Raw genomic sequence first — 57,671 nt, 5'->3', positions numbered from 1 at the left:
CCTTGAAAATATCCTCTGAGAACGGATGAAATGGCGATAATTGGAACAACCGGTGTTATGGCAAGAAGAGGATATAGTGTTCTTGGGTCAGTCAGTAAAGAATTTGATAAATAGGGTGCGAGAAGAGCGATGGCCGGAGTAAATAAAAGACTGAGTGTTCCTGTAATGGCAAGAGAGACAATCAGGATTTTTTTGATTTTCCGCTGATTTCCCTCAGCTTCTGCTTCCGCAACTAATTTTGATATCGCAACAGGCAAACCGAACTGGGTAATCGTAATAATCAGAACCAATGTAGGCATCGCCATCATATATAGCCCGACGCCTTCCTCCCCGATAAAACGAGCTACAACAATCCGGTTTATAAAGCCCAGTACCCTTGTAATCAGACCGGCCGCAATCAATATTAACGTTCCCTGTAAAAATGTTTGCTTTGACATGGCTTTCCCTGCCTTCTCAAATAGCTTGTAATCATATACAATTACTATATGCGCTATGATTGGCCAAGCATGACAAGTATGTTCAAGCAGAGGCTTATTCAAAATAAATTATCCGCAAATGTTCAGGTAAAGGAGCGTGTCATGATGGAAAAGGATGAAATCGAAAAATACCGCCATCACGTAAAGCCGGCGCTAGTCAGCAAAGCAGAGGAATTTAAAATCCTTGATTACGGCGAGGTGACAGTAGAAGAGCTTTGGAATTTCCTAAGAAATAAAAAATGGAAGAAAAAAAATGAGCTGATGGTGTATGAAATGGTTGCTGATATTATGGCCATCAAGCCAAACGAATTCATGACATTTGCTACGATTGAATCTTATAAGGCGGGCAGCTGGTTTGAAAGCGAAGAAGGCAAAAAGCTTGGTATAAGTGAAGGGTAATACATATTGAATGGTTTTTTTCTAAGGAGGAAACAACATGATAAAAAAAGGACGCATTATTGCTTTTTTCTTACTCGTCCTTTGCGTAGGAAGTTTGATTGGCGCTTTTGGCAACAAAGCCGCAGATAATATTTTGCTTGGTCTGGATCTTCAGGGCGGATTTGAAATTCTTTATGACGTAGAGCCTGCTAATGAAGGTGACAAAATTGACCGCAATGCACTTGTCAGTACAGTGAATGCTCTGCAGAAGAGAGCAAACGTGCTTGGAGTCAGTGAACCGAACATACAGATTGAAGGCGAAAACAGAATCAGAGTCCAGCTAGCCGGTGTAAAGGATCAAAACCAGGCAAGGGAAATTCTTTCAACACAGGCAGAACTGACATTCCGTGATGTAAACGATAAAGTCATGATGAATGGTTCAGATCTTGTGGAGGGCGCGTCCAAGCAGACATTTGATCCCGATACACAAGAACCAATCGTGGCCGTTAAACTGAAGGATGCTGCCAAGTTTAAAAGCGTGACAGAAAAGATCGTAGCGATGCAGCCTGAAAATCAGCTTGTCATCTGGCTTGATTTTGAAGAAGGCGACTCGTATAAAAAAGAAGTTGTAAAAGAATCACCTAAATTTTTATCTAATCCGAATGTAGGCGAAGTCTTCAACACAACTGATGTAACCATTACTGGACAGTTCACAGTTGAAGAAGCCAAGGATCTGGCGAATCTTCTAAATGCAGGATCTCTTCCTGTTAAACTCGATGAAACGTATTCTACTTCCGTAGGAGCGCAGTTTGGTGAAGAAGCACTGCAGAAAACGGTTCTTGCGGGTATTGTCGGCATTGGAATCATCTTTGCCTTTATGCTGTTTTTCTACAGATTGCCAGGTATTATCGCAGTTGTTACTTTAAGTACATACATTTATCTTATTCTTCAAGTATTCGATTGGATGAATGGGGTATTAACTTTGCCTGGTATCGCTGCCTTAATTTTAGGAGTAGGGATGGCGGTTGATGCCAACATTATTACTTACGAGCGGATCAAAGAAGAAATCAAGCTTGGCAAATCAGTCCGATCTGCTTTCAGAGCTGGCAACAGACGCTCTTTTGCAACCATCTTTGATGCAAATATTACAACAATGCTCGCAGGCGGGGTACTGTTCTTCTTTGGAACAAGCTCTGTTAAAGGCTTTGCAACAATGCTGATATTAAGTATTCTTTTAAGCTTTTTAACATCTGTCTTTTTATCAAGAATCCTGCTGTGGCTCCTTGTAGAAAGCAGATGGCTGGATAAGAAACCGGGATATTTCGGCGTTAAAAAGAAAGATATAATTGATTTGAGCAAGTCTACTGAAGATGTAGACGCTCCAACCAGCTTTGATAACGTGGATTTTATTAAGCACCGGAAAAAGTTTTTTGCTCTATCTGGCCTGCTCCTGGTAGCCGGAATTGTTCTTTTGCTTGTAATGAGGCTGAACCTTGGCATTGATTTTGCCAGCGGCACACGTATTGAAGTGGGCTCAGATCAATCATTAACAGCAGAAGAAGTGGAAAAGGAATTTGCTGAACTTGATCTTGAAGCAAAAGACATCGTTCTCTCAGGCAATAATAATCAAATTGCCGTTGCGAGACTTATCGGCGTTCTTGACAAAAATGAAATTGCCGAAGTGAAGGATCATTTTAACAAAGCATACGGAAAAGAACCGAGCGTAAGCACAGTTTCGCCGACAGTCGGGAAGGAACTGGCACGAAATGCATTGTACGGAATTTTAATTGCATCTATCGGAATTATCATTTATGTTTCCATCCGCTTTGAATTTAAAATGGCACTTGCATCGATTATCGCGCTTTTACATGACGCATTCTTTATCATTGCGTTCTTCAGCTTCACAAGGCTTGAAGTGGATATTACTTTTATTGCAGCCATTCTCACGATTGTAGGATACTCGATTAATGATACGATCGTTACCTTTGACCGGATACGCGAGCTTTATAAAAAGACAAAAGTGAAAACATACGATGATTTAAAAAGTATCGTAAACCGCAGTCTTCAGCAGACGTTCACGCGTTCTTTAAACACTGTTTTAACAGTTGTTATCGCTGTAATTGCTTTGCTGATTTTCGGCAGTGAGTCGATTTTGAACTTCTCAATTGCCTTATTGGTAGGGTTAGTTTCAGGAACATATTCCTCCTTATTCATCGCATCGCAGCTTTGGATGATCTGGAAATGGAAAGAGATTCAAAAGAAAAGCAAGATGAAAAAAGTCCAGGACCATGATGAACCAGTTGTATAAAAAGAACCGCGAGAAATCGCGGTTCTTTAATTTTTACTGAAACTGGTTAGGATAAGAACATGCTATAGAACATCCCTTTATCCTAATTTGTTTTAATGAATTCAAAAAAAGGGTAAAAGAAAAGAGATTTTCAGAAGGGGGAAAGAAAATGAAGAGACAATGGAGCTTTATATTTGCGATCCTTTTTGCACTTATTGTTGCAATCTTTGCTGTCATAAATGTGGATCCGGTTGAAGTGGACTATTTATTCGGTGAAGCCAAATGGCCGCTGATTCTAATTATTCTCGGTTCCGTTCTGCTTGGAGGCCTAATGATTGCTTCTGCAGGATTAACAAGAATTTACGCTCTTCAGCGCAAAGTGAAAGTCCTTGAAAAAGAAAAGGCAGAATTATTGAATGAAAACGAATCGCTGAAAAAAGATCCGCGTGTTCATGAAACGAACAGCAGTGCACATGGCGCCAAGCAAATAGGCCAAACATCAGAGGAATTATAATTTCCAGTTTGTCACCCCTTACCGACTCTAGTATAATAGTGTGGTTAAGGGGTGATTTTTTTGCTGAAAGCGAAGACTAGATGGGACATTTCCAAACCTCATCCGGATAAAGCTGATGAATTGATAAATGCGATGAATGTTACGCCTCTGGTTGCTTCTCTGCTGCTGAATCGCGGAATTGAGACTGCTGAGCAGGCCGACCAATTCCTGAATATTGAAAAGCATGGTTTTTTTGATCCATTCATGCTCCTTGGAATGGACAAAACTGTTAAGCGTATAAACGATGCGATTGCAGATCAAGAAAAGATTTTGATTTTTGGAGATTATGATGCAGATGGAGTGAGTTCTACGACCGTTTTGCTTGAAACGCTGAACTCACTCGGAGCTATTGCTGATTTTTATATACCTAATCGATTTACTGAAGGCTACGGTCCTAATGAGATGGCTTTCCGACATGCTCATGAAGAAGGATTTTCTTTAATCATTACTGTGGATACAGGGATCTCGGCCGTGAATGAAGCGGCTCTTGCAAAAGAGCTTGGCGTTGATCTGATCATAACCGATCATCATGAACCGGGACCAGTTCTTCCTGATGCGTACGCGATCATCCATCCAAAGCAGCCTGACTGCCAATATCCTTTTAAAGAGTTAGCGGGTGTAGGTGTTGCTTTTAAGCTTGCCCATGCACTGCTTGGGAAAGCTCCGGAGCATCTGCTTGAAATTGCTGCAATAGGAACCATCGCCGATCTTGTTCCGCTTCATGGAGAAAATCGTCTGATTGCACGTCTTGGAATTCAGCAATTAAAACGAACAGAACGAAAAGGCTTAAAAGCGCTGCTTAAAGTAGCAGGAGCTGAAGGAAAAGATGTCAATGAAGAGACGATCGGATTTGCGATAGGGCCGCGGATAAATGCCATAGGAAGGCTTTCGTCTGCTGATCCGGCCGTTCATCTCCTTATGACAGAAGACGCTGAGGAGGCTCAAAGTCTTGCAAAAGACATTGACCTTCTCAATAAAGAAAGACAGAAAATCGTCTCGCAAATTACCGAAGAAGCGATAGAACAGGTAGAATCCATGTATCCGATTGAGGAAAATCCGGTGCTTGTTCTTGCAAAAGAAGATTGGAACCCCGGAGTGGTCGGGATAGTAGCTTCGAGAATGGTAGAGAAATATTATCGGCCTACAATTATCTTAAGTATTGATCACGGCAAGGGAATTGCTAAAGGATCTGCAAGAAGCATAGCCGGTTTTGATTTATTTGCTAATTTGTCAACGTGCCGGGAGATCCTGCCGCATTTCGGAGGACATCCAATGGCTGCTGGAATGACTCTTAACATAGAAGATGTTGATCAATTAAGACAGCGTTTGAATGCTCTTGCAGCTGAGAAGCTGACTGAAGAAGACTTCATTCCCCTAAAAAAAATTGATGCGGAATGTGCTTTAACCGAAATCACTACGGACTCCATCGAAGAAATCGGACTGCTTGCTCCATTTGGAATGAGCAATCCCAAGCCTCTCTTCCTCCTTGACTCCATTCAACTGGGATCAATGAGGAAAATAGGTTCAGATCAAACACATTTGAAGCTTGCGGTGGAACAAAATCATCAGCAGCTCGATTGTATCGGATTTGGATTCGGGCATCTGCACGATCATATGGCACCTCTTGCAAAAGTGTCAATGGTTGGAGAATTATCCATCAATGAATGGAATAACTTCCGTAAACCGCAATTCATGATCCAGGATCTAGCTGTCAATGAATGGCAGCTGTTTGATGCTAGAGGAACCCGCAATCTTCAGAAAGCTGTTGAAAAAATGAATGACAAAAAAAATGTCCATATTGTTTTCCAAAAGGAAACGCTCACTTTGCTTGAGGGGCTGGACCTTAATCTTCTATTCTTGGAAAACGGCCAAGAAGCAGAAGGATTGGATTTAAAGGATAAATATGTGACGTTCATTGATACGCCATCTTCAATAAACCATCTGAATGCTCTTTTTGAACAGGCGCGTCCTGACCGGATTTATGCTATTTTCCATCAGCATACGGAACATTTTTTTGCCACAATCCCGACAAGGGAACATTTTAAATGGTATTATGGATTTTTGAAACAAAAAGGGACATTTGACTTAAAAAAACACGCAGAAGCGCTTGCCAGACATAAAGGCTGGTCAAATGAAACAATAGATTTCATGTCACAGGTGTTTTTTGACCTGGAATTTGCTACAATAGAGAATGGCATTATTTCTGTCAATCATCATCCGCCAAAAAGAGATCTAGCCGAATCTACTGCGTATGCTTCCAAGCTTCAGCAATTAGAGCTTGAAAATACGCTGCTATATTCGTCATTCCAGGATTTAAAAACATGGTTTGATGAAAGAATGAAAATATCGTCAACGCTTGTCAATGCATGAGGAGGACAAACTTAATATGGATTTAAAGAAATATGTAACAGTGGTTCCGGATTATCCGAAGCCGGGCATTCAGTTTAAAGATATTACAACACTAATGGACAATGGGGATGCTTACCGCTATGCAACAGATCAAATTGTTGAATATGCGCGCAAGCAAAACATTGATATAATTGTAGGACCGGAAGCACGCGGATTTATCATCGGCTGTCCTGTTGCTTATTCGCTTGGAGTAGGCTTTGCGCCTGTCCGCAAAGAAGGCAAGCTTCCCCGCGAAGTTGTTCGCGTAGAGTATGGTCTTGAGTATGGCAAAGATGTGCTTACTATGCATAAAGATGCCATCAAGCCGGGTCAGCGCGTTCTGATCACAGATGATCTGCTTGCTACAGGCGGAACAATCGAAGCAACAATTAAATTGGTAGAAGAGCTTGGCGGAGTCGTTGCCGGCATTGCTTTCTTAATTGAATTAAGCTACCTTGACGGACGCAGCAAATTGGATGATTACGATATTTTGACACTGATGAAATTTTAATCACATAGGGAAAAGCACTCGGGAATGGGTGCTTTTTCTATATTAAGGCAGGTACCAGCCATTAATTGGGCACAGAAAAGACAGTATTTCTCTTTACTTCTTCTGTGTTTTTCATGATAATAGGTACAATAAAGTTTTCATTGTAAAGGTGATTCCATGGCTAATGAACAAGTACTGACTGCTGAGCAGGTCATAGAGAAGGCAAAACGATATTTAACGGATGAAGACTTGCTTTTCATTCAGAAAGCCTATGATTTTGCGGAAGAAGCGCATCGTGAACAATACCGTAAATCGGGTGAACCATATATAATTCATCCTATACAGGTCGCAGGGATTTTAGTTGATTTGGACATGGATCCGTCGACAATCGCGGGTGGATTTTTACATGACGTCGTAGAAGATACGGACGTCACACTTGATGACTTGAAACAAACATTTAATGATGAAGTCGCCATGCTAGTGGACGGGGTTACAAAGCTCGGAAAAATTAAATATAAATCTCACGAAGAACAACAGGCTGAAAATCATCGTAAAATGTTTGTCGCAATGGCACAGGACATTCGTGTGATCTTAATTAAACTTGCTGACCGTCTTCACAATATGCGCACACTTAAGCATTTGCCGCAAGAAAAGCAGCGGAGAATCTCTAATGAAACGCTTGAAATTTTCGCGCCGCTTGCGCACCGTCTGGGGATTTCAAAGATAAAGTGGGAGCTTGAGGACACAGCTCTGCGCTATTTGAATCCGCAGCAGTATTACCGCATCGTGAATTTGATGAAGAAAAAGCGTGCTGAACGTGAGCTTTATTTAGAAGAAGTCATTGGCGAAGTGAAAAATCGGGTACATGAAGTAAATATTAAAGCTGATTTTTCAGGCCGTCCAAAGCATATATACAGCATTTACCGAAAGATGGCCCTTCAAAATAAGCAATTCAATGAAATATACGACTTACTTGCTGTTCGGATTGTTGTAAACAGCATCAAGGATTGTTATGCGGTCCTGGGCATTATCCACACATGCTGGAAACCGATGCCAGGCAGATTCAAAGATTATATTGCCATGCCGAAGCCCAACATGTATCAATCCCTTCATACTACTGTGATTGGTCCTAAAGGGGATCCTCTTGAAGTTCAAATCCGCACGAAGGATATGCACACGATTGCAGAATACGGGATCGCTGCGCACTGGGCGTACAAAGAAGGCAAAGAGACAGAAGAGCAGTCAACACTTGAACAAAAATTAACATGGTTCCGCGAAATTCTCGAGTTTCAAAATGATACAACGAATGCAGAAGAATTTATGGAGTCATTAAAAATCGATTTGTTTTCTGATATGGTGTTTATTTTCACGCCTAAAGGCGATGTGATTGAAATGCCTTCAGGCTCTGTTCCGATTGACTTTGCCTACCGCATCCATTCTGAGATCGGCAATAAGACAATCGGTGCAAAAGTAAACGGCAAAATCGTTACCCTGGATTATAAATTAAAAACCGGCGATATCATCGAAATCATGACATCGAAACATTCCTATGGCCCTAGCCAGGATTGGCTTAAGCTTGCCCAAACGTCTCAGGCGAAAAATAAAATCCGCCAATTCTTCAAAAAGCAGCGCCGCGAGGAAAATGTAGACAAAGGTAAAGAGATGGTCGAGAAAGAAATTAAAAATCTCGAATTTGAATTAAAAGAAGTCTTAACGAGTGATAATTTAAAGCGTGTAGCTGAAAAATTCAATTTCTCAAATGATGAGGATATGTATGCCGCTGTAGGCTATAACGGCATCACGGCTGCACAGGTTGCGAATCGCCTGACTGAAAAATGGCGCAAAAAACGCGATATGGAACAAGAGAAAGATATTTCAGAAGTCATTTCTGAAGTGCGTCCATATTCATCTAAAAAGCGTGACAGCGGGGTCCGTGTAAAAGGAATTGACAACTTGCTGATCCGTTTATCCAAATGCTGCAATCCTGTACCAGGTGATGAAATAGTCGGTTTCATTACAAAAGGACGAGGAGTATCTGTTCACCGCGATGACTGTCCAAATGTGCATACGGAAGAAGCACAGGCCCGTCTGATCCCGGTTGAATGGGAAACACAGCTTGATGGCCGTAAAGAGTACAACGTTGAAATCGAAATACTCGGCTATGACCGAAGAGGACTTTTAAATGAGGTCCTTCAGGCTGTCAACGAAACAAAGACCAACATTTCGTCTGTTGCAGGCAAATCTGACCGCAACAAAGTAGCTACAATCAACATGGCGATTGCCATTTCCAACATAAGCCATCTTCACAAAGTTGTGGAGAGAATTAAGCAGATTTCTGATATTTATTCTGTAAGAAGAATCATGAACTAGAAAGGGTTTTTCTGTCTTGAAGATAGTTGTCCAGCGCGCTAAAGATGCAGAAGTAAAAGTAAATAACGAAACAGTCGGCAAAATTTCTGAAGGATTTATGCTTTTAGTAGGAGTCACACATGAGGACTCTGAACAGGATGCTGACTACCTTGCAGATAAAATTGCCAATCTGAGAGTTTTTGAAGACGCGGAGCAAAAAATGAATCTTTCTCTGATTGATGTGGGGGGACAAGTCTTATCCATTTCTCAGTTCACTCTTTACGGTGATTGCAGAAAAGGAAGAAGGCCGAATTTCATGGCAGCTGCCAAGCCTGATCAAGCAGAGCCTTTATATGATTACTTCAATTCAAAGCTTCGTGAAAAAGGCATTACCGTTCAAACTGGGGAGTTTGGCGCCATGATGGATGTTTCATTTACAAATGCCGGTCCTGTTACCTTGATTCTCGAATCACAGGTGAATTAAGAAAACCGCCGGGCACTGAGTGCCTGGCGGTTTTTTTGTATTAAATGAAGAACGATATTAGTTAATATTGGCACCGGAAAAAAACACTCAAGCCAGAGCCTGAGTGTTTTTCCGAGCTTATTTAAAATACTGCGCCAGTCCATAATAAATCCCTTGTGCCACTCTTTCCTGATAGGCATTTGAGCGTACAGTCAGCTCCTCGGTGCTGTTGCTGACATAACCAAGCTCCAGGAGAACGGCAGGCTGGTTATTTTCACGGATAACATGATAATCCCCAAATTTTGTTCCGCGGTCTTTTAACTTCGTTTGTTTCATTAATTCTGAATGAACAGGTGAAGCCAGGGGCTTATCTTTAGACTCACTGTAGTAATAAGACGTCATTCCATTAACGCTTCTATTATTGATGCTGTCAAAATGGAGACTTATAAAAGCGTCTGCATCTCTGTAATGAGCCGTGCTGACACGTGAGCTTAAGCTAATGTAGCTGTCACTGCTGCGCGTTAAGTGCACGTCCGCCCCTGATGCTTTCAGCTTATCAAAAACGAGCTTGGCGGTAGACATCGTGAGATTCTTCTCAAGTGTACCTCTAGTGCCGATTGCCCCGCCGTCACGGCCTCCATGTCCAGGATCAAGAACAATGGTTTTATTTTTTAAGTAAGAGGTAACATCTCCGCCAGGTCTTGAGACAGAACTGCCTTCACCAGATTGTGAGACTACCCATCCTGCTACATAACCTGCAGTATTGCCGGAGAGCTGGATCTTAAACCAATCGCCTTCTTTGCTGATAACAGAAAATTGTTCTCCTGCATTAGCGCGTCTCAGAATGCTTTGATTTGTAGATGGGCCTTTTCGAATATTTGTCCCATCCTGCAAAATGCTGACTTTAGATTGGCTTTTTGTGTTTCCATTACCTGTATTTCCCTGTCCGCTTGCAATCGAAATATAGGAACTCGAAACCCAGCCTTTTTTATTTCCTGAGTATTTAATATGATGCCAGCTGTTCTTTGTTTCAAGAATGGTGACCTCTGCATTTTTTGAAATGGAACCAACTACAGAGCCATTTAAGCTGCCGCTGCTGCGGACATTCAGGGAGCTTGCTGTGACTTTTCCTTTTTTGCCGCCGCTTACAGGCGCCTGCACGGAATTTGCAGAAATGAAATCACTATGTACCCAGCCTTTTTGACCATTAAATTGAATTTCGTGCCATTTATCCTGTGTCTTAGTAATCGCAACAGAAGCATTTTTTTTCAAGCTGCCGATAGTGGCGGCTGATGTTGAAGGCTTGTTGCGCACGTTCAGTGAAGTCGCAATGACTTTTCCGCTCCTAGACCCTGATGAAGCAGGAGCTTTAGCTTGTTCCTTTTTTTGTAAGGAAACAAACTGACTGGAAACCCAGCCTCTTTTCCCATTAAAAGAGATTTCGACCCAATTTGAATTTTGCTGAACAAATGCTGCCGTTTGTCCCTTGTCAAATGTTCCTGTTACCTGAAAGCTTGTGCCGGGACCGCTGCGTATTCTCAAGTCTTCGGCATTTGATTTGACAGTATCAGAAGAACTGCCTGAGCTTGCTTTTGGTGCTTGGGCCGATTGCTGAAGAGTTACCAGCCATGAGGCTACCCAGCCCTTGTTATTTCCTGATAATTGGATTTGATACCAATCTTTTTTCTGGTCTGTGATGGAGTACACAGCCCCTTTTTTCACACTGGCGATGACAGAATAGCTTAGTCCAGGGCCGCTTCTGATGTTTAATCCATCAACTGCAATGACTGCTTTTTTCGTTTCAGCTGATGCAGACTTGGGCATCATTTGAAGCTGACACATGATAAGCAGGGTGCAAATAATGGAAATGAGTAGTTTTCGAAACAATGACCGATCCTCCTTTTTCATAGATAACTTATAGTACATTCGCTTTTTATATCGGCTATCCCTTGTGACATTTGATATATTTTTTCGGGAAAAAGGCAATGCTATGGGATAGACAGTTAAAAAGGAGCAATGATCATGAGGCACAGTGATAAAGGCGAGACAACTCATTATAACAATAATGATGTATTTGGAGTTAATTTTCATGAATTTGCTGAAAAAGAACAGAATTCTAATTTGTATGAGCTTGCAAGCGAATATGGTTTAAGTTTGAGAGAAGTGAAGAAATTAAAAAAACAATTAAATCGCTCTTGACACAAAGCCTGAAACATTCGTATGATAGTATATAAATCTTAGCAAGAACTACATAATTTTGAACCATTGATGGAGAAGAGTAGTCAAGATGACACATGATAAGAGAGGAAAAGCCGTGGCTGAAAGCTTTTCGCATGATGACTTGATGAAGAGAACACTCCTTAGGTTTCTCTCTGAACGATGCTGCGTGCATTTAATAGGAGGTGGACGTGACAGGCGTTAACTGTCTGAGTGGGAGCATTTATTGCTTCAACTAGGGTGGCACCACGGGATCTAACTCTCGTCCCTACATTTTTATGTAGGGGCGGGAGTTTTTTGTTTTCAAAATTTTTGAAGGTTTATGAAAATTGGAGGAGTAAAACATGTCATTTCAAATTCCGAGAGGCACTCAGGATATCCTTCCTGGAGATGTTGAACGCTGGCAATATATCGAAAACACAGCGCGTGAAATTTGCAGATACTATCAATATAAAGAAATCCGGACGCCAATCTTTGAACACACTGAGATATTTCAAAGAGGAGTAGGTGAATCAACGGATATTGTTCAAAAGGAAATGTATACATTCCAGGACCGGAAAGGAAGAAGCATGACCCTTCGCCCGGAAGGAACGGCTTCAACTGTCCGTGCATTTGTTGAAAAGAAATTATACGCACAGCCGTCTCAGCCGACAAAACTTTACTATATAGGACCAATGTTCCGCTATGAACGCCCGCAGACAGGACGCTTCCGCCAATTCGTTCAGTTTGGGGTTGAGGCGCTAGGAAGCAACAGCCCTGCAATGGATGCAGAAGTCATTTCTCTTGCAATGGAGCTTTACCGCACTGTTGGATTAAAGAAGCTGAAGCTGATTATCAACAGTCTTGGAGATGCAGACAGCAGAAAAGCTCACCGTGAAGCTTTAATTGCTCATTTTGAACCAAGAATTGGTGAGTTTTGCTCCGATTGCCAGAAACGATTGCAGCAAAACCCCCTTCGAATTCTTGATTGCAAGGTAGACCGGAATCATGAGCTTATGGCAACGGCCCCTTCGATTATGGATTATTTAAATGAAGAATCAAGAGCTTATTTCAATAAAGTCCAGCAATATTTAACGGATTTAAATATTGAGTTTACAGTTGACCCGAATTTGGTGCGCGGTCTGGATTACTACAACCACACGGCATTTGAGATCATGAGCGATGCGGAAGGATTCGGTGCGATCACAACTCTTTGCGGAGGCGGGAGATATAACGGTCTTGTAAAAGATTTCGGAGGGCCTGAAACACCGGGAATCGGATTTGCACTCAGTATTGAAAGATTTCTTGCTGCTCTTGATGCAGAAAACGTAGAGCTTCCAATCGAACAGTCGATTGATTGTTTCGTTGTAGCTCTTGGCGATAAAGCGAAAGACCGTTCTGTATCTCTCGTATATGAACTCAGAAAAGCGGGATTAACTGCAGAAAAAGATTACGAGGATAAAAAAATGAAAGCTCAATTTAAAGCAGCTGATCGCTATAAAGCTAAATTTGTTGCTGTATTAGGCGAAGATGAGCTTGAACGGAACATCATTTCCGTGAAAAACATGGAAACAGGCACACAAGTAGAAGTATCAATAGATGAGCTTACAGCCTATATAAAAGCATAGCCAAAAGGAGAGAGATAAACATGTTTGGACGAACATATTATTGCGGTGAAGTAACAGAAGCAGCAATCGGAGAAAAGGTAGTATTAAAAGGGTGGGTGCAAAAACGCCGTGACCTTGGCGGGCTCATTTTCATCGATTTAAGAGACAGAACTGGAATTGTTCAAATCGTGATCAATCCTGAAGTTTCTGAAGATGCCCTGAAAATCGCAGAAAAAATCCGCAGTGAATATGTATTGGATATTGAAGGCACAGTTGTCGGACGTACAGAGGGAACAGTAAATCCTAATCTTTCGACTGGGAAAATTGAAGTGAAGGTTGAACATGTCACAATCATCAATGCTGCAAAAAATCCGCCTTTCCTGATTGAAGATAAGTCTGAAGAAGTATCCGAAGATGTCCGCTTAAAGTACCGTTACCTGGACTTAAGAAGACCAGCTTTGCTTGATACATTCAAAATGCGCCACAACGTTTCAAAATCCATCAGGAATTTCCTGGATGAAAAAGGATTTTTAGATGTAGAAACGCCGATTTTAACGAAAAGCACTCCAGAGGGAGCACGTGATTATTTAGTGCCGAGCCGTGTGCATGAAGGCGAATTCTATGCTCTTCCTCAATCTCCGCAAATTTTCAAACAGCTGCTGATGGTTTCTGGATTTGACCGTTACTACCAAATTGCACGCTGCTTTAGAGATGAAGATCTCCGTGCTGACCGTCAGCCGGAGTTTACACAAGTGGATATTGAAATGTCATTTATGAGCCAGGATGAAATCATGACCCTGATGGAAGAGATGATGACGCGCATCATGAAAGAAACAAAAGGCGTGGATTTAACCCTTCCTCTTCCGCGCATGACGTTTGACGAAGCAATGGGCCGTTATGGATCTGATAAGCCTGATACACGATTCGGACTAGAACTCGTCAATGTTTCTGAACTTGTGAAAGACAGCGGCTTTAAAGTGTTCAGCGGTGCCGTGCAAAACGGCGGAGAAGTAAAAGTGATTAATGTTAAAGGAGCAGCTGCTTCTTATTCAAGAAAAGATATTGATGCCTTAACGGAGTTCGTTTCTCAATATGGTGCAAAGGGCCTTGCGTGGCTCAAAGTGGAGGAGCAGGAGCTGAAAGGCCCTATTTCTAAATTCTTCCCTGCTGAAGAACAGGAAAGCTTGAAAACAGTGACTGAAGCAGAGACAGGAGACTTATTGCTTTTTGTTGCAGATAAAAAGCAAGTCGTTGCAGATGCACTTGGTGCTTTGCGTCTAAAACTGGGAAAAGAGCTGGGATTAATCGACGAAAGCAAATTCAATTTCCTTTGGGTAGTTGACTGGCCTCTAGTTGAATATGACGAAGAAGCGGGACGATACTTTGCTGCGCATCATCCATTTACAATGCCGGCACGCGAAGATCTTGAGCTGTTTGAGACGAATCCGGCAGGCATGAAAGCTCAGGCTTATGACCTTGTTTTAAATGGATATGAGCTTGGCGGGGGATCAATCCGTATATTTGAAAAAGACATTCAGCAAAAAATGTTTAAACTGCTTGGTTTCTCTGAAGAAGAAGCAGTTGAACAATTTGGCTTCCTTTTAGAAGCGTTCGAATATGGCACCCCTCCTCATGGCGGAATTGCCCTTGGACTTGACCGTTTGGTTATGCTTTTAGCCGGAAGAACGAACTTGCGCGATACGATTGCATTCCCTAAAACGGCAAGTGCAAGCGACCTTCTGACACATGCTCCAAGTGAAGTAAGCACAGAGCAATTAACAGATCTTAACCTTGCATTAAAACTGAAAAAGAGTGAATAATGCCCAGAACGATTTACTTGAAAACCGCACCTTGTTGTGGTAATCTTTTTACAAGATAAAAAGAAGTCCTGATGTGTACGTCGTACACTTAGTTTTGATCCAACATTACTTGATCCGGGAGTTCACGTTTTCAGCGTTATGTAAATGCCTCATCATTCGATCAGAGGACTTATCATACATGAAACAGGACACCCACCTGCTGTGAGCGGGTTCAAAACCAAGATAGCAGCGACGGCACAATTGGGACTTCTTAACGAACGAGAATTCAGCCTGCATAAGCTTTCTGCTTATGCAGGTTTTTATTTTGTTTGAAAGTGAATTTTCGAACGGCACTTTTTTAAGTACCTGAAAGTCCGAAAATCATGGATTCAGGGTAAGCAAGCGTAGTGAATGTGCAGAATTAGCTCTTGTTTTTCACAGAAAGTATGATATATTCATTTTCAGGAAAAATACAGTCATGGATTAAATAAATGGAGTTGAGAGTTTTGCTGAATCAATTTTCCCGCAATGAACTTGCGATAGGCAAAGAAGGAATTGAAATTTTAAAAAACAGCACAGTTGCAGTTCTTGGAATTGGCGGCGTAGGGTCTTTCTCTGCAGAAGCGCTTGCACGTTCCGGAGTAGGACGAATTTTGCTTGTAGATAAAGATGATGTAGATATTACAAATGTAAACCGCCAAATTCATGCGCTCGTCTCAACTGTCGGTCAGCCAAAAGCTGATTTGATGAGAGACCGCATTAAAGAAATTAATCCAGAGTGCGATGTTATTGCACTGAAGATGTTTTACACAGAAGAAACATATGAAGAGTTTTTCAGCTATGGCCTTGATTATGTCATTGATGCTTCTGATACGATTTCATATAAAATTCACTTAATGAAAGAATGTTTAAATAGAGGCATTCCGATTATTTCAAGTATGGGCGCGGCAAATAAAACGGATCCGACAAGATTTCAAATTGCCGATATTTCCAAGACCCATACAGATCCAATTGCAAAAGTGGTCAGAACCCGCCTTCGTAAAGAAGGAATCCGAAAAGGCATTCAGGTTGTTTTCTCTGATGAAAGCCCGATTGTCATTCGCGAAGATGTACGTCTGAAGGTAGGAAATGACGCAGCGCCGATCCGCAAAGCGAAAATGCCGCCATCTTCTAATGCGTGGGTACCGTCTGTAGCAGGTTTGATCATGGGCGGACATGTTATCATGGAGCTTTTAAAAGATATTAAAATTGCACGTGTAAATGACTAAATGATAAAAAAAGCGGCATGATTTGAAATCATGCCGCTTTTTTTATTGTCTACTTTTGTATTCTTATCTGTCTGCCTGCGCTAACCGGGTGTTTCCACTTTTCGTCTTGTCTAGCTCCACCTCCTAACTCCTCGGCCAGAACGGCTCCGTCTGTAAAGGCAAAAAGCGCCTTTACTGGCGGAGCCTTATCTGTCTGCCTGCGCTAACCGGGTGATTCCACTTTTCGTCTTGTCTAGCTCCACCTCCTAACTCCTCGGCCAAAACGGCTCCGTCTGTAAAGGCAAAAAGCGCCTTTTCAGCCGGATCCTTATCTGTCTGTCGGAGCTAAACAGTCGGTTCCGCTTTTCGTTATTGCTGTTTCATCAGCTTTTCATAAATCTGTGAAAGGGAAAGTTCGAATTTTCCTGTTTGTTTAGGGGCATAATACTTTTTCTTTTTTAGTGAATTCGGCAGATATTGCTGTTTGACCCAGCCATTTTCGAAGTCATGGGGATATTGATAGTCAATGCCTCTGCCAAGCTTTTCTGCTCCCTTGTAATGTGCATCCTTCAGGTGAGCCGGAATTTCACCGCTTTTCCCGGCGCGGATATCTGCAATGGCTGCATCCAGTGCACGGTATGCGCTGTTGGATTTGGGGGAGAGACAAAGCTCTATGACTGCATTTGCAAGCGGGATTCGAGCTTCAGGAAGTCCAAGTCTTTCTGTTGCTTCAATGGCTGCCAATGTTCTGGCACCAGCTTGAGGGCTTGCAAGTCCAATGTCTTCATATGCAATGACCAGCAGCCTGCGGTTGATGCTGATAAGATCTCCAGCTTCTATCAGTCTGCCGAGATAATGCAGAGCTGCATTTACGTCGGATCCGCGAATCGATTTTTGAAATGCGGAAAGGACGTCATAGTGGGCATCTCCATCTTTATCATGGACAAAGCTCTTTTTTTGAAGACACTCTTCTGCTGTTTCAAGTGTTACGTGAATTTCGCCATTTTCATCTGGATCTGAAGAGATGACCGCAAGCTCCAGAGCATTGAGAGCAGACCGGACGTCACCTGCACAGCTTGAGGCAAAGTGCATCAGGGCTTCCTCTGAAATAATGGCACGATAGTTGCCAAGTCCTTTCTTTTCATCCTTTAAAGCCCGTTCAAGTGCTGTTTTTATATCAGCGGCTTCTAAAGGCTTTAATTCGAAAATCTGGCATCTGCTTCTGATGGCCGGATTGATGGCATGATAAGGGTTGCTTGTAGTCGCTCCAATTAAAATGATTTTTCCATCTTCTAAATAAGGAAGGAGAAAATCCTGTTTTGCTTTATCCAGACGGTGGACCTCATCAAGAATTAAAATGACCTTTCCGGACATTTTCGCTTCTTCTGCGACGATTTCCATATCTTTTTTATTATTCACAACGGCATTCAGCTTACGGAAAGCGGTGTTTGTGCTTCCTGCAATCGCTGTTGCTATGGATGTTTTTCCTATTCCGGGAGGGCCGTACAAAATCATCGAGCTCAAGTGTTTTGCTTTTACCATCCGCTCAATCATTTTTCCTTTGCCGACTAAATGTTCCTGCCCGATGATTTCATCAATGTTTTCTGGTCTCATTCGAAATGCCAGAGGTTTCATGTTATCACTCCCAAGACGAAGCACTGATCTTATTTTACTAAGCTTATCATGACTTTTCCTCTTAGTCATATGAATTGATTTATATCTTTAATAGGAAGCCGGCGAGTTAATTTGAATGCTCTGTTGAAGGATAATATGCTATAATGGCATAGGTTCATTTAAGGAAAAAACAAATTTTAACAGCAAAAAATAGATTGTTTCAGATTTTTAAACGATGAGAGGCGAAGTGAAGAAGGATGAATGCTTTGCGCAGTAAAAAGAATCAGGAGCTCAGTATGAGATGGGGCATTTATTTCTTGGGCCTGCTCATCATGTCTTTCGGCATTGTCCTTACGATAAAAGCTGAACTTGGCACATCTCCATGGGATGTGCTTCATATAGGATTATATTACCAGCTTGGTTTAACGATTGGATCTTGGGCAATTATTGTAGGAGGAGCCATTCTACTATTGTCTTCCATTTTTACAAGAAAGGTGCCTCAGGCAGGTGCCTTTGTCAATATGCTGACTGTAGGTCTATTTATAGATTTATACTTATCATTGCCGTTTATGCAGACTCCGTCAGGGTATGCCGGGAAAGCACTGATGCTTTTGCTTGGTATTATGGTGATGGGTTATGGAATCGGCTTGTATATTTCTGCAGGCTGCGGTGCAGGACCTCGCGATACATTAATGCTTGCTTTGGTAGAAAAAACCGGCATAAAGGTATCAAGGATTCGCGGAGGAATTGAAGTCATTGTTCTTTTTTTCGGCTGGATTTTAGGCGGACCGGTTTTCATTGGAACAATCGTCTGCACACTGTCCATTGGGTATGTCATCGGATTTACCCTTCCGCAATGCCGGAAAACAACGAATGCCCTGCTGGAAAAAACAATCAGAAAAGAACCGGATGTTCACCAAGTTAGCTAGAATTATAGGGGTGTATATATGAAAATTTCAACTAAAGGCCGCTATGGTCTTACAATTATGATAGAGCTTGCAAAAAAACACGGGGAAGGGCCAACCTCTTTAAAAAGCATCGCCCAGACGCATGATTTATCTGAACACTATTTAGAGCAATTGATCGCACCGCTCCGCAATGCCGGTTTAGTCAAAAGCATACGAGGAGCATACGGAGGATACGTTCTCGGAAATGAACCTGATGCCATTACTGCAGGGGATATTATCAGAGTTCTTGAAGGGCCGATCAGCCCTGTAGAAGTGCTTGAAGATGAAGAGCCTGCAAAGCGTCACCTGTGGATTCGCATACGCGATGCAGTAAAAGATGTGCTTGATAATACAACTCTTGAAGATTTAGCAAACTACTCAGATGGCGAGCAGGAATCTTATATGTTTTATATTTAAAAAGGAGGGAGTAAAATGGAGCGGATTTATTTGGACCATGCTGCCACATCCCCAATGCATCCGGAAGTAATTAACGCGATGCTTCCTCACATGCAGGATGTATTCGGCAATCCCTCAAGCATCCATTCATTTGGAAGAGAAAGCAGAAGACTGCTGGATGAGGCGAGAGCGGTAATTTCGCGGAGTCTGCATGCAAAACCGAAGGAAATTATTTTTACGGGCGGCGGAACGGAAGCTGATAATTTAGCGATAATCGGTTCTGCTCTTGCAAATCAGCATAAAGGCAGACACATCATTACAACACAGATTGAACATCATGCGGTCTTAAATACATGCAAGCATCTGGAGAAACAGGGGTTTGATGTTACCTATTTGCCTGTTGATCAAAATGGCATTGTTTCAATTGATGATCTTAAACGGGAACTGACGCCTGAAACCATATTGGTTACGATCATGTATGGGAACAATGAAACTGGATCGATTCAGCCGATTGATGAGATCGGCAGGATTCTGAAGGATCATCAGGCTCTTTTCCATACAGATGCTGTACAGGCTTTCGGAATCCTTGATTTGAATGTGAAAGAGAGCTATATAGATATGCTCTCTGCTTCTGGCCACAAGATTAATGGACCAAAAGGGACCGGTTTACTTTATGTTAAAGAAGGAATCTCGCTTAAACAGCACTCTCACGGCGGAGAGCAAGAATTGAAACGGCGTGCAGGAACGGAAAATGTACCCGGCATTGCAGGATTTAAATCCGCAGTTCAGCTTGCACTTGAAACCAGAGAGCAAAAAACTGTACTTTACAAAGAGTTTAAAGATAAAATAATTGATATTTTAAAGGCGGAAGATGTTTCTTTTGAAATAAATGGAGCGATAGACAGCAGTCTGCCGCATGTTTTGAATCTTTATTTTCCAGGGACAAATGTGGAGTCGATGCTTGTGAACATGGACATTGCAGGAATTGCCGTTTCAAGCGGATCAGCATGCACAGCAGGTTCCATTGAGCCTTCGCATGTCCTGACTGCCATGTACGGGCAGGGGGCTGAACGGACAAAAGCTTCCATCCGCTTTAGTTTTGGTCTTGGAAATACGGTGGAGCAAGTTGAGAAGGCCGCTTTGGAGACAGCTCGGATTGTAAAAAGATTAACAGCTTAGAATGATTGACACTTGGAGGTGAAAAAGATGCAAAAAGCACCTAAAGACACACGTGTTGTTGTTGGAATGTCAGGAGGGGTTGATTCTTCCGTTGCGGCACTTCTTTTAAAACAGCAGGGCTACGATGTGATCGGCATCTTTATGAAAAACTGGGACGATACAGATGAGTTCGGAGTCTGTACAGCTACTGAAGACTATGATGATGTCATTCAGGTCTGCAATCAAATCGGAATCCCATACTATGCAGTAAACTTTGAAAAACAATATTGGGACAAAGTGTTCACTTATTTTTTAGATGAGTATAAAGCAGGGAGAACCCCGAATCCCGATGTAATGTGCAATAAAGAAATAAAGTTCAAAGCATTTTTAGAGCATGCGATTTCTCTCGGAGCAGATTATCTTGCAACGGGGCACTATGCGCAAGTTGAGTACCGCGACGGGGAATACAAAATGCTCAGAGGCGCTGATGAAAATAAAGATCAAACTTATTTCCTCAATCAGCTGACTCAAGAGCAATTATCTAAAGTTATGTTCCCAATCGGAAATATACCTAAATCAAAAGTGCGCGAGCTTGCAAAAGAAGCAAATCTTGCGACAGCTGCAAAAAAAGACAGTACGGGCATCTGTTTTATCGGTGAGCGCAACTTTAAAGAGTTTTTAAGCGGCTACCTTCCAGCACAGCCAGGTTTAATGCAGACTCTCTCAGGAGAAGTAAAAGGCAAGCATGACGGTCTGATGTATTACACGATTGGACAGCGCCATGGCCTTGGCATCGGCGGCAGCGGAGATCCATGGTTTGTTGTAGGGAAGGATCTTGAAAAGAATGTCTTATACGTGGATCAGGGCTTTGACAATGATCTGCTCTATTCGGATTCGATTACAGCTACAAATATCAGCTGGGTTTCAGACAAACTCCCTGAAGGAGAAGTTGTCTGCACGGCAAAATTCAGATATCGTCAGGAAGATCATGCTGTCACAGTGAAAATGATCGATAAAACAACTGCACAAGTGATATTTGATAAACCGATCAGGGCCATTACACCTGGACAGGCTGTTGTTTTTTACAGTAATGACGAATGTCTTGGCGGCGGGACCATTGATGAAGTATTTAAAAAGAATGATAAAATCTGGTATGTTGGTTAAAGATGCAACCTTTGTTAAAACCTCAACGTCGGTTGAGGTTTTTTCTTTAAAAATTTGTTACCGGGAGTGCTGTTGATCATGAGCGATAAAAGTATTTTAGGAATAGAAGCCATGCAAAAGGGCGATTTTGAAAAAGCGGCAGGATATTTTTCGGAGGCTATTGAAGAAAATCCAAAGGATGCTGTTTGCTATGTGAATTTCGGAAATTTATTGGCAGCAGTAGGAGAATTTGAAAAAGCGATTACCTTTTTTGAAAAAGCGATAGAACTTGATGCAAAGACGACTACGGCCTACTATGGTGCCGGAAATGTGTATTACAATAGCGAGCAGTTTCAATCAGCGCAAAAAATGTTTTTAAAAGCGATTCAAAAAGGGATGGATCATTCAGATGTCTTTTTCATGCTTGGAATGAGCAATGTCCAAATGAATCAGCCGCTGCCTGCCCTACCATATTTACAAAGAGCAGTGGAATTAAATGAAGAGGACACGGAAGCGCGCTTTCAATATGGATTATGTTTAGCTCAGCAGGAATCACTTGATGAAGCGATTCGTCAATTTCAGATTGTAGTGGAAAAGGATCCGGGTCATGCGGATGCATACTATAATTTGGGTGTAGGCTACGCTTTTAAAGAGGATGCAAAAAAGGCCATGGAAATGCTCGATCAAGCTTTGAGCATTCAGCCGGACCATGAGATGGCGGCTAATTTGAAGCAGCTGATGCAAACACTGTAAGAATCAGGCAATCAGGGGGAGGAGATCTTGTGCAGCAAAAGGCGGACCTGTTTCAAGAGCAGGAACGGTTTTTAAAAGGAAAAATCATCACGGTTATTTATCAGAATGACCAAAACCATTATACCGTCTTAAAGACGGAGGTTCTTGAAACGAGCGAAAATTATGATCAAAAAGAAATAACCGTGACGGGCTATTTTCCTCTTCTGCATGAAGATGAAACATATACCTTCTTTGGGATGCTTACGCAGCATCCTAAATTCGGACAGCAATTCCAGGCTGAGCATTACCGGAAGGAAATTCCCAAAACGCGCGATGGTGTCATTCAATACCTTTCAAGTGACCTGTTTAAAGGGATAGGCAGGAAAACAGCGGAAGCGATAGTCGATGTTCTCGGAGAAGGCGCCATTTCGAAAATGATGGAAGATCCTTCTGTACTGGATAAAGTGCCGAAACTCGGCAAAGACAAAGCAAAACAGCTGCTTGATCAGCTGAAGGAGCATCAGGGTCTTGAGCAGGCAATGATTATTTTAAATCAGCTCGGCTTCGGTCCTCAGCTTTCCATGAAAATTTACCAGGCCTATCAAGAAAGAACCATCCAGATGATTCAGGAGAATCCTTTTCAGCTTGTTAAAGATATCGAAGGAATCGGGTTCGTGCGCGCTGATGAGCTTGGCAGCCAAATGGGACTCGGCGGAAATCACCCTGAGCGGATTAAAGCTGCCTGCTTTTATACAATTGAACATCTTTGCCTTCAAGAGGGCCATACATATGTATCACTTGAGCAGTTAATTATAAAATCAATGGAATTGCTGAATTCATCGAAGAATTCAGGAATTATTGAAACCGATATTTCAGAGCAAGTGATCAAACTTGCAAAAGATAAAGGGATTATTATTGAAGAAGACAGAGCCTATCTGCCCTCACTCTTTTTTGCTGAACAGGGACTTGTGAAAAGTATCCAGCGTGTTCTTTTGCAGACAGAATATGAGAGCATTTTTCCTGAATCAGAATTTTTGCTTTCACTCGGAAAACTGGAAGAAAGAATGAACGTGCAGTACGCCCCGACTCAAAAAGAAGCCATTCAAACGGCTCTGATGTCGCCAATGCTTTTGCTGACGGGAGGACCTGGTACTGGCAAAACGACCGTTATTAAAGGGATCGTAGAGCTTTACGCAGATCTGCACGGATGCTCCCTCGAGCAAAAAGACTATAAAAAAGAAGAGCCTTTTCCGATCTCGTTAGTTGCCCCGACAGGACGGGCTGCAAAAAGAATGACTGAAGCAACAGGCCTGCCTGCTGTAACGATTCACCGGCTGCTAAAGTGGAACGGTGCTGAAGGATTTGATCATGGGGAAGATAACCCGATCGGTGCAAAACTGCTGATTGTCGATGAAATGTCGATGGTAGACACTTGGATTGCCAATCAGCTGTTTAAAGCTCTGCCTGAACATATTCAAGTTATTATGGTTGGTGATGAAGATCAGCTGCCTTCTGTAGGGCCTGGTCAAGTGCTGCGGGATTTACTTGAGTCTCAGGCAGTTCCTGTTGTGAGACTGACCGATATTTACAGACAAGCTGAGGGTTCATCCATTATTGAACTTGCACATGATATAAAAAAAGGAAGGCTGCCTGATAATTTGACGGCACCTACTAAAGACAGATCCTTCATTCGATGCAGCGGTGCACAGGTAAAAGAAGTAGTAGAGAAAGTCATATCGAATGCCATCAAAAAAGGATATACAGCCCGTGATGTTCAGGTGCTTGCCCCGATGTACCGCGGGCCTGCAGGCATAGATCAGCTTAATATTATGCTGCAGCAGCTGTTTAATCCTAAAGCTGAAAATAAAAGGGAAATGAAATTCGGCGATACGGTGTACAGATCCGGCGACAAAGTGCTCCAGCTTGTAAATCAGCCTGAGAGCAATGTGTATAACGGCGACATCGGAGAGATTGTGTCCATTTTTTATGCCAAGGAAAACACTGAAAAAGAAGATATGATCGTCATCTCCTTTGATGGCAATGAAGTCACGTATACAAAATCTGATTTCAATCAATTCACGCATGCCTTCTGCTGTTCCATTCACAAATCACAGGGAAGCGAATTTCCGATTGTAGTGGTGCCTGTTGTTAAAGGCTATTACAGAATGCTTAGACGGAACTTGATTTATACGGCTATTACAAGAAGCAAGCAGTTTTTAATCCTTTGCGGGGAACAAGATGCCCTCCTGCGGGGAATTGAAAACAGAGATCATTTAAGCCGGCAGACCTCTTTAAAAATGAAGCTTTCCGAAAAACAGCAAAATATTGAAGAACTGACAGAAGAGCTTCCCTTTGACCTTGCTGATGCCATGATCGGAATGGAAGGCATTACCCCGTATGACTTTATGGTAGAAAACAAAATCTAAGAATGTTCGGAAAGGGGGAGTTTCTCCTGCGGACATTTACAGAGCTCAGGGGCATGCCGGTAGTTGATGTAGATGACGGATTAATCACCGGTTTTGTATCTGATGTTTGTTTTGATGCAAATGGCTCTTTTATCGGGCTGTTAATAAATGAAAAAGGCATATTCAGGAAAGGGCGCATAGTACCTGCAGAAACGATTTGTACGATAGGCAAGGACGGAATAATGGTTAACGGCAGAAGCAGTCTGAAATCGATGTCTGAATTTAGAGAAGCTTATTTCCTGCAATCACACCGCCGGATCCAGTACAAAGCCGTCTATTCTACGGAAGGCGAGAAGCTTGGACTTCTTGCTGATGTATACTTTTCTGAACAAGTGGGCACCATTGTAGCATATGAACTGACGGACGGATTCTTTGCAGATATGATGGAGGGAAAAAGAATGATTGATCCTCCAGGGTCTTTAACCATTAGCAAAGATGCAATCGTCATGGATTTTATTCATTAGCGAGGTGCACCGTATTGTTAAAATGCCCGAATTGTAAAAGTAAGGATATTGGAAAGATTGGCGTGAATCAGTATTATTGCTGGGGCTGCTTTATCGAGCTTTCCATATCCAAAGGCCAGATCTTTACCCATCAAGTGGAAGAGGACGGTTCTCTAAGTTCTCTTGATGATCTTTTCACAGATGATGATCGAACAATCAGCATGTAGACAGTTATAAAGGGGGAATACGCCATGAACCGCAAAATGTCCTCAATGCTTTCAGATCTGATAGGACGCATTCCGATGTCCAAACGTTCGATGAAAAAAATGCGAAAACGAATAATGAAAAAGTTTTGATTACATTTCCTCTGCTTAATAAGGCAGAGGATTTTTCATTTTTAGAAAAAATTGTTTTGCAGAACCGTTAAAAAGATTCTGTCTAGAAGAAAGTGCTTCATAGCAGGCGAATGGGACAGTAAAAATGTCTTACTGAAGGAAAAAGTGAGTCTAAACGCTGAATGACCATAACCAGCAGATTTTCCGCAAGCTCCTTCCCGTCTTTCGGAGCTTGAGCTTTGGCGGCTACTGCTATTATAATTTCAATGCATATTTCATCCGCTCCTCCCCAAACTAAAGGTGAGGAGGGATGCTCTTTGAAGGAACGTTATTTTAAATGGCTGATGAGAATCGGTATTTTTCTATTGTGTTTGCTTTCCATTTATTTATTTTTGAAGCTTAGAGTCCTTTGGGATCCTTTTTTTATTATCATCAAAGCTATCCTTCTTCCTTTTTTAATCGCTGGTTTCATTACCTATTTGCTGCATCCGGTCATTGAAAAACTGCATTCCACCGGGGTTCCGCGCACACTCTCGATCTTAATTATCTACACTCTTTTCTTTGGCGGAATCGGTTATGGCTTATATAAGGGGATCCCGGTCATCATTGCACAGCTTAAGGATCTTTCTGAAAGTTTTCCGGTATTTGAACAAAAATATCAGGGATGGCTGTCAACGGTTCATGATCATACTGACCGGTTCCCGGAAGAGGTTCACACGAGAATTGAAACAGCTTTTCAAAATATCGAAGCCTGGTTTTCTTATTGGATTGACAAGATCTTAAATAGCTTAGGAAGAGTTTTCGATTATCTTTTAATCATAGCTCTCATTCCTTTTCTCGTATTTTATATGCTGAAGGATTATGAGCAAATAAAAAAAGCCGCCTGGTATTTAACTCCGAAACGGTGGAGACCTGAGGCAGTCATTTTCATCCGCGATGTTGATCAGTCTTTGGGTAATTACATAAGGGGGCAGCTGCTTGTCTGTTTCATCATCGGTTTTCTGGCATTTCTCTCGCTTTGGTTTTTTGATATTAAATATCCTTTAGTCATAGGGATTTTAATAGGGATAACGAACGTCATACCGTACTTCGGACCGATTATTGGCGCGGTTCCGGCAGTTATCATTGCAGCATCCATGTCTATGAATACCGTCCTGATTGTGATCATTATTATCTTTTCCCTGCAATTTATCGAGGGGAATATCCTTGGACCCTTAATCGTTGGAAGAAGTCTTCATATGCATCCGATCATCATTATGCTTGCCCTGCTTGCAGGAGGAGAAATCGCAGGGATTATCGGAATGATTTTAGCCGTTCCTGTATTAGCCGTCTTAAAAGTAACACTGACGCACCTAGTGCATTTGAGAAGACAGCATTGACATTGGTACAGCCTATGAACTATAATTCTGCGTATACACTGCATATTTTATAAAAACGATGAAGGAACGAGTACGTTTCAGACCATCTGACAAGAGAGGAATTTCCATGGCTGAGAGGAATTCCGGGATGAAGGGAAACAGAAGGCTATTCCAGAGTGCAGGCAAACCCTGCCGTCTTAACCCCGTTACGGTTAAATGAAGCTGATGGACAGTAAGTCCATAATCAGGGTGGTACCGCGAGCAATCTCTCGTCCCTGTGAAAATCTCTATGATTTTCACAGAGACGGGAGTTTTTTATTTTGTAAGAGGCTTTTTTCTGAGAGAAGGTGTATGCCGCAGCATTCTTCAGAAAAACAGCCGCAATACGAGGAGGAAAAAAGATGAAAACACTAACTTCAGCACAAGTTCGTCAAATGTTTTTAGATTTCTTCAAGGAAAAGGGGCATGCAGTTGAACCAAGCGCATCTTTGGTTCCTCATGAAGATCCGTCCCTGCTTTGGATCAACAGCGGGGTAGCAACGCTTAAAAAATACTTCGATGGCCGCGTTATTCCGGCAAATCCAAGAATTTGCAATGCACAAAAATCAATCCGAACAAATGATATTGAAAATGTCGGCAAAACAGCCCGTCACCATACATTTTTTGAAATGCTTGGAAACTTTTCAATCGGTGATTATTTTAAAGTAGAAGCGATCGAGTGGGCATGGGAATTCTTAACGAGTGAAGATTGGATCGGCTTTGATCCGGAAAAACTGTCCGTTACGATTCACCCTGAAGATGATGAAGCTTTCTTAATCTGGAAAGATAAAATTGGTGTGCCTGAAGAGCGGATTATCCGTCTTGAAGGGAACTTCTGGGATATCGGTGAAGGGCCAAGCGGACCGAATACAGAAATTTTCTATGACCGCGGCGAGGTTTATGGAAATGATCCGAAAGATCCTGAGTTATACCCGGGCGGAGAGAATGAGCGCTATCTGGAAGTCTGGAACCTTGTATTCTCAGAGTTCAATCATAATTCAGACGGTACATATACACCTCTGCCAAAGAAAAACATTGATACAGGAATGGGCCTTGAGCGGATGGTATCTGTTATTCAGGATGTTCCGACCAACTTCGATACAGATTTGTTTATGCCGATCATTGAATCTACTGAAACAATTTCTGGCGAAAAATACGGAACTGATCAAGAAAAGGATGAAGCCTTTAAGGTTGTAGCCGATCATATCCGTACAGTGACATTCGCTGTTGGAGACGGCGCCCTTCCATCAAACGAAGGACGCGGATATGTACTTCGCCGTCTTTTGCGCAGAGCAGTAAGATATGCAAAAAAACTGAATATTAACCGGCCATTTATGTATGAGCTTGTCACAGTTGTCGGAGAAATTATGGTTGACTTCTACCCAGAAGTAAAAGCTAAAACAGAGTTTATTCAAAAAGTTATAAAAAATGAAGAAGAACGCTTCCATGAAACATTAAATGACGGTTTGTCCATCTTGGCTGAAGTTGTGAAAACGCAAAAAGCAAAAGGTAGCAGCATCATTCCTGGAACAGATGTTTTCCGTCTGTATGATACATACGGATTCCCTGTTGAACTGACAGAAGAGTATGCACAGGAAGAACAAATGGAAATTGATCATGATGGCTTCAAAAAAGAAATGGAAGGCCAGCGCGAACGTGCACGTGCTGCAAGGCAGGATGTTGATTCTATGCAGGTGCAGGGCGGAGTGCTTGGCGAAATTACAGCCGAAAGCACATTCGTCGGTTACTCTCAGCTGACGGCAAAAGCTTCAGTGACCGTTCTTCTGAAAGACGGCGAGCTCACAGACGAGGCAAATGCAGGAGATGAAGTGCAGCTTATTTTAAATGAAACGCCATTTTACGCTGAGAGCGGCGGTCAAATTGCAGATGAAGGCACCATCGAAAATGATGCAGTCAAACTTCAAGTAAAGCATGTACAAAAGGCTCCAAACGGACAAAATCTGCACACTGCTGCCGTGATAAGCGGCACAGTGAAAACAAATGATGAAGTAATCGCAGCTGTTAACGAAACAACTAGGAGTGCAGTCATTAAAAACCATACTGCCACACATCTCTTGCATCAGGCTCTAAAAGATGTGCTTGGCGGACATGTCAATCAGGCAGGATCTCTCGTAACATCTGAAAGACTTCGATTCGACTTTTCACATTTTGGGCAAGTTCAGCCTGAAGAGCTTGAACAGATTGAGCAAATGGTAAACGAACAAATCTGGAAAAGCATCGGCGTCAATATTGAGCTAAAACCAATTGCTGAAGCGAAGGAAATGGGAGCAATGGCTCTTTTCGGCGAAAAATACGGAGATATTGTCAGAGTCGTTCAAGTAGGTGATTACAGTCTTGAATTGTGCGGAGGCTGCCATGTTGACAACACTTCTTCTATCGGGCTGTTTAAAATTGTTGCCGAAACAGGAATAGGTGCGGGTACACGAAGAATCGAAGCGGTTACCGGTCAAGGAGCTTATCAGCTGATAAAAGACCAGCTTTCCATTCTTGCTGACGTCTCATCAAAGCTGAAATCAAATCCTAAAGATGCAGCAGGCCGTGTAGATGCTCTTCTTGGTGAAGTTCGTTCTCTCCAAAGAGAAAATGAATCATTAACAGCTAAATTGGGTAATGTAGAAGCTGGAAGCATACTTGGAAGCGCTGTTCAAATTGATGGTGTTACACTGCTTTCAAGCAAAGTAAATGCTAAAGACATGAACAGCCTGAGAACAATGGTTGATGAATTAAAGCAAAAATTAGGTTCAGCCATTGTCATCCTTGGAGCAGCTCATGACGGAAAAGTAAGCCTGGCAGCAGGAATTACAAGTGATTTAGTCGAAAAAGGTTACCACTCAGGGAAATTGATTAAAGAGGTAGCTGGAAGATGCGGAGGCAGCGGAGGCGGCCGTCCGGATATGGCACAGGCTGGCGGCAAGGATCCTGAAAAACTTGAAGAAGCTTTGAAATATGCATTAGAATGGGTAAAAACCATCTAGAATCAGCACTATGAGCCTTTTCTTTCTGGAGGAATTTCTTTAAACATTTCACCAGAAAGTGAAATCCGTTTTATAATTTCGATAGTTAGTGTAGAATGGTAGTATGAATGGACAAGCAGATTCCACAGGTGAATCTGGGAAAGAGGTGCGAGTGATGAGTTCCTTTGATAAAACGATGAAGTTTAACTTTTCTGAGGAAGCAGTTGAAACGAATGTGAATGAAGTCCTGTTCACTGTATACGATGCTTTGAAAGAAAAAGGCTATAATCCGATTAACCAAATCGTTGGATACCTGCTCTCTGGAGATCCTGCATATATCCCCCGTCATCGCGATGCAAGAAATTTAATCCGCAAGCTTGAACGGGATGAACTCATTGAGGAATTGGTTAAATCGTACTTACACCATCATAGAGAGGATTAATATGCGAATTATTGGTTTGGATTTTGGCTCCAAAACTCTTGGAGTTGCTGTCAGCGATGAATTTGGCTGGACAGCACAAGGGCTTGAGACGATTAAAATTGATGAAGAGGGCGGCAACTTTGGGCTCGAGCGTCTCTCACAAATTGTGGACGCACATCAAGCAGAAAAAATCGTTCTCGGATTCCCAAAGAATATGAATGGAACGGTTGGACCAAGAGGTGAAGCAAGCCAGACGTTTGCTTTGAAGCTTGAGAAAAAATTTGGAGTCCCTGTTATACTCTGGGATGAGAGATTGTCAACTATGGCAGCTGAAAGAGTACTGATTTCAGCAGATGTCAGCAGAAAGAAAAGAAAAAAAGTAATTGATAAAATGGCTGCAGTGATGATTTTGCAGGGATACTTAGATAGCCTGAATTAAAACTGACAGCAAACTATAGATGAGGTGACTGCAATGGAACACGGAGAAAAACAAATTACAGTAGTAGACGAAAATGGAAATGAACAGCTTTGTGAAATTCTTTTCACATTTGCTTCAGAAGAATTCGGAAAATCATATGTGCTTTATTACCCGCTTGGCGAACAGGATGATGAAGAAGAAATTGAAATTCATGCATCAAGCTTTGAGCCGACAGCTGACGGTGTAGACGGAGAACTTGCACCGATTGAAACAGAAGAAGAGTGGGATCTGTAGAAGAGATGCTGAATACATTCCTTGATAATGAAGAAGAGGAAGAAAAGTAAGAAGAAACCGTCTTAGGACGGTTTTTTTTTTGCTGTAAAAAAGAAAAATATCTTCAGAGGAAATAATAGTTCTATGGTAGGATTGTCAGACATGGAACGATAATGATAAATTTTCATTCTTAAAGCGGCCTTTCCTTAAAAATATGCTAGAATTTGGCGAAAAAACAGTGATTATGTAGTATAATCATTTTGATGAAAGGGGGATACATCCGATAATGTCAGAAGCTGATTCGAACAAACATTCAATCCAAAATAAACTCCTTGAAAAACAGCAGGAAGCTAAAGTCATCCGAAAAATCGTCCTGGTGATTTTTGTTGTTTTAGTCATTTTGATGACAGGATTAATCGGTGGCGGCTATTTATATATAAAGTCTGCACTGCAGCCTGTAGATGAAAAGGACAAAAATGCAATTAATGTAAACATTCCAATAGGATCATCCGTTTCCACAATTGCGGCCATTTTAGAAGAAAAAAAGATCATTAAGGATCAAAGAGTATTCAAATACTATGTGAAATTTAAAAATGAGTCAGGATTTCAGGCGGGAGACTACAAATTAACACCTTCGATGGAAATCGAAGACATTGTGGCCAGTCTTAAATCCGGAAAAGTGATTACAGATGTCGTCTTTCAAATTCCAGTTCCGGAAGGAATTCAAATAAGGGACATTGCTAAATCAATTGCCAAGCATTCAGGGTTTACCGAAAAAGAAGTCTTAGACAGGATGAATAATAAAGAGTTCATAGCTGCTATGCAGAAGAAATATCCGGAAACCTTAACAAAGGATATCTATGGCAAGAATATTAAATATCCTCTTGAAGGCTATTTTTATCCTGCAACTTATCCTTTTTATGAGAAAAAGCCTTCTCTTGATTTTATTTTAGAAGAGATGATTAAAAAGACACATACTGTTGTCATTCCTTACCTTCCGCAGATTGAAGAAAAGAAAATATCCGTCCATCAATTTATTACTATGGCATCTTTGATTGAAGAAGAAGCCACAAAATCAGTTGACCGGAATAAAATATCAAGTGTATTCTACAACCGGATAGAAAAGCAAATGCCTCTTCAGACTGATCCTACTGTGCTGTATGCACTTGGGGAGCATAAGGACAGAGTTTATTACAAAGATCTTAAGGTGGAATCACCATATAATACGTATAAGGTAAAGGGGCTGCCTCCAGGGCCGATTGCGAATCCTGGAGATCAATCCATGAAAGCGGCACTGGAGCCTGAAAAAACAGATTTTCTCTATTTTCTGGCCACTAAAAAAGGGGAAGTCATTTTCACCAAAACACTTGAAGAGCACAACAAAGCTAAAGCAGAGCATATTACCAATAAATAAAGAACAGAAGGGAACGTGAAAATATTCGCATTCCCTTTTCTGTTGTGGTAAAATATATCGAGTTGTGTAGAGAAAGATAAACAAAATGACAAATAATGACAAGAGTTCTCTGAAAGAACTCTTATTTTCATGATTTAAGATACACTTTAACGGTGATCAAAGCACCGTTTGAAGGAGAAAACAATGGAAAACGACACGATTTTATCATATATAGAAAGCCTTCTTCCTGATCAAGACGAAACAGTCACACAGATGGAGCAATATGCGCTTGATCACGCCGTTCCCATTATGGAAAAGACAGGGATAGAAGTTCTGATTAGTCTGCTTGTGCTCAAACAGCCAAAAAAGATATTAGAAATCGGCACTGCAATCGGCTATTCAGCGATTCGTATGTGCAAAGCTCTCCCCGAAACAGAAATTGTAACGGCTGAGAGAAATGCAGAGCGATATAAACAAGCAGCCATAAATATTGAAGCGAATGCATTGGCTGACCGAATTACGGTTCTTCATGGTGACGCATTGGAGCTTAAGGAACAAATAGAAGAAAAAGGTCCTTATGACGTGATTTTTATTGATGCAGCTAAGGGTCAGTATATGCGATTCTTCGAAATGTACGAACCAATGCTTTCAAAGAACGGCTGCATTATTACAGACAACGTCCTTTTCAAAGGTTTAGTTGCATCTGAAGAAGAGGATATGTCCTTTCATCGCAGACGGCGCGCGCTTCTTAGAAAAATACGGACATACAATGAATGGCTGATGTCGAATAAAGCCTATCACACAGCAATTTTCCCTGTTGGTGATGGAATGGCTGTAAGTATAAAACGAGGTGAAAAAGATGAATAAACCAGAATTAATTGTTACACCTACAAAAGTGGAAGATATTCTTCCCCTGGCGGAAGCAGGAGCCACTGCGGTCGTTATCGGAGAACAGCGGTATGGGCTTCGTCTTGCAGGTGAATTTAACCGCGATCAAATGAAAGAAGCGACAGTTCTCGCTCATTCAAAAAACGTAAAAGTATATGCTGCAATGAATGCCATTTTTCATAATGAGAAAATCGAAGAATTGTATGACTATCTTCGCTTCTTAAGTGAGATAAAAGTAGATGCGGTCGTCTTTGGAGATCCGGCTGTTTTAATGGCTGCTAGAGAAGCAGCTCCTGAAATGAAGCTTCATTGGAACACAGAAACGACAGCAACCAACTGGTATACATGCAATTACTGGGGCAGAAAAGGCGCGAAACGCGCTGTTTTGGCACGTGAATTAAGCATGGAATCAATTATTGAAACAAAAGAAAATGCAGAAGTAGAAATTGAAGTACAGGTTCATGGGATGACTTGCATGTTCCAGTCAAAACGCTCCCTGATAGGCAACTACTATGAATACCAGGGTAAAGCTATGAAAATTGAGAGCATCCAGGATGAAAAAACGATGTTCCTCCATGACAAAGAGCGCAGCAATAAGTACCCGATTTATGAGGATGCAAATGGCACCCACATTATGAGTCCTAACGATATGTGCATTATTGATGAACTATCAGATATGATGGATGCCGGAATTGACTCATTTAAAATTGATGGTGTCCTGCAGACATCTGAGTATTTAATTGAGGTTACAAAGAAATACCGCCAAGCCATTGATTTATGCGCAGAAGACCGTGAACAGTATGAAGATGTAAAAGATCAGCTCCTTGCGGACATAGAAGAAATTCAGCCTGAGAACAGGCCTTTAGATACAGGATTTTTCTTTAAGGAAACAGTGTACTAAAAAATAAAATGAAGGAGGAAATAGTATGTTGACTGTTAAAGATAACATCTCACAAATCATAGACGGCAAACGTGTGATTACGAAAAAACCTGAGCTGCTGGCTCCGGCCGGTAATTTAGAAAAGCTTAAAATTGCCGTGCATTATGGTGCTGACGCTGTTTTTATCGGCGGAAAAGAGTTTGGCCTGCGATCAAATGCAGACAACTTTTCACAAGAAGAAATGGCCGAAGGTGTGCAATTTGCAAACAAGTACGGTGCAAGAATTTATGTAACGACAAATATCTTTGCACATAATGAAAACATGGACGGTCTTGAAGAATATTTAATGGGTCTGCAGGATGCAGGAGTAGCCGGCATCATTGTAGCTGATCCGATGATTATTGAGACATGCCGCAAAGTAGCGCCAAAGCTTGAGGTGCATCTGAGCACACAGCAATCTCTCTCAAACTGGAAAGCTGTCCAGTTCTGGAAAGAGGAAGGTCTTGAGCGCGTGGTGCTTGCCCGCGAAACGAGCGCTGAAGAAATTAAAGAAATGAAAGAAAAAGTGGATATCGAAATTGAAACGTTTATCCATGGGGCAATGTGCATAGCATATTCCGGCCGCTGTGTACTGAGCAATCATATGACTGCAAGGGATTCAAACCGTGGAGGCTGCTGTCAGTCATGCCGCTGGGATTATGATCTCTATAAACTTGCTGATAACGGTGAAGAAGCACTGTTTGGCGCGGATGACGCAGCATTTGCAATGAGTCCGAAAGATTTAAACTTAATTCAATCCATTCCAAAAATGATCGAGCTTGGAATTGACAGCCTGAAAATTGAAGGCCGCATGAAATCCATTCACTACGTAGCAACAGTTGTCAGCGTTTATCGCAAAGTAATTGATGCATACTGTGCGGATCCTGAGAACTTCGTGATTCAAAAAGAATGGCTTGATGAGCTTGATAAATGTGCAAACCGTGACACTGCGCCTGCATTTTTTGAAGGAGTTCCTGGCACTGAGGAGCAAATGTTCGGAGTTCATGGAAAGAAAACGACATTTGACTTTGTTGGACTTGTCCTTGATTACAATGAGGAAACAGGTATGGTTACCCTTCAGCAGCGCAACTACTTTAAACCGGGGGATGAAGTTGAATTCTTCGGACCTGAAATTGCGAACTTTACACAAACGATTGATAAGTTATGGGACGAAGACGGCAATGAACTCGATGCTGCCCGTCATCCTCTGCAAATTGTGAAGTTTAAAGCAGACCGAAAAGTCTTCCCAAATAACATGATGCGAAAGGGGAAGTAATTATGGGGAAAAAGCCCATTGTAATCGGAGTTGCAGGAGGCTCCGGCTCAGGTAAAACTAGTGTTACAAAATCAATTTACGAACATTTCAGAGGTCATTCCATCCTGATGCTTGAGCAGGATTTTTATTATAAGGATCAAAGTCATCTTCCATACGAAGAGAGACTGAATACGAATTATGATCATCCGCTTGCTTTTGATAACACGCTTTTAATTGAGCACATTAAACAGCTTCTGAATTATGAAGCGATTGAAAAGCCGGTTTATGATTACAAGCTTCATACCCGTTCGGAAGATGTTCTTTTAGTAGAACCTAAAGATGTGATCATTCTTGAAGGCATCTTAGTTTTAGAAGACGAGAGACTCCGCAACTTGATGGATATGAAACTGTATGTTGATACAGATGCCGACATCCGCATTATCAGAAGGATGCTGCGGGATATCAAAGAACGCGGAAGAACCATTGATTCTGTGATTGAGCAGTACGTTTCGGTAGTAAGGCCGATGCACAATCAATTCATTGAGCCTACTAAGCGTTATGCGGATATCATCATTCCAGAAGGCGGTCAAAATCATGTCGCGATTGACCTTATGGTTACAAAAATTCAAACAATTCTTGAACTAAATGCAATTTTGTAATAACATAGCATAGATAAAGAGTACTGTGACCATATTATGTATAGGCTGTTAAAGTTTCTCAGGGTTCATCATTGACTGAGTAAAAATTCTCATTTAAAGTAAACTTGAGCATTCTATGCTCTATGAGGAAAGCAAGCCGCAGGCTTGCTTTTAAGCTACATTCAAGGCTATTTCCTCACAAGATCACCTGAAAAGTTCAGCATATGCATATTGCAGTGTGAGGGCTGAAGCTTTCAGCCCTCCCCATTATCACAGTGCATTTTACATACCATATTTTTTTAGGGGACAGTTATACTAGAAGGAGTGAGATCATGGCACAAGAAAAAGTATTTCCTATGACAACTGAAGGTAAAGAAAAGCTTGAACAGGAATTGGAATATTTAAAATCCGTTAAGCGCAAAGAAGTAGTCGAAAGAATCAAGATTGCCCGCAGCTTCGGGGATCTTTCAGAGAACTCTGAGTATGATTCAGCTAAAGAAGAGCAGGCTTTTGTTGAAGGCCGAGTGACTACGCTTGAGAACATGATCCGCAATGCGAAGATCATCGTAGAAGATGCCGATACAAATGTTGTAACACTGGGCAAAACAATCTCATTTGTTGAACTTCCAAATGGCGATGAAGAAACATATACAATCGTAGGAAGCGCTGAAGCAGATCCTTTCGAAGGCAAAATTTCAAATGATTCTCCAATCGCAAAAAGCCTGATGGGCCGTCAAGTTGGAGATGAAGTGAATGTGCAGACTCCCGGCGGAGAAATGCATGTAAAAATTACAAACGTTAAATAATATAGGTTTAATAAAAAAACACCTCGTCGACACTAGTCACAGACGAGGTGTTTTTCTATGAAAACAAAAAAAAGAATGAAAATAATTGCAATAGGCATTTTTTTATCGATGCTTGCGTTAATTTTGAGACTTGCAGATATCCAGATGATTCACACGGAATCATTTACAGACAGGAACATCAATTTGATTGAGGAAAGCGTCAGCCAGCGGACACAGGAAGTCATGATTGATGATGGACGGGGACGCTTTGTAGACAGAAATGGAACTCCTCTTGGACACGATCAGGAGGCTAAGCTTGTATTATTTCCTTTTCTGAAGAAGATTGACTGGCCACTCAGCAAACTATCAGAGATTGTCAATGTTCCGCCTTTCAAATTGGAGCGATTATTAGAAGAAGCGGATAAACCGCTGCTCCTTGGATCCAATGAAGGATTCGAGCTGTCTGATTCTGCTATAAATAAAATCAATGACTTGGAGATTCCAGGAGTGTTTGCCATTTATCAGCAAACAAAAAAGAAAGGTCAGGCAGCTGATCATTTCATCGGAATAACCGGTGAAAATGCTGAAGTGCTAAGAGAAAAATATCCCGAAAAGAAAAATTTATCCTCGAAGACTCAGATCGGGATTACGGGTCTCGAAAAGGCATTTGATGAATTTCTTCTTCCCGACGCTGAAACGAAACTTCTTTACCACGTTGATGGAGACGGTAATCCGCTGTTTGGCATTAATGTTAAATACATTGCTGATGCCAATCCTTTTTATCCCGTAAGCGTTAAGACAACCATTGACAGCACTATGCAGGATTTGGCGAACGATGTGATGAACCGGTATAAGGTGAAAAAAGGAGGTCTAGTGCTACTGGATGTGGATACAAGCGAAGTACTTGCGATGGTCAGTAAACCTGAAATGAACCGTTCAGAGCATGAAACCTATGCGAATCTGATGCTGACTCCAATTGCACCCGGTTCCGTGTTTAAAACAGTCATTGCTGCAGCAGGGATCGAAAACGGAATAGAGAAGAACAGAAAATATAATTGCAGTCTGGATATGTACGGTAAACCTGATAAAGAGCACGATAAAGGCATCTTGAATTTAGAAAGAAGCTTTGCGGAAAGCTGCAACTATACATTTACAACAATAGCAGGCGAGTTAATGGATAAGGATCCTGATACAATTGAGGAATACGCAGAAAAATTGGGATTAACCGAAAAAGCCGGCTGGAGCGGACCTGTGTATCATTATGAAGATTTTGAGCAATTTCCTGAAGAGAAAACTCCGCACATATGGGGAGATAAGACGGATAAATCTGCTGAACGGGCAATTGCTCAAACAGCTATTGGTCAAAAAAATGTACGGGTCACACCGCTTTCAGTGGCAAATATGATGGCGGCAATCGCCCGGGGCGGCGAAAAAAAACAAGTGAAAATTGCAGATAGTATATTATATAAAAATGGAACTACCATGTTTAAGTTTACTGATTCAAAACCGGAAAGCGGCAATATATCACCTTATACAGCGGCAAAGCTTCAGCACCTGCTTCGTTTAGTCGTAACGGATCAGGAAGGAACCGGCAGAAGGTTTCAAAATTTGCCTTTTGAGGTATCAGGTAAATCAGGGACTGCAGAAACAGGAAAAGGTACAGTACATAAATGGTTTGCAGGCTTTTTTCCTTCTCATCAGCCTAAATATGCCATGGTTGTGGTAGAGCTTGATACACAGAGTGCACAATCTTCTGCGAATAGTATTTTTTATGACATGGCAAATGAATTAGCCCGGCTAGAAAATGCTTCTACTAGATAGAAATTCATTCTAATGATAGAATGAAACAGAATGTTAGAGGGATAAAGGAGTGTAATGCACTTGAGCAAACTAAGTAAAGGATCACGTTTTGAAAATCGTGATAAGCGCCGAAAAGCAAATGTTGTCCTGAACATTTTAATTGGCATCGTTGTCATCCTCATTCTCGTTATTGGATCACAGCTGATGCTTGGCGGAAATGACAGGGAACAGGCTTCAAAAGACACGAAAGAAGAAACGGGATCAAATCAAATCGAAAACGAAAAAAATAAAGAAGAAAAAGATAAAGAACAAACATCAAAAGAAGACGCTGAGTCTGATCAAGAAAGCAGCGAAGAAGCGGATGCTGCCAAAGAAGATGAAAATGCAAAAGAAGAGCCTGAAGAATCAGAAGCCGGGGAAGAAGTGGTCACAGAAGGAGATCCAAATTCCAATGTCGACCAGATTATAGAAAATCCCGGCTGGAAGCCAGTAGGCACTTCTCAATCTGAGCCCCATGCTGCTCAGTATGACAAGAGTTCACAGGACTGGGCTGAAATGATTCAGGCGATGAGCTATGCAACCGGCTTAAGCGAATCAGATATGACAATCTGGTTTATAGGCAACAATGGAAGTCCCAACGATGCTAAAGGAACCATTTCATCAAAGGATAAAACACAGAACTACAAAGTAGAAATTACCTGGGTTGAAAATGAGGGCTGGAAGCCTGTTAAGGTGGAAAAATTAAAGCAAACAGAAACAAGGTAATGCAAAAAGATGAGACCCATTTTGTCAGGGTCTCATCTTTTTTTATTATGTAAAATCTACTTAGCCTTAAAATGTACAGCAGCACTATAAAACCTTCTGCCTTCCTCTGTCACATGCATTTGATGCGATACAGAATAAAGCTCCAGTAATATGGCTTTATTTACCTCAATTTGCTCATTAATCTTTCTTTCCAAATCTTTGATTTTCTCTGCTTCAAAAAATTCTACTTTATCTTTAATAAAATCCAATTTAAACATTATTAGGCAGTCCTCCATTCTCATGCACTGTTATTTTACCAAAAGGAGGTTTTTACAACGAGTGTTATTTTTTGTTTTGGCTGTTTTCGCATAGATTGTTGATTTTATTATAAATGTTGTCCGCTTCTTTCCGCTGCAGGAACTTGCTTTCCACGGGGAGCGTGGAAGCCTCCTCGGCGAGCCTGCGGGGTCTTCCATTTCGCTCTATTTTCCCGCAGGAGTCAAGTTCCTTCCGCTGCAATCCACTAATCGATTTAAACATCTAGTCTAAAAGCATCAATGTTTACGTAAAGAGCGTTTGTTTTAGACTCATTTACGTTTATTAGGAGGGCTTCGTGCTCTTTTTGCAAACTTTGTCGCTGAGTCTGCTGAAATGACCAATGGAAAGTCTTTTCATTGCCTAATTAAAATGATTTATGGTAAATTAAGAACAGTTCATTTTTTAATTCATAGTATACAGATAGGAATTATTAATTTTAAAGCATCTAATGGAGAGTGGCATAAATGGGGAGAGAATTTGTAGAGTTATTTGAGGATTGGGCACATTCGTATGATTCAACTGTCGGTGGACATGATGAAGAATACAAAGAAGTTTTTGCAGGCTATGATCACATTCTTAAGGCTGTCACTCAGATGTCTGGGAAAACGGTTCTTGAATTTGGTGTCGGCACCGGGAATTTAACGAATGAGCTTTTAAATAAAGGGAAAAAAGTATACGGGATTGAACCTTCGAAAACAATGCGTGAAAAAGCTGCAGAAAAGCTCGGCAGCGCGGTTCAAATCAGCGACGGAGATTTCCTGACATTTCCAGTCCCTGAAGAACAAATTGAATCAATAGTAAGCACGTATGCTTTTCATCATCTGACAGATGATGAAAAGGAGAAAGCTGTCAGAATCTATGGCAGTCTGCTTAAAAAAGGTGGTAAAATAGTGTTTGCTGACACTGTTTTTACCGATCAGAAGGCGTATCAGGCCATGATCGAAAAATCAAAAAAGCAGCATTTCTTAAACCTGGCAAATGACCTTGAAACAGAATATTACACAACACATTCTGTCATGCGCCGTATTTTTGAAAGCAACTCTTTTGAGGTTACCTTCACACAAATGAATGAATTTGTCTGGTTAATGGAAGCAGTGAAACAATAATTCGCCTTTTGGAAAGGATTTGACTAAATAATGAAAGCAGCAATTATCGGAGCAATGGAAGAGGAAGTTTCAATACTAAGAGAACAGCTTGAAAATCCTTCTTCTGAAACAATTGCAGGCAGTGAATTTACAACAGGAACATATAAAGGAATTGAAGTCATTTTATTAAAATCGGGAATCGGAAAAGTAAACGCAGCAGTGAGCACAACGATTCTGCTTGACCGATTTAAGCCTGATTATGTCATTAATACAGGATCAGCAGGCGGTTTCCATCAATCATTGAACGTCGGGGATGTTGTCATTTCATCTGAAGTGAGACACCATGATGTTGATGTTACAGCATTCAATTACGAATACGGGCAGGTGCCGGGAATGCCGCCAGCCTTTTTGCCGGATCCAAAGCTGGTTGAAATCGCAGTAGAACAAGCAGAAGGGCAAACAGGCATTCAAGTGGTAAAAGGATTGATTGCGACTGGTGACTCATTTATGAATGACCCGGAACGAGTGGCATACATCCGTACAAAATTTGACAGCCTTTATGCAGTAGAAATGGAAGCAGCCGCTATTGCTCAGGTATCGCATCAATTTGGTGTCCCTTTTGTCATTATCAGATCGTTGTCTGATATTGCGGGCAAAGAATCGGATGTATCTTTTGAGCAGTATCTAGATACTGCAGCGAAGAACTCCGCGCAGCTTGTTTTAAGTATTGTGAGTGCGTTAAAAAGCTAATAGACAGGGATCACATCTTTGATCCCTTTTTTAAATTCTTGGGAGTGAACAACATGAAAGTTGTAAAAGGCATTGAAGAACTTATTGGGCATACACCGCTGATGGAGATTACACAATTTGACCTGCCTGCAGGAGTGCGCCTTTTTGCAAAACTTGAATTTTTTAACCCGGGCGGCAGCATAAAAGACCGTCTTGGAGTTGAATTAATAGACGAAGCGATTAAAACCGGCAAAGTAAAAGAGGGCGGAACCATTATTGAGCCAACAGCAGGCAATACCGGAATCGGTCTTGCTTTGGCTGCGATAAGCCGCAATGTCAATGTTGTCGTGTGCGTTCCTGAGAAATTCAGCATGGAAAAGCAGGATATTATGAGAGCTCTGGGTGCAAAGGTAGTCAATACACCCACGAGTGAAGGGATAAAAGGCGCTATTAAAAAAGCACAGGAACTGCTGAAAGTGATTCCTGATTCTTATTGCCCGCAGCAATTTGCAAATCCTGCAAACCCTCTTACCTATTACAAAACGCTCGGACCGGAGCTTTGGGAGCAGCTGGATGGACGCATCGATGTTTTTGTGGCCGGAGCGGGGACTGGCGGCACGTTTATGGGCACTGCTCAATATTTAAAAGAAAAGAATGCAAAGATCAAGACAGTCATAGTTGAGCCAGAAGGCTCCATCTTAAATGGCGGTGAATCAGGGCCGCATAAAACAGAAGGCATAGGCATGGAATTCCTGCCGGGTTATATGGACGAGTCATATTTTAATAGTATTCATACTGTTTTAGATAAAGACGCATTTGACCGTGTGAAAGACCTTGCTTTAAAAGAAGGTCTGCTGGTCGGGAGCTCAGCGGGAGCAGCGCTTCATGCAGCACTGTCAGAAGCGGAAAATGCTGAACCGGGAACGAATATCGTGACCATTTTCGCTGACAGCAGTGAACGTTATTTAAGTAAAAAAATATATGAGGGAGGAATTTAGAATGAAACGCAAAACAAAGATGATTCACGGCGGTATTGTCGGTGATCCTCATACAGGAGCCGTATCGACGCCAATCTATCAAGTCAGCACATACAAACAAGATGGAGTCGGCAACCATAAAGGATTTGAGTACTCAAGAACAGGCAATCCAACAAGGCATGCTTTAGAAGAGCTGATTAAGGACCTTGAAGAAGGACATGCGGGCTTTGCATTTGGTTCAGGCATGGCAGCCATAACAGGAGTTATGATGCTTTTTAACAGCGGAGACCATGTTATTTTAACAGATGATGTTTACGGGGGAACATACCGTGTAATGACAAAAGTGTTAAACCGTCTTGGCATTGATTCTACTTTTGTTGATACAAGTGATCTATCAAACATTGAATCAGCGGTTAAAGAAAATACAAGAGCGCTCTTCATTGAAACTCCGACAAATCCGCTGCTTAAAATTACGGACGTAGAAGCTGCTGCTTCTCTAGCTAAAAAACACGGGCTGCTAACGATTGTAGACAATACATTCAGCACTCCGTATTGGCAGACTCCTCTTTTAATGGGAGCAGATATAGTTCTTCATAGTGCAACAAAATACATCGGCGGCCACAGTGATGTTGTAGGCGGGCTTGTAGTTGTTAATTCTGAGGAGCTGGCTGAACAGCTTCACTTTGTCCAAAACTCCACTGGAGGAGTACTTGGGCCTCAAGATTCATGGCTTCTCATTCGCGGAATTAAGACCCTTGCACTGCGCATGGAGGCACATGAAAAAAATACTGCTGCGATTGTTGATTTCCTTGTTCAGCATCCAGCCGTTGAGAAGGTATTTTATCCAGGGCTTGCTGATCATCCAAACCATGATATTGCCAAAAAACAGGCAGCAGGCTTCGGCGGAATGGTATCATTTGATGTAGGAAGCGAAGAGAAAGCAGAAGAAGTCCTGTCAAAAGTGAAGTATTTCACTCTAGCTGAAAGCTTAGGTGCTGTTGAGAGTTTAATTTCTGTTCCTGCAAAAATGACGCATGCTTCGATTCCTTCAGAGCGCCGGATGGAGCTTGGCATAACAGATGGTTTAGTAAGAATATCTGTAGGTATTGAAGATTCAGAGGATTTGATTGAAGACTTAAAAAATGCTTTAAACTAATTCCTCTTTTGCCGGAATTTACATGCATAAATCACCTCTGGTATATGTTATCGTTTTATTAGAGACACATTCATGGCAGGTGATACTAAGATGAATAAAAAAGATATTAAACACCTAATGACAGATTACAAGAGATACGCATTCGTGCTGCTTGCAGTCAGTGTCTTTTTATATATCGGCATGCTGATTCCGGCACAGGGCCTAGAGCCCAGCCCTATAAAAGAATATGTGATGATGGGAACGACTGCAGTCTTCTTGGCAGCATCCTTTTACTGCATGAAACGCTCCATCACATATAAGAAACGATTAGATGAGCAGGAAGACGCTTAAAATAGAGTGTTTATCATTTTATATAAAAAGAAGAACCCATTCCAGCTTAAGGATGGGTTCTTTTACTTTGGACCAAGTACTTTGCTTTCAAGGATAGATAAATAAATAAGTTCTGCTCCCTGCGGTGTCATATGATTGCCTGATGGATCGATGATTCCTGATTTTAATAAGGCTTCATCTGAATCCCCTCCGGCAAACTTCACCATATTTGTCCAGTTGTCTATTAGTGTGACATCATTTTTAAATGCGACTTCACGGGTAATATCATTGTATGAGTTATGCCAGTTTCTGGCTCCGTCTGTATGGGCATAAAGCTTCTTAGGATAGCGGGTGTAATAGAGTTTATCGTTTCCATTTCCTTCTACAATAGGCAAACAGGTCATTAGGACAGGTGTGCCTCCAGCATTTCTTACTTCACGCACATAGTAGAGAAGGTTTTCTTTAAAACGCGCACGGTCTACTTTAGGTTTCCCATTCGGCAAAATGACTGCATCATTTGTTCCAAACATAATGAAGACCAGATCAGGATCCATTTTCAGGACATCGCGCTTAAAGCGTTTCCTTGCATCCTCAGTGGTTTCACCGCCAACTCCGGCATTATGGATAAAAGCCTGCCCGTCATTAACAGGCAATGTAGATTTTATCAAATTCACCCATTTGTCTGTATCCTGATAATTGCGTATGGTCCAATTGGCGCCCCGCGTATTGCTGTCGCCAAATGCCACAATTGTATATCTTTCTGAACGATTTCCGCAGCTCACTAAAATCAAAATCAACAGAAAAGCGGCAAGAGATAAATACTTTTTCAACAAAGCACCTCCAAATCACTAAAATCCATTATTGATCAAAAATATGGAAGAATCAATAGGGTTTTCAAAAGTGTCACAATGTATGCGTTTTATTCATAAATAAAATCGAGGATTATTCCGTACAATCTTTCTTAGTACAGACACAAACATGCACCCCGATACATACAAATGTTTTATAGGCTAAAGCCTACATTCTGTACGTGGAGGTGGGTCAATGTCAGGGGTTTTAGCAGCTTTAGGGTACTTATTGAAGGAATTAGTCTTCCTAGTGTCATATGTCAAAAACAATGCCTTCCCGCAGCCTTTGTCAGCAAATGATGAAAAGAAGTATCTCAGGCTTATGGCAACAGGGGATGAACATGCCCGCAATATGCTGATTGAGCATAATTTGCGGCTTGTAGCACATATTGTCAAGAAGTTTGAAAACACCGGCGAGGACTCAGAGGATCTTATTTCAATCGGAACCATTGGCCTGATAAAAGCAATTGAAAGCTACTCAGAAGGAAAAGGCACAAAACTTGCGACTTATGCAGCCAGGTGTATTGAAAATGAGATTCTCATGCACCTCAGGGCACTGAAGAAAACAAAGAAAGATGTTTCCCTGCATGATCCTATCGGGCAGGATAAAGAAGGAAACGAGATAAGCCTGATTGACGTCTTAAAGTCTGAATCGGAAGATGTCATTGATACCATTCAGCTGAATATGGAGCTTGAGAAAGTGAAGGAATTCATTGATATTCTTGATGAACGTGAGAAAGAAGTGATTGTCGGAAGGTTCGGGCTTGATCTTCAAAAGGAGAAAACACAGCGTGAGATTGCGAAGGAGCTTGGAATCTCAAGGAGCTATGTTTCAAGGATTGAAAAAAGGGCCTTAATGAAGATGTTTCATGAATTTTACCGGGCAGAAAAAGAAAAGAAAAACCAGCAAAAGAGCAAAGGATAAAAAAGCGAAGAACCCCGTGAGGTTTCTTCGCTTTTTTCTTTTGAAAATGAAAGATGCTGCAGCCGTATGGATGGTTCGCCTATGCAGTATCCTTCTCCACATTGAGGTGCATTCTTAAAACCATTTGAATCATCATTTTAACTCTCTCCTTTCTAATTTTGGTTGTGGTGAAAAAATAGATTAGTTGCCGTTGTACATTTGAAAGCATTTGTTCATCATGGCTTCATAAGATTGGTAAACTTGTTCTTCATGCAGCACTTGGTCGATTGATTTTTGCTTTCTTTTGATGGTTAAAGTAACAAACAATAAGTGGATGGTCATACTATCACCTCCTTTAAATGATTTCCATATAAAAACGCCACAGGGCATACCTGTGGCGTGAAACGTTCATATGGAAATGAGCATAAAAACGCCACAGGCAGATACTACTCAACCTGTGGCGGTATGGACAATACTAAATTAAGATTGTACACCAGTTCGGCCGAATAGAGACATATTTAATTGATTCATTTTTAATTGATTGATCAACATTTGATTCGACCTCCCTTTTCATAAATTTGATTACAATGGTAATTATATCCACGAAAGATGATATTGTAAACCCTTTTTTCACAAATTAGGCACATTTTTTTCAAAAAAAGGTAATTAAGCATATTAACCACTTGGATGGCCGGCACCTGCCTATACAAAGCAGGCGAGTGACACATATTTTATTAGTACAGTCAGATAAAGGAGGTCTCTCAAATGCGATCGTGTGCACCGTTTTATGGACCGCCTGCTCCATATCCGTACCCATACCCTTATGCACCATACGCCGGCTTTGGCTACTGGTATGCTTTTATTGTAGTTCTGCTTATTCTTCTCCTTGTTCTTGGAGGAGGCTATTACTACAATAATTACTGCAAATAGCCATAAAAGCCATAAAAAAACACCTCATTCATTGAGGTGTTTTCTACATTTTTCTTATTTTGAATGAAGCGATCATACAGAATGATAAAATCATCAGCAAAAAAATGTAATTATATGCAGGCATAAAATCTTTCCAAAGATAGCTTAAAGTCAGTATACAGCCAGCTGCAGTAATCGGAAGACCGTTAAAGAAACCGCAGTTGTCGGAGATATTAAACCTTGCCAGTCTGAAAGCGCCGCATCCAATATATAAAACCGTGAAAAATGCGCCCGGAGCACCTAACTCAAAAAGAATTCCTTTATAAAGAAGTAGTGCAGGGGCTACTCCAAATGATATAATATCACTCATTGAATCCAATTGTTTTCCGAGCTCTGATTCAATATTAAACTTCCTGGCAACCATTCCATCGAACCTGTCAGCAAGGGCTGCGAGAAAAATAAGCAATAGACTTAGTTTTAAGACATCATTTATTGTATATAGAATTGCAAAACCGCCCAGGCCGAGATTAACGAGTGTCAGCATGTTAGCTGTATTTGCTTTTATTTTTTTTACTGTTGCATCTACATAACTTATAAAAAACATAATTGCACTTCCTTATAATTGCATAAATGACCAAATAGGCCTACTTTCATTCTATGCATGAAAATCAATGTAGTAAAGTAATTTTTTTTGGAGGACTAAATTGAGAAAAAAACTGTACCAAAATCTAATTGAACTTACAAATTCTCTTCCTGTTTCAAAGTATATCATGAAATTTGCTAAATCTTCACGAAGCCGTTTTATTATTCCGTCCTATGCGAAGATTTATCAAGTCAACGTCAATGAAACAGAAAAGCAGATCGATGCCTATCCGTCTCTGCATGATTTTTTTATTCGCGAATTAAAAAAAGATGCCAGAGCGTTTGATGGTAACCCAAATCATATCATAAGTCCAGTTGATGCCGTTATAGAACAATTTGGCACTATTTCTTCTCGTGATGCCATTATTGTCAAAAATCAGCCTTATTCCATTAATGATATGCTTGGAGATTCTGCTTTAGCAGAGAAATATATAAATGGTTCGTTTATCGTTCTGTATTTAAGTCCAAGTCATTACCACCGCATCCACAGCCCGGCTTCCGGAACGGTTGTCAGACAATATGAGCTAGGGAACACATCCTATCCTGTTAACAGCTGGGGCTTAATGTACGGAAAATCACCGCTGTCAAAGAATTTCCGGACGATAACAGAAATTAAAGAAGAAGATCATAATCATATTGCAGTTGTAAAAGTTGGTGCGATGTTTATAAATACCATTCAATTAACTCATGCTAATGAAAAGGTTCGAAAAGGGGAAGAACTGGCTTATTTTTCTTTTGGCTCTACAGTTGTTCTGCTGTTTGAGAAAGATAAGACTGATTTTGCAGATTCAGTCGCTCTGCAGAAGGAAGTGAAAGCAGGAGAGGTATTGGCTGTGAAAAAATGAAAAGAGAGGACATCACGCTTTAAAAGCTAGCTGGATGCTTTTAAAACGTGAGTCAGAGATCGGCGTTTAATTTCATTTTCAATCAATTCAATAAAATCTTCGCTTAAATTCATCTCTGTTGCTTTAAAATACGATTCAATCAATAGTTCATCAGATAGTTTTCGCATCTCTTTTCGCCGAAATTTCCGGCTTGCACCTCCAATTATGGATAAGGTAAAGGTTCTATATATTAACACCATGCATATACTAATATGTTATTTTCTGCTAGTAAATTAAATCTAACACGAATTAAAAAATAGAACAATCGTTCTCTTATCCACAGAAGATGGTGGATAAGCTGTTAATATCTTGTTTATAATTTCTAAATCAGAGGAATTTATATGAGTGTATAATGTGTATAAGCTTATCCACAGGTGTTGATTTTTTACAAATTTTGTCGAAAAATATATTGAATACTTGCAGTTGCTTTCTGCAGCTGTCAAGTTTCTTTTGAAAGAACGTGCAAAATCAGATATGATGTAATTTGGCCAAAAAATGTTCGATGAGGTGTTTATATATGTTAAATCTATTCCTGCCCGGTGAATATGTAAAAAATATCTTTGAAATTTCTCCTATGGCTCTCAAAGAGAGGGGAGTAAAGGGGATTATTACTGACCTGGATAATACCCTTGTAGAGTGGGACCGTCCAAGCGCTACACCAAAGCTGATTGAATGGTTTAAAGATGTGAAGGATCACGGTATCGCTGTGACCATTGTTTCTAATAATGTAGAAAAACGGGTGAAATCATTTTCAGATCCGCTTAACATTCCATTTATATATAAAGCAAGAAAGCCTATGGGAAAAGCATTCAGACGGGCTGTAAAGAATATGAACCTTGAAAAAAAGGACGTAGTTGTCATTGGTGACCAGCTTTTAACAGACGTACTCGGAGGAAACCGCAATGGTTTTCATACCATTTTAGTTGTGCCTGTTGCTTCTACAGACGGTCTTGTAACAAGACTGAACCGTAAAATTGAACGCAGAATTTTAGCTGCTCTTAAAAGAAAAGGCTTAATTCAATGGGAGGATTAATCTAGTGATAGAAGAACAATTTGTCTGCATTGGCTGCGGCGTAAAGATTCAAACGGAAAATCCGGACGAGCTTGGTTATGCGCCTGAGAGTGCACTTCAAAAAGAAGTGATTATTTGCCAAAGATGCTTCCGCTTAAAAAACTACAATGAAATACAAGATGTGTCCTTAACTGATGAAGATTTCTTGAAGATCCTTCATGGGATTGGCGATACAAATGCTCTTGTTGTAAAAATCGTTGATATTTTTGATTTCAACGGAAGCTGGCTGAATGGTCTTCAGCGTTTTGTTGGAGGAAATCCGATTTTGCTTGTTGGAAATAAAGCGGATATCCTGCCAAAATCAGTTAAAAAACAAAAATTAATCAACTGGATGAAGCGCGAAGCCAAGGAATTTGGATTGAATCCTGTTGATGTGTTTCTGATCAGTTCTGCAAGAGGTCAGGGCATTCCTGAAGTAACGGATGCGATTGAGCAATACCGCAATGGTCAGGATGTTTATGTAGTGGGCTGCACGAATGTTGGAAAGTCTACTTTTATTAACCGGATTATTAAAGAGGTATCGGGAGAAAAAGACGTTATTACGACTTCCCACTTCCCTGGTACGACTCTCGATCTAATTGAGATTCCACTTGATGACGGATCATCATTGTATGATACACCTGGAATCATTAATCATCATCAAATGGCCCATTTCGTAGATAAAAACGACCTCAAGCTCTTGTCTCCAAAGAAGGAAGTCAAGCCAAAGGTTTTTCAATTAAATGAAATGCAGACCTTATTCTTCGGCGGTCTTGCGCGCCTGGATTATTTAAGCGGCGGAAGAACTTCTCTGACTTGCTACGTTCCTTCCGAACTGAATATCCACCGGACAAAACAGGAAAACGCAGATGAACTTTACAAAAGACACGCAGGTGATATGCTTACGCCTCCGCGCATGGAGCAATTGGAAGATTTCCCTGAACTTACTGCGCATGAATTTACAATCAAAGAAGATAAAACAGATATTGTTTTCTCAGGACTTGGATGGGTGACGGTAAACGAAGGGAATAAGAAAGTAACGGCATATGCCCCAAAAGGTGTAAATGTTACATTGAGACCATCATTAATCTGATTGGGAGAGACTTTCATGAATAGAGTATATGGACTGATTGGCTGTCCTGTCGGGCATTCCATGTCACCGCTTATACACAATGATGCATTTTTGGAAAAAGAGGTAAAAGCATCCTATCATGCATTTCATGTTGAAAAAGATGATTTGCAGGCTGCAATAGCAGGAATGAAGGCGTTAGGAATAGCCGGCTTTAATGTGACCATTCCGCATAAGGTTTCTATTATCCCATATTTAGACAAGCTTGATAAAAGTGCTGAACTGCTGGGAGCGGTTAATACGGTCCTTAATAAAGACGGCTGTCTAATTGGGTATAATACAGATGGGCAGGGTTATCTGCAGTCTTTAAAACATCTTTTGAACAAACCTCTGCACGAGCAGAGGTATTTAATTATTGGCGCCGGCGGGGCAGCAAGAGCGATTTATTTCACTCTTGCCGCAGAAGGCTGCGAAAGAATCGATCTTGCCAATAGGACACTTGCCAAAGCTGAACAGCTTATGAAGGCATGTCCTGCAGCAACTGCCGGAAGGGTTCTCTCACTGAGCGAGTCAGAACAGAGACTTTCAGATTATGATGTCATCATTCAGACAACTGCGATCGGGATGCACCCGAATACTGAACAGAAGCCATTTGAGCTGACAAATCTAAAAAAAGGCTCGATTGTGAGTGACATCGTCTACAATCCCGTGAAGACAGCACTATTAAAGGAAGCAGAAGCGGCCGGAGCACAAACATTGAATGGAGTAGGAATGTTTGTCCATCAGGCAGCTCTTTCCTTTGAAATATGGACCGGTGAAAAGCCGGATACAGCAAGAATGAGCAAATTAGTTTACGGACAATTAGGAGGATTTACATGTTAACTGGTAAACAGAAACGTTTTTTACGTGCAGAAGCACATCATTTAAACCCGATTTTCCAAGTGGGCAAAGGCGGGGTAAATGACAATATGATCCAGCAGATTGCTGATGTACTTGAAGTCAGAGAATTGATCAAGGTCAGTATTCTTCAGAACTGTGAAGAGGATCGCGATTCAGTAGCAGCAGCTCTGTCAAAAGGAGCAAAAGCTGAGCTTGTACAAGTAATCGGCAACACGATCGTTTTATATAAAGAATCAAAAGAAAATAAACAGCTTAAACTGCCTAGATAAATGGGGAGGTGAAGAAGATGAGGAAAATCGGAATATTTGGGGGCACATTTGATCCCCCTCATTTAGGACATTTATTAATGGCAAGTGAAGTATTGCATTCTCTTCATCTTCATGAAATTTGGTTTATGCCAAACCAAAATCCGCCCCATAAGGACAGCGATGATACAACGGACAGCATACACAGGCTCCATATGCTTCAGCTGTGTACAGAAAAGCGGCCAGGATTTAAGGTTCAGAGCATTGAATTTGAGAGAAATGGCCCTTCGTTCACCTACGATACAATTATTTTGCTGAAAAACCAATTTCCAGACTGCTTGTTTTACTTTATTATTGGAGCAGACATGATTGAATTTCTGCCCAAATGGCATAAAATTGATCAGCTGATTGAACTAGTTCAATTTGTAGGCGTTAAACGTGCAGGCTTTGAATCAGATACAGAATATCCAGTCATTGAAGTCGATGCGCCAATTTTTGAAGTTTCTTCTACTATGCTTAGAGAGCGGATAAGACTTGGCCATTCAACAGATTATTTACTGCCGGATGAAGTGAGAAGCTATATTGAGGAGAATCACTTATATGGAACGTGAAAAAGCATTAGCTTTAGTGAAGGAACATTTAACAGATCACAGATATGAGCATACAATCGGGGTAATGGAAACGGCAATTACACTTGCAAAACAATATGGAGCAGATGTGAAAAAAGCTGAGACAGCGGCCATTTTTCACGATTATGCAAAGTTCCGCAGCAAAGATGAGATGAAACAAATCATTATCGAGCAGAATATGAATAAGGAATTGTTAATTCACAGTCCGGAATTATGGCATGCTCCAGTAGGTGCTTATCTTGTTGAAAAAGAAGCAGGCATAAATGATGCAGAGGTTTTGGATGCAATCCGGTACCATACATCTGGAAGAGAAAATATGACTTTGCTTGATAAAGTTATTTATGTTGCAGATTATATTGAACCTGGAAGAATCTTTCCGGGTGCAGATGAAGTAAGAGAGCTTGCAAAGAATGATTTAAATAAAGCACTGATTGTGTCGATGAAAAATACGATTTTATTTTTGCTGAAAAAAAATCAGGCAATCTATCCAGAGACTCTGCAATCATATAATTTTTTGGTTTTTGAAGAAAAAGGAGGAACATTATATTGACTGGTAAAGAAACGTTGGCAATTGTAGCAAAAGCAGCAGATGACAAAAGAGGAGAAGATATCGTAGCTCTGAAAATGGAAGGAATCTCATTAATCGCGGATTACTTCTTAATTTGTCACGGAAATTCAGATAAACAAGTGCAGGCAATTGCAAGAGAGATGAAAGAGCAGGCTGGACTGAACGGCATTGAGGTTAAGCGCCTGGAAGGATTTGATGAGGCACGCTGGGTGCTGATTGACATGGGTGATGTTGTTGCACACGTCTTCCATAAAGATGAGCGAAACTATTACAAGCTTGAAAAACTTTGGGGAGATGCTCCATCTGAAAATCTGGAGAAAGTCCTTTCACAATGATTTATAAAGGGTTTGCCGAAATATATGATGAACTGATGAAAGAGGCTCCTTATACCCTCTGGACAGAGTTCCTTCATGAAAGGATGGCCAAGTATGGAAATGGCGGGACCAATGTCCTTGATTTAGGCTGCGGAACTGGAGAAATTTCCATCAGGCTGAAACAAAAGGGATATCAAGTTACAGGGATGGACATCAGCGAAGAAATGCTGTCGATTGCCTTTCAGAAAACGGCAGCCGAGGGGTTGAGCATTCCGTATTTTCAGCATGATATGAGATTGCCGAGTGAGCTTGGCCAATTGTTTGACGGCATTTTTATCTGCTGTGATTCGCTTAATTATCTGGACACAGAAGAAGATGTTCATGCGGCATTAAATGCTGCATTTGACCAGCTTGCACCGAACGGGATCCTTGTTTTTGATGTGCATTCCTTATATAAAATACATGAAATATTCAATGAAGCTACATTTGCTGATAATAACGATGAAGTAAGTTATATCTGGAACAGCTTTATTGGAGATGCACCGGACAGCATTGAACACGATTTGTCCTTTTTTGTAAAGCGGGGTTCAATGTATGAAAGATTTGATGAATACCATACCCAAAGAACTTACTCTGTGAATCAATATGAAGAGATGCTTAAACAAGCAGGTTTTTCTTTACTCGAGATAACGGCAGATTTTAAAAATCAGCCTCCTGAATCTCATTCAGAGAGAATCTTTTTTGTCGCTGCAAAGAAATAAAAACCATCGAATATATTTTTCGATGGTTTTTTTATAGGCCGGAAGGAAAATAGAAATGGATGGAGAAATCCTACTATATCACTCATATCTTTCGAATTGTTCTTTTACCTCTCTTAGGTCCTCATTGTATTTCCTGTGAGTTCTCTGAAATAAGTGCTCAAACACCTCGCCGATTTCTGCTTCCATAACACTTATGCCTTCGCCAGTTACGCCGCCTTTTACGCACACCTTCTCCTGCAATGTTGGAAGTGTATACAGTTCGCTCTCCAGCAGCTTTCCAAGCCCAATGACCATTTCACTCGTCAATTGAACAGCCTGATGTTTTGTGATTTCTGTCTCTCTGACTGCGGCATCAATAAATCTTTGAAGAAGATAGCTGAAAAATGCCGGGCCGCAGCTTACGATATCGGATGAAACTCTTGTTATGTGATCGTCGATTGTAAAAGGATTTGAAATGGCCTGAAATAATTCCTCAATTGACTTCCGCATAGATGGACTGCAGTTTCCATAAGTAAGCAGCGAAACACCTGATAGTGCCCGGTTTGTTATGCTTGGAATGGCACGGGCGACCTGGCAATTAACTATAGACTGAAGCTGCTCAACATTAATTGGACTTGTTATAGAGATGATGCACTGATCTTTTCGTAAATAGGGTGATAATTTTACTAAAAGGGGGTGAATGTCAAGCGGCTTCACACATATAAAAATAAGCTCAGATTGCCGAGCGATTTCTTCAGGTGTTAAATATAAGTTTATTCTTGGATACTCTTTTTTTAGATTTGCCGCTTTCTCAAATGTTCGATTTGTAATATGAATGGCTGAGGGCTTAAGTGCATTCGATTCAATAAACGCTTCAATTAATATTTTCCCCATATTCCCTGTTCCAATAAAGCCTGCGTTCAATGTTTCATCCCCTCCTTAAACATACTTTCTCCTACACTTTATGAAAAAAGATGAAAAAATATGAATCACATGAAGGAGCAATGCATGGAATTTCTAAAAAAATATAAATATTTAGTTGGTGTGATTGGAATTGCCGCAGCTTTCTTTCTGCATCAAACGCAGCAAAATTCAATACCGGCAGAACAAAACCCTCAAATGAACGAAGATGAAGCTGCTTTATTAACCGGAGAGCAGGTTTTAAAAGAAGAACCTGATTCAGGAGAGAGGGAAGCAGACCAGACAGTCATTGTTGATGTGAAAGGTGAAGTTCAAAAGCCGGGTGTATATGAAATGAAGCCAGGAGAAAGGTTTCATCATGTGATAGAAAAAGCAGGAGGATTAACGAATGCCGCAGATGCTGTTCAAATCAATCTTGCAGCGCTCCTTGAGGATGGAATGGTTGTCTATATTCCAAAACAGGGTGAGACAGCAGAAGATCTAGTTCAGCAGCCTGCAGCAGCAGGAGCCGTTGCTGGAGAACAGAAAGTCAATCTTAATAAAGCAACAGCAGAGGATCTTCAGACGCTTACAGGGATTGGCCCTGCGAAGGCGGAAGCAATTCTTTCATACCGGGAAGAAGCGGGCGGGTTCAAAACGATAGAGGATCTCATGAACGTTTCAGGGATTGGAGAAAAATCGTTCGAAAAATTAAAAGACAGTATTTCAGTAAAATGAATTGACGGGCTTTTCCTACTATCGATACACTAAAGGAAGAGCTACAGCTACTTCTACAAATGGGGGATAACATGAACAGAATTTCCTGGAATCAGTATTTTATGGCGCAAAGTCATCTGCTTGCTCTAAGAAGCACATGTACTCGCCTCGCAGTAGGAGCAACAATTGTCAGGGACAAGCGCATTATTGCCGGAGGATATAACGGTTCAATTGCAGGAGGCGTCCATTGCATTGATGAGGGATGCTATGTCATTGAAAATCACTGTGTCAGAACCATTCATGCAGAAATGAATGCTCTGCTGCAATGTGCTAAATTTGGCGTGCCGACTGCAGGTGCAGAAATATATGTGACGCATTTTCCTTGTCTGCAATGCTGCAAAGCCCTTATTCAAAGCGGAATCAAAAAGGTTTATTTTGCAGAAAGCTACAAAAATCATCCGTATGCAGCGGAGCTATTTGAACAAGCTGGCGTTCATGTAGAGCAGGTTGAGGCGAATGCAGACCCTTTTGCTTTTGAACAGAGAAAATTCATCGACGAACTGCTTGAAAAGGTAGATGATGACGAAGAACGCATCTCGCTTTTAGAAAAAGCAAATAAGCTGTTCAAAAGCAACGTATAATTTCAGCATGTCTAAAATAAGCTATCAAGGAAAGCTCATCTATTTTGCGGCAGCAGCCGGTTTAGCCGTTGCTGCTGCAAAATTTCCATTCCATCTGATATCCTCCTTCATCATACTTCTCTTTTGTGCCTATCTTCTTTTCCGCAAAAAAACGACTTTGCTGATTGGCTGTATGTCCATTTTTATTCTCTTCATTTTTCATTTCCATGCAGTAGAAAAAAGCAATGCATCAAGGTTTAATGAGGGCAAAATTACCTTTCAGGGCAAATTCGCTGAGTTTCCTGAAATAGACGGCAATCAAATGAAGGGTGTTATAAGTGTTAATCAAGAAAAAATAAGTGCCGTATACTATTTCAGTTCAGAGGAAGAGAAAAACAGGTACAGGCTATTGCAGATCAGCACAACGTGTACTTTTAAAGGGGAATTAAAGCTCCCTAAACATGCAACCAACCCAAATGCTTTTGATTACGCAGATTATCTTAAATACAATCGGATTCATTGGATTTTTAAAGTCGATTCAATTGAGCAATGCAGGAAAGAAAATCAAACGCTGTCTGAAAAACTGAAACAATACAGACAAGATGGCATTCTGTTTATTTCTGAGGTATTTCCGGAGGAATCCCGGGGAATTGTGCAGGCGCTTCTTTACGGGGAACGTACTCATATTTCCGAAGATATCAATAAGGCATATCAGGAGCTTGGCATCGTTCATTTACTTGCGATCTCTGGTCTTCATGTCGGTATTTTAGTTTCGGGACTCTACTTTATCTTGATCAGGTCAGGAATGACACATGAAAAAACGAAACTTCTTTTAATCCTCTTACTGCCGGTTTATTGCATAATCGCTGGAGGGGCGCCTTCCGTCCTCAGGGCTGCAGGGATGAGCATGCTTTATCTAGCATCAAAACAATTGAAGCTGCAGCTCTCTGCAATTGATGTTATTTCCGTTGCGTTTCTTTTTTTGCTTTTTACAGATCCATATTATTTATTTAATGTTGGCTTTCAATTATCCTTTTCAGTGAGTATGGCCCTGATTCTTTCAGCCAGGGCTTTTTCAAAAATGCCTAACCGCTTTTATCAGCTGGTTGCGGTTTCATCAGTTGCCCAGCTCGCATCCCTTCCGGTTATTTTGTACAGTTTTTATCAAATCTCCCTGCTAAGTCTGCCGATGAATCTTCTGTTTGTGCCTTTTTACTCCGTGGTCATTCTTCCTTTATCACTTGTATCAGTGATTGCGATGATTATTTTTCCGGCATTAGGATCATTCTTGATCGCTTTAACGGATCTTGTGCTGCAAATCAGCAATGATTTTGTGCTGTTTATCAACAGCTTGCCTTCATTTATGATTCTATTTGGAAAACCATCTTTTTTCTTTCTGTTCTTATTTACATTTTTCTTATGTCAGGCTTTTATTGCATATGAGAAATCCCATCAATTGAAAGAAATGAGGCTTTTCGTTTCATTTCTTGTGCTTCTGCTTTTTTATCAGCATGAATCGGAGTATTTCGTTCAAACGGGTGAGATCGTGATGCTTGATGTTGGACAGGGTGATTCTATTTACTTCTCTGCACCGTATAATCAGGGGACCTATTTAATCGATACTGGCGGTATGCTGACATTTAATCAGGAAAAATGGAAAGAAAAAAGCAGCTCTTATTCAATTGCTGAAGATACACTTATTCCTTTTTTAAAATCAAAAGGCAAAAGAACCCTGGATAAACTGATTCTGACTCATGGAGATGCAGACCACGCTGGGGAGGTCAT

The 57,671-nt window shown here is 41.1% G+C and carries 59 protein-coding genes, 1 other RNA gene, 1 pseudogene and 1 other annotated feature (2 of these 62 only partly in view); of the genes and pseudogenes, 52 read left to right on the top strand and 9 right to left on the bottom strand.

Features of this window, described 5'->3' with window-relative positions; genetic code table 11:
- On the bottom strand, nt 1-437 hold the 5' end (the start) of the coding sequence (gene spoVB, locus AC3ISE_RS16190; protein ID WP_489221762.1) for a stage V sporulation protein B. 1,126 nt of this gene lie to the left of the window's left edge; only the first 437 of its 1,563 coding nucleotides appear in the window; the start codon lies at nt 435-437; the stop codon falls past the left edge of the window.
- Nucleotides 438-578: 141 nt separating this feature from the next.
- Here spoVB and AC3ISE_RS16185 point away from each other — a divergent pair, with 141 nt between their 5' ends.
- From AC3ISE_RS16185 to dtd, 7 genes are all read left to right on the top strand, one after another.
- The gene (locus tag AC3ISE_RS16185) at nt 579-875 is read left to right on the top strand and encodes a post-transcriptional regulator (RefSeq protein WP_286166033.1); all 297 of its coding nucleotides are present in this window, start codon (nt 579-581) and stop codon (nt 873-875) included.
- A gap of 40 nt (nt 876-915) precedes the next feature.
- Nucleotides 916-3,162, top strand: coding sequence for a protein translocase subunit SecDF (secDF, locus tag AC3ISE_RS16180; RefSeq protein ID WP_489224360.1), 2,247 nt, complete (start codon nt 916-918; stop codon nt 3,160-3,162).
- Nucleotides 3,163-3,310: 148 nt separating this feature from the next.
- Entirely contained in the window at nt 3,311-3,655 is a 345-nt protein-coding gene (locus AC3ISE_RS16175) for a LapA family protein (RefSeq protein ID WP_489221761.1), read from the top strand.
- A gap of 60 nt (nt 3,656-3,715) precedes the next feature.
- A complete protein-coding gene (recJ, locus tag AC3ISE_RS16170; protein ID WP_489221760.1) occupies nt 3,716-6,064 on the top strand; it encodes a single-stranded-DNA-specific exonuclease RecJ in 2,349 nt (782 codons plus the stop codon).
- 16 nt (nt 6,065-6,080) lie between these two features.
- Nucleotides 6,081-6,593 (top strand): adenine phosphoribosyltransferase, encoded by a 513-nt coding sequence (locus tag AC3ISE_RS16165; RefSeq protein WP_070879771.1) that lies wholly within the window; start codon nt 6,081-6,083, stop codon nt 6,591-6,593.
- A 156-nt stretch (nt 6,594-6,749) separates the two neighbouring features.
- Entirely contained in the window at nt 6,750-8,942 is a 2,193-nt protein-coding gene (locus AC3ISE_RS16160) for a RelA/SpoT family protein (RefSeq protein WP_309192514.1), read from the top strand.
- 16 nt (nt 8,943-8,958) lie between these two features.
- Nucleotides 8,959-9,405 (top strand): D-aminoacyl-tRNA deacylase, encoded by a 447-nt coding sequence (gene dtd, locus AC3ISE_RS16155; RefSeq protein WP_489221759.1) that lies wholly within the window; start codon nt 8,959-8,961, stop codon nt 9,403-9,405.
- Between the two features lie 117 nt (nt 9,406-9,522).
- Here the strand turns inward: dtd and AC3ISE_RS16150 are convergent, their stop codons facing one another.
- Complete coding sequence (locus tag AC3ISE_RS16150) at nt 9,523-11,271, bottom strand: N-acetylmuramoyl-L-alanine amidase family protein (RefSeq protein ID WP_489221758.1); 1,749 nt, start codon at nt 11,269-11,271, stop codon at nt 9,523-9,525.
- 135 nt (nt 11,272-11,406) lie between these two features.
- Here AC3ISE_RS16150 and AC3ISE_RS16145 point away from each other — a divergent pair, with 135 nt between their 5' ends.
- The 5 genes from AC3ISE_RS16145 (at nt 11,407) to AC3ISE_RS16125 (ending at nt 16,254) form a co-directional block, all read left to right on the top strand.
- Nucleotides 11,407-11,583 (top strand): hypothetical protein, encoded by a 177-nt coding sequence (locus AC3ISE_RS16145; protein ID WP_165970847.1) that lies wholly within the window; start codon nt 11,407-11,409, stop codon nt 11,581-11,583.
- A gap of 57 nt (nt 11,584-11,640) precedes the next feature.
- Nucleotides 11,641-11,874, top strand: a binding site (T-box leader).
- 71 nt (nt 11,875-11,945) lie between these two features.
- Entirely contained in the window at nt 11,946-13,208 is a 1,263-nt protein-coding gene (gene hisS / locus AC3ISE_RS16140; RefSeq protein WP_489221757.1) for a histidine--tRNA ligase, read from the top strand.
- A 20-nt stretch (nt 13,209-13,228) separates the two neighbouring features.
- Nucleotides 13,229-15,007 (top strand): aspartate--tRNA ligase, encoded by a 1,779-nt coding sequence (aspS, locus tag AC3ISE_RS16135; RefSeq protein WP_489221756.1) that lies wholly within the window; start codon nt 13,229-13,231, stop codon nt 15,005-15,007.
- Nucleotides 15,008-15,069: 62 nt separating this feature from the next.
- A non-coding RNA gene (gene ssrS / locus AC3ISE_RS16130) (6S RNA) lies at nt 15,070-15,258 on the top strand.
- Between the two features lie 234 nt (nt 15,259-15,492).
- Nucleotides 15,493-16,254, top strand: coding sequence for a tRNA threonylcarbamoyladenosine dehydratase (locus AC3ISE_RS16125; protein WP_070879777.1), 762 nt, complete (start codon nt 15,493-15,495; stop codon nt 16,252-16,254).
- A 348-nt stretch (nt 16,255-16,602) separates the two neighbouring features.
- Here the strand turns inward: AC3ISE_RS16125 and AC3ISE_RS16120 are convergent, their stop codons facing one another.
- Complete coding sequence (locus tag AC3ISE_RS16120) at nt 16,603-17,868, bottom strand: replication-associated recombination protein A (RefSeq protein ID WP_489221755.1); 1,266 nt, start codon at nt 17,866-17,868, stop codon at nt 16,603-16,605.
- A gap of 236 nt (nt 17,869-18,104) precedes the next feature.
- Between AC3ISE_RS16120 and AC3ISE_RS16115 the strand changes: the two genes are divergently transcribed.
- The 21 genes and pseudogenes from AC3ISE_RS16115 to AC3ISE_RS16015 all read left to right on the top strand — a co-directional run bounded on the left by AC3ISE_RS16115 (nt 18,105) and on the right by AC3ISE_RS16015 (nt 39,393).
- Nucleotides 18,105-18,776 (top strand): YczE/YyaS/YitT family protein, encoded by a 672-nt coding sequence (locus AC3ISE_RS16115; protein WP_489221754.1) that lies wholly within the window; start codon nt 18,105-18,107, stop codon nt 18,774-18,776.
- Between the two features lie 18 nt (nt 18,777-18,794).
- Entirely contained in the window at nt 18,795-19,211 is a 417-nt protein-coding gene (cymR, locus tag AC3ISE_RS16110; protein ID WP_070879780.1) for a cysteine metabolism transcriptional regulator CymR, read from the top strand.
- A gap of 15 nt (nt 19,212-19,226) precedes the next feature.
- Entirely contained in the window at nt 19,227-20,369 is a 1,143-nt protein-coding gene (locus AC3ISE_RS16105; RefSeq protein WP_489221753.1) for a cysteine desulfurase family protein, read from the top strand.
- A 27-nt stretch (nt 20,370-20,396) separates the two neighbouring features.
- On the top strand, nt 20,397-21,512 hold the full coding sequence (gene mnmA, locus AC3ISE_RS16100; protein ID WP_489221752.1) for a tRNA 2-thiouridine(34) synthase MnmA: 1,116 nt from the start codon (nt 20,397-20,399) through the stop codon (nt 21,510-21,512).
- Between the two features lie 78 nt (nt 21,513-21,590).
- Nucleotides 21,591-22,244, top strand: coding sequence for a tetratricopeptide repeat protein (locus tag AC3ISE_RS16095; RefSeq protein ID WP_489221751.1), 654 nt, complete (start codon nt 21,591-21,593; stop codon nt 22,242-22,244).
- A gap of 29 nt (nt 22,245-22,273) precedes the next feature.
- The gene (gene recD2 / locus AC3ISE_RS16090; RefSeq protein ID WP_489221750.1) at nt 22,274-24,649 is read left to right on the top strand and encodes an SF1B family DNA helicase RecD2; all 2,376 of its coding nucleotides are present in this window, start codon (nt 22,274-22,276) and stop codon (nt 24,647-24,649) included.
- A 2-nt stretch (nt 24,650-24,651) separates the two neighbouring features.
- A complete protein-coding gene (locus tag AC3ISE_RS16085; RefSeq protein WP_489221749.1) occupies nt 24,652-25,152 on the top strand; it encodes a PRC-barrel domain-containing protein in 501 nt (166 codons plus the stop codon).
- A gap of 14 nt (nt 25,153-25,166) precedes the next feature.
- Complete coding sequence (locus AC3ISE_RS16080; protein WP_070879785.1) at nt 25,167-25,358, top strand: hypothetical protein; 192 nt, start codon at nt 25,167-25,169, stop codon at nt 25,356-25,358.
- 425 nt (nt 25,359-25,783) lie between these two features.
- Nucleotides 25,784-26,845 (top strand): AI-2E family transporter, encoded by a 1,062-nt coding sequence (locus AC3ISE_RS16075; protein ID WP_489221748.1) that lies wholly within the window; start codon nt 25,784-25,786, stop codon nt 26,843-26,845.
- A 380-nt stretch (nt 26,846-27,225) separates the two neighbouring features.
- Nucleotides 27,226-29,859 (top strand): alanine--tRNA ligase, encoded by a 2,634-nt coding sequence (gene alaS / locus AC3ISE_RS16070; RefSeq protein ID WP_489221747.1) that lies wholly within the window; start codon nt 27,226-27,228, stop codon nt 29,857-29,859.
- Nucleotides 29,860-30,013: 154 nt separating this feature from the next.
- On the top strand, nt 30,014-30,280 hold the full coding sequence (locus AC3ISE_RS16065) for an IreB family regulatory phosphoprotein (protein ID WP_029279472.1): 267 nt from the start codon (nt 30,014-30,016) through the stop codon (nt 30,278-30,280).
- A gap of 1 nt (nt 30,281) precedes the next feature.
- Nucleotides 30,282-30,698: a Holliday junction resolvase RuvX gene (gene ruvX / locus AC3ISE_RS16060; RefSeq protein ID WP_489221746.1), complete on the top strand. Its 417-nt coding sequence runs from the start codon at nt 30,282-30,284 to the stop codon at nt 30,696-30,698.
- Nucleotides 30,699-30,731: 33 nt separating this feature from the next.
- Nucleotides 30,732-31,021, top strand: a pseudogene (locus AC3ISE_RS16055) (DUF1292 domain-containing protein).
- Nucleotides 31,022-31,236: 215 nt separating this feature from the next.
- Nucleotides 31,237-32,364, top strand: coding sequence for an endolytic transglycosylase MltG (mltG, locus tag AC3ISE_RS16050; protein WP_489221745.1), 1,128 nt, complete (start codon nt 31,237-31,239; stop codon nt 32,362-32,364).
- A gap of 183 nt (nt 32,365-32,547) precedes the next feature.
- Nucleotides 32,548-33,210: an O-methyltransferase gene (locus AC3ISE_RS16045; RefSeq protein ID WP_489221744.1), complete on the top strand. Its 663-nt coding sequence runs from the start codon at nt 32,548-32,550 to the stop codon at nt 33,208-33,210.
- Nucleotides 33,203-34,132, top strand: coding sequence for a peptidase U32 family protein (locus AC3ISE_RS16040; protein WP_489221743.1), 930 nt, complete (start codon nt 33,203-33,205; stop codon nt 34,130-34,132). The genes AC3ISE_RS16045 and AC3ISE_RS16040 overlap by 8 nt, the downstream gene beginning before the upstream one ends.
- Nucleotides 34,133-34,157: 25 nt before the next feature.
- Nucleotides 34,158-35,426 (top strand): peptidase U32 family protein, encoded by a 1,269-nt coding sequence (locus AC3ISE_RS16035; protein ID WP_489221742.1) that lies wholly within the window; start codon nt 34,158-34,160, stop codon nt 35,424-35,426.
- A gap of 2 nt (nt 35,427-35,428) precedes the next feature.
- A complete protein-coding gene (gene udk / locus AC3ISE_RS16030) occupies nt 35,429-36,064 on the top strand; it encodes a uridine kinase (protein WP_070879794.1) in 636 nt (211 codons plus the stop codon).
- Nucleotides 36,065-36,375: 311 nt separating this feature from the next.
- Nucleotides 36,376-36,849 carry a transcription elongation factor GreA gene (gene greA, locus AC3ISE_RS16025; protein WP_070879795.1) on the top strand — a complete coding sequence of 158 codons (474 nt, stop codon included), beginning with the start codon at nt 36,376-36,378 and terminating at the stop codon, nt 36,847-36,849.
- A 57-nt stretch (nt 36,850-36,906) separates the two neighbouring features.
- A complete protein-coding gene (locus AC3ISE_RS16020) occupies nt 36,907-38,649 on the top strand; it encodes a peptidoglycan D,D-transpeptidase FtsI family protein (protein WP_489221741.1) in 1,743 nt (580 codons plus the stop codon).
- A gap of 54 nt (nt 38,650-38,703) precedes the next feature.
- Nucleotides 38,704-39,393, top strand: a complete 690-nt coding sequence (locus AC3ISE_RS16015; RefSeq protein ID WP_489221740.1) for a YrrS family protein — start codon at nt 38,704-38,706, stop codon at nt 39,391-39,393.
- A 56-nt stretch (nt 39,394-39,449) separates the two neighbouring features.
- Here the strand turns inward: AC3ISE_RS16015 and AC3ISE_RS16010 are convergent, their stop codons facing one another.
- Nucleotides 39,450-39,650 carry a DUF2536 family protein gene (locus tag AC3ISE_RS16010; protein WP_489221739.1) on the bottom strand — a complete coding sequence of 67 codons (201 nt, stop codon included), beginning with the start codon at nt 39,648-39,650 and terminating at the stop codon, nt 39,450-39,452.
- Nucleotides 39,651-40,154: 504 nt separating this feature from the next.
- Here AC3ISE_RS16010 and AC3ISE_RS16005 point away from each other — a divergent pair.
- The 5 genes from AC3ISE_RS16005 to AC3ISE_RS15985 all read left to right on the top strand — a co-directional run bounded on the left by AC3ISE_RS16005 (nt 40,155) and on the right by AC3ISE_RS15985 (nt 43,967).
- Entirely contained in the window at nt 40,155-40,796 is a 642-nt protein-coding gene (locus AC3ISE_RS16005; protein WP_489221738.1) for a class I SAM-dependent methyltransferase, read from the top strand.
- Between the two features lie 30 nt (nt 40,797-40,826).
- On the top strand, nt 40,827-41,525 hold the full coding sequence (gene mtnN / locus AC3ISE_RS16000; protein WP_489221737.1) for a 5'-methylthioadenosine/S-adenosylhomocysteine nucleosidase: 699 nt from the start codon (nt 40,827-40,829) through the stop codon (nt 41,523-41,525).
- A gap of 53 nt (nt 41,526-41,578) precedes the next feature.
- Complete coding sequence (locus AC3ISE_RS15995) at nt 41,579-42,502, top strand: PLP-dependent cysteine synthase family protein (RefSeq protein ID WP_489221736.1); 924 nt, start codon at nt 41,579-41,581, stop codon at nt 42,500-42,502.
- Nucleotide 42,503: 1 nt separating this feature from the next.
- Nucleotides 42,504-43,637 (top strand): bifunctional cystathionine gamma-lyase/homocysteine desulfhydrase, encoded by a 1,134-nt coding sequence (locus tag AC3ISE_RS15990; protein ID WP_489221735.1) that lies wholly within the window; start codon nt 42,504-42,506, stop codon nt 43,635-43,637.
- Between the two features lie 90 nt (nt 43,638-43,727).
- Nucleotides 43,728-43,967, top strand: a complete 240-nt coding sequence (locus AC3ISE_RS15985) for a YrhC family protein (protein WP_489221734.1) — start codon at nt 43,728-43,730, stop codon at nt 43,965-43,967.
- Between the two features lie 62 nt (nt 43,968-44,029).
- On the opposite strand, the gene AC3ISE_RS15980 is transcribed toward AC3ISE_RS15985, so the two are convergent.
- Nucleotides 44,030-44,776, bottom strand: coding sequence for an SGNH/GDSL hydrolase family protein (locus AC3ISE_RS15980; protein WP_489221733.1), 747 nt, complete (start codon nt 44,774-44,776; stop codon nt 44,030-44,032).
- Between the two features lie 214 nt (nt 44,777-44,990).
- Between AC3ISE_RS15980 and sigK the strand changes: the two genes are divergently transcribed.
- Nucleotides 44,991-45,719 (top strand): RNA polymerase sporulation sigma factor SigK, encoded by a 729-nt coding sequence (gene sigK / locus AC3ISE_RS15975; protein ID WP_070874405.1) that lies wholly within the window; start codon nt 44,991-44,993, stop codon nt 45,717-45,719.
- 180 nt (nt 45,720-45,899) lie between these two features.
- On the opposite strand, the gene AC3ISE_RS15970 is transcribed toward sigK, so the two are convergent.
- Nucleotides 45,900-46,040, bottom strand: a complete 141-nt coding sequence (locus AC3ISE_RS15970; protein WP_133310034.1) for a YrzI family small protein — start codon at nt 46,038-46,040, stop codon at nt 45,900-45,902.
- Nucleotides 46,041-46,463: 423 nt separating this feature from the next.
- Between AC3ISE_RS15970 and AC3ISE_RS15965 the strand changes: the two genes are divergently transcribed.
- Nucleotides 46,464-46,628, top strand: a complete 165-nt coding sequence (locus AC3ISE_RS15965) for a hypothetical protein (protein WP_170292836.1) — start codon at nt 46,464-46,466, stop codon at nt 46,626-46,628.
- A 43-nt stretch (nt 46,629-46,671) separates the two neighbouring features.
- On the opposite strand, the gene pssA is transcribed toward AC3ISE_RS15965, so the two are convergent.
- Nucleotides 46,672-47,211 (bottom strand): CDP-diacylglycerol--serine O-phosphatidyltransferase, encoded by a 540-nt coding sequence (pssA, locus tag AC3ISE_RS15960; protein ID WP_489221732.1) that lies wholly within the window; start codon nt 47,209-47,211, stop codon nt 46,672-46,674.
- 100 nt (nt 47,212-47,311) lie between these two features.
- On the opposite strand from pssA, the gene AC3ISE_RS15955 reads away from it, so the two are divergent.
- Nucleotides 47,312-48,094, top strand: a complete 783-nt coding sequence (locus AC3ISE_RS15955; protein ID WP_489221731.1) for a phosphatidylserine decarboxylase — start codon at nt 47,312-47,314, stop codon at nt 48,092-48,094.
- Between the two features lie 26 nt (nt 48,095-48,120).
- Here AC3ISE_RS15955 and AC3ISE_RS15950 read toward each other — a convergent pair whose 3' ends face one another.
- Complete coding sequence (locus tag AC3ISE_RS15950) at nt 48,121-48,261, bottom strand: sporulation histidine kinase inhibitor Sda (protein WP_133310037.1); 141 nt, start codon at nt 48,259-48,261, stop codon at nt 48,121-48,123.
- 374 nt (nt 48,262-48,635) lie between these two features.
- Here AC3ISE_RS15950 and AC3ISE_RS15945 point away from each other — a divergent pair, with 374 nt between their 5' ends.
- The 8 genes from AC3ISE_RS15945 to AC3ISE_RS15910 are packed head-to-tail and all read left to right on the top strand — an operon-like array spanning nt 48,636 to nt 53,670.
- Complete coding sequence (locus tag AC3ISE_RS15945; protein ID WP_489224359.1) at nt 48,636-49,166, top strand: YqeG family HAD IIIA-type phosphatase; 531 nt, start codon at nt 48,636-48,638, stop codon at nt 49,164-49,166.
- Nucleotides 49,167-49,173: 7 nt separating this feature from the next.
- Nucleotides 49,174-50,277 (top strand): ribosome biogenesis GTPase YqeH, encoded by a 1,104-nt coding sequence (yqeH, locus tag AC3ISE_RS15940; protein WP_489224358.1) that lies wholly within the window; start codon nt 49,174-49,176, stop codon nt 50,275-50,277.
- A 15-nt stretch (nt 50,278-50,292) separates the two neighbouring features.
- Nucleotides 50,293-51,135, top strand: coding sequence for a shikimate dehydrogenase (gene aroE, locus AC3ISE_RS15935; protein WP_489221730.1), 843 nt, complete (start codon nt 50,293-50,295; stop codon nt 51,133-51,135).
- Nucleotides 51,129-51,422, top strand: a complete 294-nt coding sequence (yhbY, locus tag AC3ISE_RS15930) for a ribosome assembly RNA-binding protein YhbY (protein ID WP_133310040.1) — start codon at nt 51,129-51,131, stop codon at nt 51,420-51,422. The genes aroE and yhbY overlap by 7 nt, the downstream gene beginning before the upstream one ends.
- A 17-nt stretch (nt 51,423-51,439) precedes the next feature.
- The gene (locus tag AC3ISE_RS15925; protein ID WP_489221729.1) at nt 51,440-52,009 is read left to right on the top strand and encodes a nicotinate-nucleotide adenylyltransferase; all 570 of its coding nucleotides are present in this window, start codon (nt 51,440-51,442) and stop codon (nt 52,007-52,009) included.
- Nucleotides 51,999-52,577 (top strand): bis(5'-nucleosyl)-tetraphosphatase (symmetrical) YqeK, encoded by a 579-nt coding sequence (gene yqeK / locus AC3ISE_RS15920; RefSeq protein ID WP_489221728.1) that lies wholly within the window; start codon nt 51,999-52,001, stop codon nt 52,575-52,577. The genes AC3ISE_RS15925 and yqeK overlap by 11 nt, the downstream gene beginning before the upstream one ends.
- On the top strand, nt 52,574-52,930 hold the full coding sequence (gene rsfS, locus AC3ISE_RS15915) for a ribosome silencing factor (RefSeq protein ID WP_489221727.1): 357 nt from the start codon (nt 52,574-52,576) through the stop codon (nt 52,928-52,930). Before yqeK ends, rsfS begins: the two co-directional genes overlap by 4 nt.
- Entirely contained in the window at nt 52,927-53,670 is a 744-nt protein-coding gene (locus AC3ISE_RS15910) for a class I SAM-dependent DNA methyltransferase (RefSeq protein WP_489221726.1), read from the top strand. The genes rsfS and AC3ISE_RS15910 overlap by 4 nt, the downstream gene beginning before the upstream one ends.
- A gap of 78 nt (nt 53,671-53,748) precedes the next feature.
- On the opposite strand, the gene comER is transcribed toward AC3ISE_RS15910, so the two are convergent.
- On the bottom strand, nt 53,749-54,573 hold the full coding sequence (comER, locus tag AC3ISE_RS15905; protein WP_489221725.1) for a late competence protein ComER: 825 nt from the start codon (nt 54,571-54,573) through the stop codon (nt 53,749-53,751).
- Nucleotides 54,574-54,657: 84 nt separating this feature from the next.
- Here comER and AC3ISE_RS15900 point away from each other — a divergent pair, with 84 nt between their 5' ends.
- The 3 genes from AC3ISE_RS15900 to AC3ISE_RS15890 form a co-directional block, all read left to right on the top strand.
- Nucleotides 54,658-55,287 carry a helix-hairpin-helix domain-containing protein gene (locus tag AC3ISE_RS15900; RefSeq protein WP_489221724.1) on the top strand — a complete coding sequence of 210 codons (630 nt, stop codon included), beginning with the start codon at nt 54,658-54,660 and terminating at the stop codon, nt 55,285-55,287.
- Nucleotides 55,288-55,358: 71 nt separating this feature from the next.
- Nucleotides 55,359-55,907, top strand: a complete 549-nt coding sequence (locus AC3ISE_RS15895) for a ComE operon protein 2 (protein ID WP_489221723.1) — start codon at nt 55,359-55,361, stop codon at nt 55,905-55,907.
- Between the two features lie 7 nt (nt 55,908-55,914).
- Nucleotides 55,915-57,671: the 5' portion of a DNA internalization-related competence protein ComEC/Rec2 gene (locus AC3ISE_RS15890; RefSeq protein WP_489221722.1), read on the top strand. Its footprint extends 577 nt past the window's final position; the window shows 1,757 of its 2,334 coding nt (coding positions 1-1,757); the start codon lies at nt 55,915-55,917; the stop codon falls past the right edge of the window.

Source organism: Metabacillus sp. KH_069, assembly GCF_057838075.1.
Note: the sequence above shows the minus strand (reverse complement) of the source record. Positions and strands in the feature narration are given on the sequence as shown.

What these genes read in the sequence shown, in the direction of transcription:
- AC3ISE_RS16185 (WP_286166033.1), top strand. Translation starts at nt 579, where the DNA reads ATGATGGAAAAGGATGAAATCGAAAAATACCGCCATCACGTAAAGCCG.
- AC3ISE_RS16175 (WP_489221761.1), top strand. Translation starts at nt 3,311, where the DNA reads ATGAAGAGACAATGGAGCTTTATATTTGCGATCCTTTTTGCACTTATT.
- AC3ISE_RS16165 (WP_070879771.1), top strand. Translation starts at nt 6,081, where the DNA reads ATGGATTTAAAGAAATATGTAACAGTGGTTCCGGATTATCCGAAGCCG.
- AC3ISE_RS16160 (WP_309192514.1), top strand. Translation starts at nt 6,750, where the DNA reads ATGGCTAATGAACAAGTACTGACTGCTGAGCAGGTCATAGAGAAGGCA.
- AC3ISE_RS16145 (WP_165970847.1), top strand. Translation starts at nt 11,407, where the DNA reads ATGAGGCACAGTGATAAAGGCGAGACAACTCATTATAACAATAATGAT.
- hisS (WP_489221757.1), top strand. Translation starts at nt 11,946, where the DNA reads ATGTCATTTCAAATTCCGAGAGGCACTCAGGATATCCTTCCTGGAGAT.
- aspS (WP_489221756.1), top strand. Translation starts at nt 13,229, where the DNA reads ATGTTTGGACGAACATATTATTGCGGTGAAGTAACAGAAGCAGCAATC.
- AC3ISE_RS16120 (WP_489221755.1), bottom strand. Translation starts at nt 17,868, where the DNA reads ATGAAACCTCTGGCATTTCGAATGAGACCAGAAAACATTGATGAAATC.
- AC3ISE_RS16115 (WP_489221754.1), top strand. Translation starts at nt 18,105, where the DNA reads ATGAATGCTTTGCGCAGTAAAAAGAATCAGGAGCTCAGTATGAGATGG.
- cymR (WP_070879780.1), top strand. Translation starts at nt 18,795, where the DNA reads ATGAAAATTTCAACTAAAGGCCGCTATGGTCTTACAATTATGATAGAG.
- AC3ISE_RS16105 (WP_489221753.1), top strand. Translation starts at nt 19,227, where the DNA reads ATGGAGCGGATTTATTTGGACCATGCTGCCACATCCCCAATGCATCCG.
- mnmA (WP_489221752.1), top strand. Translation starts at nt 20,397, where the DNA reads ATGCAAAAAGCACCTAAAGACACACGTGTTGTTGTTGGAATGTCAGGA.
- AC3ISE_RS16095 (WP_489221751.1), top strand. Translation starts at nt 21,591, where the DNA reads ATGAGCGATAAAAGTATTTTAGGAATAGAAGCCATGCAAAAGGGCGAT.
- AC3ISE_RS16085 (WP_489221749.1), top strand. Translation starts at nt 24,652, where the DNA reads ATGTTCGGAAAGGGGGAGTTTCTCCTGCGGACATTTACAGAGCTCAGG.
- alaS (WP_489221747.1), top strand. Translation starts at nt 27,226, where the DNA reads ATGAAAACACTAACTTCAGCACAAGTTCGTCAAATGTTTTTAGATTTC.
- AC3ISE_RS16065 (WP_029279472.1), top strand. Translation starts at nt 30,014, where the DNA reads ATGAGTTCCTTTGATAAAACGATGAAGTTTAACTTTTCTGAGGAAGCA.
- ruvX (WP_489221746.1), top strand. Translation starts at nt 30,282, where the DNA reads ATGCGAATTATTGGTTTGGATTTTGGCTCCAAAACTCTTGGAGTTGCT.
- mltG (WP_489221745.1), top strand. Translation starts at nt 31,237, where the DNA reads ATGTCAGAAGCTGATTCGAACAAACATTCAATCCAAAATAAACTCCTT.
- AC3ISE_RS16045 (WP_489221744.1), top strand. Translation starts at nt 32,548, where the DNA reads ATGGAAAACGACACGATTTTATCATATATAGAAAGCCTTCTTCCTGAT.
- AC3ISE_RS16040 (WP_489221743.1), top strand. Translation starts at nt 33,203, where the DNA reads ATGAATAAACCAGAATTAATTGTTACACCTACAAAAGTGGAAGATATT.
- AC3ISE_RS16035 (WP_489221742.1), top strand. Translation starts at nt 34,158, where the DNA reads ATGTTGACTGTTAAAGATAACATCTCACAAATCATAGACGGCAAACGT.
- udk (WP_070879794.1), top strand. Translation starts at nt 35,429, where the DNA reads ATGGGGAAAAAGCCCATTGTAATCGGAGTTGCAGGAGGCTCCGGCTCA.
- greA (WP_070879795.1), top strand. Translation starts at nt 36,376, where the DNA reads ATGGCACAAGAAAAAGTATTTCCTATGACAACTGAAGGTAAAGAAAAG.
- AC3ISE_RS16020 (WP_489221741.1), top strand. Translation starts at nt 36,907, where the DNA reads ATGAAAACAAAAAAAAGAATGAAAATAATTGCAATAGGCATTTTTTTA.
- AC3ISE_RS16015 (WP_489221740.1), top strand. Translation starts at nt 38,704, where the DNA reads ATGCACTTGAGCAAACTAAGTAAAGGATCACGTTTTGAAAATCGTGAT.
- AC3ISE_RS16010 (WP_489221739.1), bottom strand. Translation starts at nt 39,650, where the DNA reads ATGTTTAAATTGGATTTTATTAAAGATAAAGTAGAATTTTTTGAAGCA.
- AC3ISE_RS16005 (WP_489221738.1), top strand. Translation starts at nt 40,155, where the DNA reads ATGGGGAGAGAATTTGTAGAGTTATTTGAGGATTGGGCACATTCGTAT.
- mtnN (WP_489221737.1), top strand. Translation starts at nt 40,827, where the DNA reads ATGAAAGCAGCAATTATCGGAGCAATGGAAGAGGAAGTTTCAATACTA.
- AC3ISE_RS15995 (WP_489221736.1), top strand. Translation starts at nt 41,579, where the DNA reads ATGAAAGTTGTAAAAGGCATTGAAGAACTTATTGGGCATACACCGCTG.
- AC3ISE_RS15990 (WP_489221735.1), top strand. Translation starts at nt 42,504, where the DNA reads ATGAAACGCAAAACAAAGATGATTCACGGCGGTATTGTCGGTGATCCT.
- AC3ISE_RS15985 (WP_489221734.1), top strand. Translation starts at nt 43,728, where the DNA reads ATGAATAAAAAAGATATTAAACACCTAATGACAGATTACAAGAGATAC.
- sigK (WP_070874405.1), top strand. Translation starts at nt 44,991, where the DNA reads ATGTCAGGGGTTTTAGCAGCTTTAGGGTACTTATTGAAGGAATTAGTC.
- AC3ISE_RS15970 (WP_133310034.1), bottom strand. Translation starts at nt 46,040, where the DNA reads ATGACCATCCACTTATTGTTTGTTACTTTAACCATCAAAAGAAAGCAA.
- AC3ISE_RS15965 (WP_170292836.1), top strand. Translation starts at nt 46,464, where the DNA reads ATGCGATCGTGTGCACCGTTTTATGGACCGCCTGCTCCATATCCGTAC.
- pssA (WP_489221732.1), bottom strand. Translation starts at nt 47,211, where the DNA reads ATGTTTTTTATAAGTTATGTAGATGCAACAGTAAAAAAAATAAAAGCA.
- AC3ISE_RS15950 (WP_133310037.1), bottom strand. Translation starts at nt 48,261, where the DNA reads ATGCGAAAACTATCTGATGAACTATTGATTGAATCGTATTTTAAAGCA.
- AC3ISE_RS15945 (WP_489224359.1), top strand. Translation starts at nt 48,636, where the DNA reads ATGAGGTGTTTATATATGTTAAATCTATTCCTGCCCGGTGAATATGTA.
- aroE (WP_489221730.1), top strand. Translation starts at nt 50,293, where the DNA reads ATGAATAGAGTATATGGACTGATTGGCTGTCCTGTCGGGCATTCCATG.
- yhbY (WP_133310040.1), top strand. Translation starts at nt 51,129, where the DNA reads ATGTTAACTGGTAAACAGAAACGTTTTTTACGTGCAGAAGCACATCAT.
- AC3ISE_RS15925 (WP_489221729.1), top strand. Translation starts at nt 51,440, where the DNA reads ATGAGGAAAATCGGAATATTTGGGGGCACATTTGATCCCCCTCATTTA.
- yqeK (WP_489221728.1), top strand. Translation starts at nt 51,999, where the DNA reads ATGGAACGTGAAAAAGCATTAGCTTTAGTGAAGGAACATTTAACAGAT.
- AC3ISE_RS15910 (WP_489221726.1), top strand. Translation starts at nt 52,927, where the DNA reads ATGATTTATAAAGGGTTTGCCGAAATATATGATGAACTGATGAAAGAG.
- AC3ISE_RS15900 (WP_489221724.1), top strand. Translation starts at nt 54,658, where the DNA reads ATGGAATTTCTAAAAAAATATAAATATTTAGTTGGTGTGATTGGAATT.
- AC3ISE_RS15895 (WP_489221723.1), top strand. Translation starts at nt 55,359, where the DNA reads ATGAACAGAATTTCCTGGAATCAGTATTTTATGGCGCAAAGTCATCTG.